Genomic DNA, 44,378 nt, shown 5'->3' on the forward strand with positions numbered 1-44,378 from the left:
AAAAAATAAAGACTATCTTCAGTCTGAATATCGTCTGTTACAATTAAAGAAAATAACTTAATCCTGCTTTATAACGGTTTAGTCTGTCGGGCAGACCATTGTATCCTCCGTTAATGGCTTTGGTAATCTTTTTAAAAACAACAAGGTTGTTGCCCGTATCAATATTTTTGGTAATATCAATCTGATCTGCCAATGCATTGAGATTTCTGCTATTCCAGAACCAGCCAGCACTTTCTGCTGCATTTTTAAGCTGAATAGCATTACATTTCGTAACATTTTTACCTCCTAAAAATGTGGGATTTGCCACAAAATCTGTTCCTAAAGCAAGTGAAACCGCTTTATAATTGGCTCTTCCGGTAATCTGGATAAGCCCTCTTCCTTTGAATCTTACCCCATCTCCTTTCTGAGTATTTCCCAGATCTTTTCTTCCCTCGTATGCGCTTCCGCTCGCAAGTTCTTCGGTGTAAAACAAGCCGCCGCTTTCGTGACCTACCTGTGCCAAAAAATTCAGCATTCGGGAAGGGGTATTGACGGAAAACTTATCGCATGTTGCTATAACATACGGTAAGAATTGCGAAGCGTAAGCAGATTTTGAGCAGGTTGCCTCTTTAAGTTGTCCAAGTGTAAGCATGATTATTGTTCTTTAAATTGATAGGTAAAACTATCTTAAAAAAACAAAAACCATTACAGGGATTCTACTATTTTCCGATAAGTATTTCTACGGAATTTAATTGATTGTTATTCTTCGCAGGCTCTCCAGACTGCGTCATTCTGCGGAACGGGAGCCGTGATTTCAATATTTTCTTTGGTAACGGGATGAATAAATTCCAGTTTTCGGGCGTGAAGGTTTATTCCTCCATCAGGATTTGAACGTGCTGCACCATATTTAAGATCTCCTTTAATAGGAGCCCCGATTTTTGAAAGCTGGGCCCTGATCTGGTGATGCCTTCCCGTTTCCAGGTCTATTTCCAGAAGAAAATAATTATCCAGATTTTTGATGATATGATAAGTAAGAATTGCTTCTTTTGCACCTTCAGTGGCTTTCGGGAAAACGATGGCTTTATTATTTTTTTCGTTTTTCTTTAAAAAATGAATCAGCCTCTGGGACTGCGGAATCATCTCTTTGGTAACAACAGCCCAGTATGTTTTTTTAATTTCCCGGTTTTTTACCATTTGCGTGAGCCGGGACAGTGCTTTGGAAGTTTTAGCATAAATTACCAATCCGGAAGTTGGTCTGTCGATACGATGAACAAGTCCGAGAAAAACATTTCCCGGTTTGTCATCTCTTTTTTTGATAAAACTTTTAATCAGTTCCAGTAAAGAATCATCTCCGGTTTTATCACCCTGTACCAGCTGCCCTACTTTTTTATTGATCACCAGAAGATGGTTGTCTTCATACACAATCTGTTCCTCCATTTTTTACTGACGATAATTGGGTCTGTTTGAAAATGAAAGTATAATTCCTCCGAGAAGACCTAATGTTTTAATTCCGGAAATTTTCCAGTCTACCGGGAAAAGAGCACCCACCACACATAATCCTGCCGCTGCATACATGGCATACATAAAATTTTTTGTCGTCATCAACGGAGCCTGAAGAAAAAAGCTTATTCCGATAAGCACATAAAATACTCTCCGGGAAAGCAATATATTGATATCGGGAGAGAAAAGATCAAACCAGCCTACTACAAGACACAATAATGCTACAATAGAAAGTACTCCCTGGATTGTTTGTTGATTATTCATGATTAATAACTTTCACTTTCGATAGGGAAATTCTGACTTTTCACATCTTTCACGTATTGCTCTACAGCACCTGTAATTTCGGTATAAAGATCAAGATATCTTCTTAAAAATTTAGGACTGAAACCTTTGTTCATTCCAACCATATCATGGTAGACCAAGACCTGCCCGTCGCAATGCGCTCCTGCTCCTATCCCAATGGTAGGAATAGAGATCGATTCCGTTACTTTTTTAGCTAAATCCGCAGGAATTTTTTCTAAAACCACTGCAAAGCATCCCAATTCCTCAAGCAATTGCGCATCCGCAATTAATTTTTCTGCTTCAGCTTCTTCTTTTGCTCTTACTTTATAGGTTCCGAATTTATAGATAGACTGAGGTGTTAAACCTAAATGCCCCATCACAGGAATACCTGCATTGATAATTTTTTTAATTGATTTTGAGATTTCTTTTCCCCCTTCAATTTTTACAGCATGTGCTCCTCCTTCTTTCATCATTCTCACTGCAGATTCCAGAGCTTTTTCCGGGTTGCTCTGATAGGTTCCGAAAGGCAGATCGGCAACCACCAATGCCCTGTCTGTACCTCTTACTACACTTTGAGAATGATAAATCATCTGATCCAGCGTAATGGGAAGTGTGGTTTCAAAGCCCGCCATGACATTGGCAGCAGAGTCGCCTATAAGAACCGCATCAATCCCTCCGGCATCCACCATTTTTGCTGTGGTATAATCGTATGCTGTAAGCATGGTTATTTTTTCCTTGTCAAATTTCATTTTGCGCAAGGTTTCCGTTGTAACTTTCTTAATTTCAGAATGAACAGACATATTGTATCTATTTAAAAGTTAAAAAGTCGGCCCTGAGCCGACTTCAATTTTGTATGATTTTATAAAACTACGTGACCGAGTTTCATTAATTTGTCGTGGTTGAGAATCTTGATATTTCTTCCGTCTACTTCAATGAGATTATCTCCTTTAAATTCGGAAATAAGACGGATGGCACTTTCGGTGGCCGTACCTATAATGTTGGCGATTTCTTCCCTTGTTAACGAAATTTTGATAAAACCTTCAGGATCTACACCTAATTTCTGTTCCAGAAGAAGCAAGATTTCCGCAAGTCTCTCCCTCACCGTTTTCTGTGCAAGGAAGGTAATCGTATTAGAAGACTCGCCCAATTCATAGGAAATCTTCTGAAGCATAACAAAAGATAATTGAGAATCTATTTCAAGAAGATACATAAAAACATCTGCAGGCAGAAAAGTAGCCTCAATATCAGTCATGGCTTCCGCTTTTGCCTGGAAGTTTTCTCCACAAAGCAAAGAACGATAACCGATGATATCACCTTCTTTAATAAATCTTAAGATCTGGTCTTTTCCGAATGCTCCCGATTTTGATAATTTCGCTGCTCCTTTTTCTAAAACAAACACTCCCTTGGGAGTTTCTCCGTCCTCAAAAATCGTATCATGTTTCTGGAAAGTAAACTTCTTTTTGGCGTTGAGATATTTTTCAAAATCAGCACTGGAAAGTCTCTCTTTAAATGATTTATCATTAAAAACTCTGGCGAACCTTTCTTCGATGGCAATCTGTTGTTCCTGCGACATTTTATATGACATTTATCACAAAAATAGAACTTTTTAACTCGATAAACAAAAAAAATTGTTATAATTTTGTAGTTCAATAATTTATGAAGGTGAGCGAGAACTGTTTTCATTGTGGCCAAGGTATCGAAAAAGAAAGAATTTTATTTGATGAAAAGACTTTCTGCTGTAACGGTTGTAAATCGGTCTATGAAATTCTAAATGCTAATAATTTAAACAATTTTTACGAGCTTAATAAAAGAGCAGGAATTCGCCCCGGTGATGAAAATTCCGGGCAGTTCGATTATCTAGACACCCCGGAAATCTTTGAAAAGGTGACTGATTTTTCTGAAGGAAACACCAGTCTCATCACTTTTAAAATCCCAGTAATCCACTGTTCTTCATGCATCTGGTTATTGGAAAGCCTTCATACATTAAACAAAAACATTAAATATTCGCAGGTTAATTTCACCAGAAAGACGCTGCAGGTTTCATTCAATCATAATGAATTAAAACTAAGCGAATTAGCTAATTTCCTCACCAATCTGGGCTATAAGCCGGTTATCAGTCTTGAAACTGCGGATAAAAATGTTGAACATCTTGACAAATCACTTCTGGTAAAATTTGCTATTGCTGCTTTTGCTTTCGGAAACGGAATGTTCCTTGCTTTTCCGGAATATATCGGCGGTGAAGATTACTGGATGGAGCATTACAAAGGACTTTTCCGCGCACTAATGTGTCTGCTGGCCATTCCGGTGGTAGTATATTCGGCTTCAGATTATTATAAATCTGCCTGGTACGGACTGAAAAATAAGATCGTAAATATTGATGTTCCTATCGTCCTGGGAATTATCGTACTCTTCGGACGGAGCCTCTATGAAGTGGCAACCGACTATGGTCCTGGATATTTTGACACCCTGTGCGGACTTTTATTCTTCATGCTTCTTGGTAAAATTTTCCAGAAACGAACGTACAGCGCACTTTCTTACGACCGGGATTATAAATCGTTTTATCCTATTGCCGTTACAAAAGTTGATTTTGACGGAAAGCAGGACAATATTCTGCTTTCGGAAATTAAAATCGGAGACCGTATTTTAGTAAGAAATCAGGAAATCATTCCGGTGGATGCCATCCTCATAAATGGCGATGGAAATATAGACAACAGTTTTATTACGGGTGAAAGCGCTACCATAAGCAAGCAACCTGGAGATAAAATTTTCGCAGGCGGAAAACAGATCGGTTCTTCTCTTGAACTCGAAGTGATCAAGAATGTTGACCAGAGTTACCTTACCCAGCTTTGGAACAAAGAAGCTTTCAAAAAACATGAAACCGGGCTTGACACCCTAACGAACAAGGTCAGTAAGTACTTCACTTTCATTATTTTAGGCATTGCCTTAATCTCCGGAATTTACTGGTATTTTATTGATCTTAATAAAATGTTCCAGGTAATTTCCGCCATTCTGATTATTGCCTGCCCTTGTGCCCTTGCCCTGTCCGCGCCTTTTACTTTCGGACATATCATGAGGATTTTAGGACGAAATAAATTCTATGTAAAAGACACAATCACCATCGAGAAAATTGCTAAACTCGATACGATTGTTTTTGATAAGACAGGAACCATCACCCACAGAAAAAAATCCAATATTACTTACGAGGGAGCAGAGATTCAAGAATTTGATTTACTGAATATAAAAACGCTTTTAAAGAACTCCAATCACCCCCTATCAAAATCGTTGTATGATTTTATTGAAGTAAATGACGACTATTATCAGGTAGAACATTTCAGAGAGATTTCAGGGAAAGGATACGAAGCGATGGTGAGAGGCAATCTCTATAAAATCGGCTCAGCCAGGTACAATAATCAGGAGTCAAAAAATCTGGAAACAGCAGTGTATATCAGCAAAAACAATGAGTTTATCGGTAAATTTATTTTTAAAAATGAATACCGCGAAAATCTAAAAAATCTCTTTAAAAAACTTGCCGGATACCACGTTTTTATTCTCAGTGGCGATAATGCTTCAGAAGAAAACCAACTTAAAGAATTGATTCCTGCATCCAAAGGAATGGCATTTAACCAAAGTCCCGAAGACAAGCTGAATTACATCAAAAACCTTCAGGATCAAAACTTTAAAGTAGCGATGCTTGGAGACGGACTTAACGATGCCGGAGCATTAAAGCAAAGTAATGTGGGAATAGCGATTGCTGACGACACCAATAGTTTCACCCCTTCTTCCGATGTCATTATGGACGGTGAAAAAGTGGTACTTCTCGATAAATACCTGAATGTCTGCAAGGGTTCGATGACAATTGTGAAGATGACATTCATAATCAGTTTTCTTTACAATGTTGTCGGCTTAAGTTACGCAGTTACAGGACATATGCATCCTCTTTTCGCCGCTTTGATCATGCCAGCAAGCTCCATTACAGTTGTTTCATTCACTACTCTTTCAACCTGGATACTGGGCAGGAAATATTTCAAAAAAAACGCTTAAACGCCCTTATTTAGACTGGTTTTAAATTAGACAAAAGCCGTATTTCGTGACGAATATCATTATTTTTCACTAAATTTGAACCCCGAAAATAGGTTAATTTTGTTGTCTAATGGATATTCTATATTTAATGATCCTATGCAGTGTTTCTTTGGCTGCAGTTTTCCTGGTCGTGTTTATAGTGTATGCCAGAAAAGGACAGTTTGAGGATGATGAATCCCCGGCTGTAAGAATTCTTTTCGACTCTGATGAAATCAGGGAAAAAGAAGAGCCTGGCAGCAATGAAAACGATGATGAAAAAGGAGAAAGTAAAAAAATTGAAGAAAAAAGTGAATAGTTGATATGGAAACACAAAAGTTTAGTTATGACAACAGTATTGTCCGGGCATTTCTTTATGCGACCGTCGTTTTCGGGATCATAGGGTTTTTGTTTGGGCTTACAGCTGCATTAATGCTTTTCTACCCTGAGCTTCCGGAGTTTTTATTCGGAACGGACGATACAACCATTAAAAGTTTAGGTGGTGGCATCGATGGGTTGATAAAAACGCATGGTGCTTTCGGATTTGGGAGAATCAGAATGCTGCACACGAGTACTGTTATTTTTGCATTCGTAATGAATGTTGTTTATGTAGGAGTATATTATTCCTTACAGCGATTACTGAAAACAAGAATGTACAGTGACACCCTGTCCTGGATCCACTTCTGGACATGGCAGATCATGATCCTTGTAACGTATGTTACGTTCTTCATGGGGATTAACACATCCAAAGAATATGCAGAACACGAATGGCCTATTGATATTTTAATTACCATCTCATGGGTGATTTTCGGGGCTAATATGTTCTTAACGATAGCTAAAAGACGAGTAAGACATTTATATGTTGCCATCTGGTTCTATGTTGGAACATGGATTGCCGTAGCGATGCTTCATATTTTCAACAACCTTGAGGTTCCTCTATCTTTCACAGGATGGAAATCTTATTCTGCATATGCAGGGGTAAAAGATGCTATCGTACAATGGTGGTACGGTCACAATGCGGTTGCATTCGTACTGACAACTCCTGTTTTAGGTTTAATGTATTATTTTTTACCTAAAGCAGCAGACAGACCGGTATTCTCGTATAAACTATCGATTATTCACTTCTGGTCACTAATCTTCGTTTATATCTGGGCTGGTCCTCACCACCTTCAATATACCGCTTTACCGGCTTGGGCTCAGGCAGTGGGAACAGGTTTCTCTATCATGCTTATTGCACCATCTTGGGGAGGTATGCTGAACGGATTACTAACTTTGAGAGGAGCCTGGGATAAAGTAAGAGAAAATCCTATTCTTAAATTCTTCGTTGTTGCGGTAACTTGTTATGGTATGGCAACGTTTGAAGGCCCATTATTGGCAACTAAAAACATTAACAAAATCGGTCACTTTACAGACTGGGTTATCGGTCACGTACACTTAGGTGCATTAGGATGGAATGGTTTCATGGCATTCGGTGTAATCTATTACCTGATCCCAATCTTATGGAGAACGAAATTATATTCAACAAGACTTGCCAACTGGCATTTCTGGCTGGGAACTTTAGGAATCATCTTCTATGCAGTACCAATGTATATCTCCGGATTTACTCAAGGATTAATGTGGAAGCAGTTCAACCCGGACGGAACCTTAGTATGGAAAAACTGGCTGGATACTGTAACGGCAATTATTCCTTATTTTAAAATGAGATTCGTAGGAGGATTATTTTATCTTTCAGGAGCTATTTTAATGGTGGTAAACTTAATTGCTACGGTAAGAAAAGGATCATTCCAGAAAGATGTACCTGCAGAAGCTCCGGCTTTAGCGAACATCAGCAAAAAGCGTAAAGAAGGAGAAGGAACTCACCTTTGGCTGGAAAGAACTCCTGTATTGATGGGTATTCTGTCTTTATTAACGATCTCTATCGGTAGTATGGTGGAAATTATTCCTACCCTATCGCTTAAGAAAAGTGTACCAACCATTTCAGCAGTGAAGCCATATTCTCCACTGGAGCTGGAAGGTAGAGATATTTATATCAGAGAAGGATGTAATGCATGTCACTCTCAGATGGTAAGACCATTCAGAGATGAGATTGTAAGATTCAACGGTAAAAACGGACAGTATTCCAAAGCGGGAGAATTCGTATATGACAGACCGTTCCTTTGGGGATCTAAGAGAACCGGACCGGATTTGCACAGAGAGGGTGGTAAAAACCCAAGTTCTTGGCACTATAAGCACATGTATAACCCAAGATCTACTTCAGCAGGTTCTATCATGCCTCGTTACCCTTGGTTAATTGCTACCGATCTTGACAGATCTAAAATGGTAGATAAAATGAAGCTGATGAAGAGTGCATTTGAAGTTCCTTACACCAAAGCTGAGATAGATTCCGCCAACTCATGGGCCAATAACCAGGCAACGAAGATTGTAAGAGATATTATGTCTGAAGCACCGGATCTTAAAGATGCCTATGCAAAGAGACCTAAAGGTGAATTGGAGAAAAAAGAGATTGTAGCTCTTATTTCTTACCTTCAGAGATTAGGAACGGATATCAAAACAACGGAAATCAAAACAGCAAGTAATAACTAACATTAAAAAAAAAGTTCCATCATGATACCTCAGAACTTTAAAGACATATTATCCAATACCGACAATGCTGGCTTTTACCAGACTTTGGCTCTGATTTTCTTTATGCTGTTCTTCGTAGCACTTGTAATATATGTTTTCAGCAGACCTAAAAAATATTACAAGGAAGAAGAGGAAGCTCCTCTGAGTGATGACCAGGATGATGATAATTTTAATTTAAAAAATTAACAACTTATTATGAAACAAAGAACACCGGTTTTTGTAAACATCTTAATAATAATCGGACTTTTAATAGTTTTTTATTATCTGTTTGTACAGAGCTATGAGTTTCTAGGCTCGCCTTACTTCTGGGGAACTGTTGTGATTGCAGGTATTCTGGCATACATACACAGCGCGATCGGAGATCTTATTGAAAACAATAAATTCAAAAAATTATCTCCTGAAGAAAAAGCAGCTTATTTAGCAGAGAAAAAAGTTCCTTATTTTATAAGGTTATATAATGCAGCATTTAAAAAACAATCTGCTGCCGAAGAGAAAGATATCCTTATCGATCACGGCTTCGACGGGATTATGGAATTGGACAACCAATTACCGAAATGGTGGGTAGGTTTGTTCTATTTTGGGACCGCTTTTTGTATTGTGTACGTTGCAGCATACTCTTTCACAGATTTTGCTCATCCATTGACAGAATATGAGAAAGAATATAAAGAACAGCTTGCAAGCATCAAGAAATACGAAGAAACTCAGCCGCCTGTAACAATTGAAACAGCTAAATATTCAGCAGATAATATTGCAGAGGGTAAAGAGCTCTTTAAAACGAACTGTGCATCTTGTCATAAAGAAGACGGTAGTGGCGGTATCGGTCCAAACCTTACGGATCAATATTGGATCAACCAGCCTGAGAAAACGTTATTTAAAAACGTATTCCATATGGACTGGAACGGATCTCCTACAAATCCTGCGATGAGAGCATTCGGTAAGAACGGGGAAGTTTCCGGTGCTGAAATTGAAAAGATTGCAGCATATGTATACCACATCAACCAGGAATTGCCTCCGGTGACACCAGCTCAGGGTGGTGCAGCACCTCAGGGAACTGAAGCACACTGGGAGAAAGAATAATTTTAACAAAAAAATTAGAAACATATGAAAAACATAATTTGTTATTACCTTAAAAATAGTAACGAATTATGTTTTTTCTTTTTTAAATACCAGTACATATGTCAGACATAGAAGAAATAGAAGTACGCGGCGGACAGGGCCAGGTTCTGGACCCTGAAACTTACAGAGATTCTATAGGCACCATGGATCAGTCCGGAAAAAGAAAATGGGTCTATCCCAGAAAGCCTAAAGGAAAGTATACCAATTACAGGTATCTTGTGAGCTGTATTTTATTATTTATTTATTTTTCGGTACCGTTTGTTAAAATCAATGGTAATCCGATGATTTTATTTAATGTGATTGACCGGGAGTTTTTCATTTTCGGGCAACCTTTCTATCCTCAGGATTTTTTCATCCTAACGTTGGGAGCTATTGCATCTCTTATTTTTATTATTGTATTTACGATTGCTTTCGGTAGAATTTTCTGCGGGTGGATATGTCCTCAGACAATTTTCCTTGAAATGATTTTCCGTAAAATAGAATATGCTATTGAAGGAGACAGAAATAAGCAGATGAAACTGGACAGACAGGAGTGGAACAGCGAAAAGATATGGAAAAGAGGTCTGAAGTGGACCATCTACATTATCATATCACTTGTTATTACCCACTTCATGTTTATGTATATCGTAGGATATGAAGAGGTTTTCAGGATTCTTTCGGAAGGACCATTTGCGCATCCAACCAATTTTATTGTAATGATTTTGCTTACTGCTGCATTTTACTTTGTATTTGCATGGTTCAGAGAGCAGGTTTGCACACTGGTTTGTCCTTACGGAAGGTTACAGGGTGTTTTGATCGATAAGGATACGGTAAATGTTTTCTACGATTTCAAAAGAGGGGAAAACAGAGCGAAATGGAGAAAAGGAGAAGACCGAAAAGCAGCCGGAAAAGGAGATTGTATCGATTGTCATCAGTGTGTGGTAGTTTGCCCTACCGGAATTGATATCAGGGACGGGCAACAGCTGGAATGCGTAAACTGTACGGCATGTATTGACGCCTGTGATGAAGTCATGGAAAAAGTAGGGCTCCCGAAAGGATTAATCCGGTACGCTACGGAGAATGAAATTGAAAACGAGACCAAATTTAAATTTACAGGAAGAATGAAAGGCTTTGCCTTAATTCTGGTATTACTAACCGGTTTCCTTGGATATCTTCTTTATAACCGTGGCGAAATGGAAGCAAAATTCATAAAGCCTGCCGGAAGTACATTTTTTTTAAGGGACGGAAAAATTACCAATACCTACAATTATACTTTCCTCAATAAAACCAATGATAAGAAGATTGTAACCATTAAAGTAGTTGAACCGAAACACGGAGAAGTTATTTACAGTGGTTCAAGCAAAATTACCGTTGATAGGGATAAGATTACCAAAGGAACCGTTAATATCAGCTTCCCGGAAAGTGAAATGAATCTTTCCAAGCAGAATATTACTATTGGTGTTTATGATATGAGCGGAAAACTGGTGGATTCTTACGAAACCTATTTTGAGGGACCTTTTAAACTACAATTCTAATATCAGAAACCTCAATATCATCATCTGACGGAATATTGAGGTTTTTAAAATATATTAATTTAAAATGAAAAAATTCACTTGGGGGCACGGTGTAGTCATCGCATTACTGGCATTCATGGCATTCATATTATCAATGCTATTCCTTTTCCCGAATGGCCAGAAAAATTCTGAAATGGTAACTGATAATTATTATGAGGAAGAACTGAAATATCAGGATGTTATTGATGCTAAAAAAAGAGCCGATGATCTGCAGGAAAAACCAGTCTACAGCCAGGATAAAAATGGGATTAAGATTACCTTTCCAACAAACTATAACAATTCCAATACAACGGTAAAATTTGTTTTGAACAGGACTGACGATCAGAATTTAGATATAAAAAAATCTGTGCAGCTTGATGCCAGCAAATCATTTATAATACCTGCTCAGGTATTAAAAATGGGAAATTATACATTACGATTAAACTGGACTAAAGATAAAACAGATTACCGAATAGATTATGATGTAATATGGAAATAGCACTTATTGTATCGGCTATAGGTTTAGGATTTGCTTCCGGTTTTCACTGTATCGGAATGTGCGGACCTATTGCCCTGTCAATGGGATTAACAAAAAAACAGGCGACCAATTATTATCTCCAGAATCTTACTTACCAGTTCGGAAGAATTTTTACCTATTCATTTTTAGGAGCAATTCTGGGCATTGTAGGCGAAGGCTTCGAAATGGCAGGAATCCAGAAATATCTTACGATTGCCGTGGGAATATTATTAATTATAATGGCTGTATTTTCTTTCGGAGGTAAAGATTTTGCTTCAAAAATTCCTTTCTTTTCTAAATTTTTATTCAAAGTAAAATCTAATTTGGGAAGGTTGCTACAGAAAGCAGATTACCGATCAAGATTTACAACAGGAATTCTTAATGGTTTCTTACCCTGCGGAATGGTTTACATGGCATTAACCGCAAGCCTTGCAAGTGGGGGAATATGGCAGGGCGCTTTATATATGGCTCTTTTTGGATTAGGAACCCTCCCGTTTATGTTTACGGTCGTTCTTTTAGGAAATCTTATGAACCAGGCTTTCCGGATAAAAATATTAAAGATGATTCCGGTGGTGATGATTATCTTAGGAGGTCTGTTTATTGTAAGAGGTCTTGAGCTCGGAATTCCTTATCTCTCTCCAAGAGCAGAAGCAATGACGATCTCAAAAGACAAACAGGGAGACTGTCATTTGCCGGGGGATCATAATACACACAATCACGATAATACGAATTGTCATTAGTAGTGAATAAAAGCTAAATTTAAAAGATTAAGCCCTTTGGAGCCTATCCAGAGGGCTTTTAATTATAACTCTGAAAGGACCAAATTAACCACTAATTATAAAGATCACGCATATAACAATTTATTTATAAAACAATTATATAAAAAATTTAAAAATATTACTAACATTATTTATTAAATGCGATTTTATTGCAAAATCAATTTTGTACCTTTATCGTAACTAAAAATTTAATATATGCTTATAAAACTACTTTTTACGAAATTTGAGCCATCAAAATGGCTAAATTCAAGAAAAACAACAACGCTCGCATTCGCAGCAGGTTTATTTTTTACTTATTCGGGAGTAAAAGCCCAAACTTCGGTAACAGTTCCCGATTTAACGGTTGTAAGTACCTTTACAGGTCCTTTTGCCAATTCTACGAGAACATATCAAATGGTTATTGATGATACACAATTGACTACTTTATCGGGGAAGTACCTTTCATCAATATCGTTCAAAATACCGAGTACGGCAGCTTCATCATGGCCTGCTTCTAATATTACTTATCCTGATTATCAGATTTATCTTAGTGATGGTGTAAATCCTGCCAACGCACAGCTAAATTTTGCAGCAAACGTTGTAGGAACTCAGACACAGGTTCGGTCCGGAAGCCTTTCAATACCAGCCGGTTCAGTGGCAAATAACAATACATTCAGCTTTGATATTACTTTCACCACTCCTTATCTTTACACAGGTAGCAATCTGGTTATTGAAATACGGCATACTGGAAGCAACGGTACATCAACCTCAAACCAGGCGGTAGGAACAAGCGCAACAGGATATGGAAGCTTATTCACATCATGCTGGTCCAGCTCTACAAGTGTATTGCAGGGAAATTTTTCTTATGTGAAAATTAGTTCCGCAGGTACTTTAGGGGTAAAGTCTGTTGAGATCAATGGAGGAACATCAGTTTACCCTAACCCGGTAAAAGATCAGCTGTATGTAAAATCTGATAATGATATTATGGAATTGAATATTTTCAATTTAGTTGGACAAAAAGTCTATTCCCAGAAAAATTCAGTTAAGATCCCACAAATCAATGTATACGGATTGGCAAAAGGAAATTATATTTTACAAACAATCGATAAAAACGGAAATTCAGCTTCAACAAAATTTATTAAGGAGTAAAAAAATAGGTAAATACTATTGAATAAAAAAACCACTGAATATCAGTGGTTTTTATTTTTTGATTAGTTTATCACATCAAATCTCGCATATTCTGCAATCTTTTTTGGAAGCTTAATCCCATCCTCTGTCTGATTGTTTTCCAGCAAAGCAGCCATAATTCTCGGTAACGCCATTGCAGATCCGTTTAAGGTATGTACAAGCTGGGACTTTCCGTCTGTTTTGTAACGGCATTTTAATCTGTTCGCCTGGAAGGTTTCAAAATTGGAAACAGAGCTCACCTCCAGCCATTTCTCCTGGGCAGCACTCCAGACTTCGAAGTCGTAGGTCATGGCAGAAGCAAAACCGGTGTCTCCGCCGCAAAGTCTTAACACTCTGTAAGGAAGTTCAAGATCACTCAGAATTTCTTTAATATGTTCTACCATTTCTTCTAAGACCGCATAAGAATTTTCTGGCTTTTCAATTCTTACAATTTCTACTTTTTCAAACTGATGAAGACGGTTCAGTCCTCTTACGTGAGCACCATAACTTCCCGCCTCTCTTCTGTAGCACTGAGAAAAAGCTGTATTCTTTACAGGTAAATCCTTTTCCTCGAATAATACATCCCTGTACAGATTGGTAACCGGTACTTCTGCTGTAGGAATTAAAAATAATGTTTCGGAGGTTGTATTATTAGCAATCTCATACATCTGTCCTTCTTTGTCCGGTAGCTGACCTGTTCCGTATCCGGAAGCTTCGTTTATCACGTGAGGAGGATTGACCTCCATATATCCTTTTTCTACGTTTTTATCAAGAAAATACTGAACCAGCGCTCTCTGCAAACGTGCTCCTTTTCCTAAGTAAACCGGAAAACCTGCTCCGGCAATTTTCACCCCAAGCTCAAAATCAATTAGGTTGTATTTTTTTGCCAGTTCCCAGTGAGGGATCGCTCCTTCTCCAAGACCTTCAACATCGTGAGACTGGTAAATAACCTCGTTATCGTCTGCAGAAGCACCACTCTTCACTTGTTCATGAGGAATATTCGGAAGCTGGTATAGGATATTGATCAGTTCTTTTTCTCTGACATCTAATTGTGATTTCAATTCGGACGTAGACTCTTTAAGCTGTGCTGTTTTAGATTTTGCAGATTCGGCTTCTTCTCTTTTTCCCTCTTTCATCAAAAGTCCGATTTCCTTGGAAATTTTATTGCTTTCGGAAAGCTGGGAATCCAGTTCGAACTGAATTTTTCTTCTTTCGTCGTCGGTAGCAATAGCCTGATCCACCAACTCAAGATTCCTGAATTGTCTTTTCTTAAGACCCTCTAAAACGCGCTCTTTGTTGTCGCGCAAAAAATTGACTTGTAACATTTTATTTAGATGTTAGTTATTAGAATGTTGAACATCAGAATGTCAACAGTTTTGCAAATGTATAAAATTATTTTACGATTGTAACAACATTCGGGGAACCGGGCTGTTTTGTAAATCTTAAGGTACCGTTATAATATACTTTCGAGACTTCGAACACGGACGGCGTCATTCTGTATTCAATTCTAAGTTTATCCTCAATAGTATCTAAAGCAGTATTATTAAGCCTCTTGATCAAAGAAACTGTTATATCAGAACGATAGATTTTATTATCCGGATTTAAAGTATCAATCCCTATTCTTCTTGCGCCTGCAATATATTCAATAAAAAGTGTGGAATCTGCAGTTGCACGGAGGCTGCTGTTGACAGGAGCAAGATCTGCGGCACCATTGTCATCGTTCATTGAATACGTGAAATAAGAAGAATCCTTTTTATTTTTAAAAAGATCTCTCCCGGATGTATTTTTCATATAAATATTAAGGATCTGGTCGATATTCTGCAAATCATCCTCCTCTGTCCTGCAACTTAGGAAAGCAAAAAAAATAACCAGAACTCCGAAAAAAATATTCTTCATGTACAGCAAAGATAAAAACTTATTTTCAATTTTTCCTCTGATTTTATTGGCTTTCAGGATTAATTAACAGCAATCTGTATTTAGATTATATTCAACTTTAAAAATGTTTAAATCTCTGATAAATTTAATCAATGAGTTTTCACAATTTTCTTTAGCAGAAGATGAATTTCTTTTCTGGACAAGATGAAATCACGAATATGAAATTCGGTAATCTGATAAAACCTCCAAAAAAGAACTCCCGATGAAAGGCAATAGGAAGCAGAGTTTATAATACAGGCTCCTTTGATTCCCCATTTCGGAATGATAAAAAATGAAGAGATAATGGTAAAGATGAGCCCCGCAAGAGATTTAACATTTAAAATTCTCAATTTATTAATTCCTGCGAAGTAATATCCGATAATATTGCTCACGGCTATCGCTAAAATACCGGGCGAAAGTAACAAAACAATTTCTTTTGTCTCCCCGAAATCTTTACCGAAAATCATGGCATACCAGTGCGCAGGAATCATCAGCATGATAGAAATAAACAGAAGGGTAATAAGGAAGCTGATGCGCAGGGATATTTTTGTTTTTTCGATTGCACTATTAAAATCCGTATCATTTACCACATCTGCATAGAGAACTACAGAAAGACTTCTGCTTACAGTCCATACAGCTTCGGAGAAGGCAATTCCCACCGAGAAAACACCGACACTTATAATTCCCCTGAAATATTCAAGAAAATAAAATGAAAGCCTGTTATTGAGAAACTGTAGAAATGTACTCAACTGTATTTTCCAGCCATAATTAAACAATTGGAAACCAATATCCTTTGAGATCAATATTTTTTTAAAATCAGCCTTTTTTATTAACTGAATGGCAGTGATAAAAAACAGTAGCGTAAAGCAACTTATCTGGGCAATGAAATAGGCATTAACAGAGGTAATTTTGATACAATAAACAATTATGATGATGAATATGATGTGCACGAGTTGCTGTAAAACCGTATATAAGTTGAACATTTTGATATTCTGCTGGCCTACGAACAAATTTACATTCGCCGTAAGAAGTGAAGACATCACCGAAAGCCCGATAAGGTAACCGGAATATTCTGCAGCATGGCCGGAACTGAACAAAACAGGAATCAGAATTCCCGTAATAACAGCCCAAAGATAAGCAAAAGGCAGGATTTCCTCAGTTCTGAATTTTCTTGCAAAATAGCTCATACTGCTGCCTACAAAGATATTCGCAAAAAAACTGATGATGGTAAGGTCTGCAATGATAATCGATATCAACCCTTTTCCACTGCTTCCCCACATATTGGTGGAGTAAATTACCAGCCCGAAATTCAGGATCAGGATTAAAAACCGGGAAACAAAAGTTTTAAAAATAGTCTCCTTCATCTTATGCTAATGATTTTTTGATGAAGTTGACGAAATTATTTTTAATACCATTCCAGGCATACTTCGTTTCATACTCTTTTCTCGCATTCTGAGCATGCTCCGAATAAATTTTAGGGTTCTTGATATAATTCAGAATAATATCTGAAATTCTCTCAGAATTTTCAGGATCAACCAAAAACCCGAATTTTGACACATCAATATGCTGTCGTGTAGCTTTTAAATCCGTATAAATTACAGGTTTTCCGGAGGCTGCATAATAAAATATCTTAATCGGCAGACAATGATGATTTTCGTAATTCATGGTTCTCAGATCAAAACAGATATCTGCATCAGCATAAGCTTCCGTAAAGGTTTCAAAAGCCGCCGGCTTTTCTATTCTGAGATTTTCAAAATGGTATTTTTTTACCAGTCCGGAAAAATATTTTTCGTCTTTTTCTTTTCTGGAACCGCCAATTAAAAGGATTGAGATCTTAAGTTCAGGTGCTTTTTTTCTCAGACTATCTGCCGCGGCAAAAAAATTACCGATTCCTTTTTCCTCAGAAAACTGTCCTGTGTAGCAGAGTGTTATTTTGTCCGAATCCAGGCTTTTAATATGTTGCCTAATATAAATATCATCCGGATAATAGGGTAACACTATTGATTTTTTAAACGGAAAGAAATACGCCAGAGGAAACTTCTTTGTGTTTTCTCCGAAAATATAATGGGTGCTGATCCATCCCGCATATAACTGAATAAGAAAAAACTTTATTGCATGAATAAGGTTAAATGGAAAAGAAAATCTTTCTACCATCCTCATGGATGGATACCATTCCGTGACATCATAGATAATACTTATATTTTTATTCTTTCTGATGCTTTTTGCTGCTATTACGGCTAAAGGTTCTGAGCAGATGACAGCGTCCGGCTGATACGCGATGCACATTTTTTCCAGAATCTTCTTCTTTTCAGAAACACTTCTTTCCAGGACGGCATAGGATTCTATTTCAATCCCTTCAACCGTGCCCTGAAATTCTGATGAAAGACTGCAGATTTTCACCTCATATCCTTGTTCTTTCAATGCTTTGGCCTGATGATAGAATATCCTGTCATCATCATGTCTGTGAGCGGTTGTTAAAAAAAGGAGTTTAGATACTTTCATCCGGGATAATTAATAGGATCTTTTATATTTAAATTTCACAAATATAACTAAAGCAAAAAAAGTGGAAGTTTTCCACTTTTTGTTTATTCAATTAATCGGGATTTTATTTAATAGATGCGGCCCAGCTTCTTTCAAAGGGCAGAAGAAAATTTCCTAAAAATTCGAGATAGGTATTTTTTGAAAAGTCAAAAACCTGTATGTCTTTAGAAATCTCTCCGCTTCTTATTTTCGTTTTAAAATCAATAAGTTTCAACGTTTTTACTTCACCATTTTCGATGAAGCTTGCTTTCATTCTGTCGAAAAGACCCAGATGGTATTCATCATCAATTTCTTTCATTATTTTTCCCAATGCATCAATGCTGCATCCCGAAGCCATTTCTTTCTCTTCGTCTACACAAATAACAATAAACTGATTCTTTTCAATCTTAAACGATGATGAGAGCGGTTTTCCATGCGCAGCCCAAGTGGACAGAAAATCAAAAAGCTTTTCTGTAATTATTTTTGCCTCTTTTGTCTCAAAAGGCCTGGATGCGGGATATATGATAACTCTGTAATCGTTGGTCTCTACAATATTTGATTCTTCAATCTTCATGTCTGATACATTTTAAAATTCAAAATTACGCAATTTTCCTGAGTTTGAACCCATTATACTTTTTACTCAATACATATAGAAAAAGGATGATTAACAAAATAATATATCCGAAGAAAAACCTTAATCCTGATGAATGGGGGAAAAACAGGAATTTAATATAAATATTAATTAGAAAAAAGACAGCAAGCGTTCTGATCCATAAATCTTTAGAAAGATAAAACGTTAATATGAGAAGTCCTACGGACGTTATAGTAACTTTCTTAAAGTAAATAATTTTGGTGAAAATTATGGCAAGATAATCGTTAATGCTGAAATCCGGCGGTGATCCGGAAATAAATTCACGCCTGTAGATGAAGGTATCATAAAAAAGATGTTTCCAACCGGGATAACCATAAAAATTTGTGATCGATACATATAAAGTAAAAAGAATGATGCTTTGTAATATAAAAGCTATTTCTATTTTTTTATTGTTTAAATATCCATAAATACCTGCTACTGCCAGATAACTTAATGTAAAGGGTATATAATCAGGTCTGATAAAAGTAATGGCAAAAAGAACTGAAAACATAGTCCACTTTTTCCATTGTTTGATTATACCCATCATAAAAATCAACAGAAATTGTAAAACGAACATATCCGGTGTGGCTACTCTGGCCATAAAAGTCATGGGAGGCAATAGCATGATTGAAATAGTCAGCACTCCTGTGAGAATATAGTTTTCAGGGAAAATAATTCTTATAATATAAAATAAAAGTAATCCGGAAATAAAATAGGAAATTATACTTAAGAAAAGGACCGCATCCGGCGAAGAAAGACCTAATTGATAGAGAAAAAGAATTCCCAGATTATACCCTACTTTTATCTGATAATAAGGCAACTGTTCCATGAAGGCACGTGTATTATTAGCAAAAGCCTGTCGGGCATTATCGGCAGGCTTTTGTATTCCTAAAATATCCCTGAACTGGTCTTCAGGAGCTTTTTTTTGTATTTCGCTGTAGGTAAGTTTACGAATTGTATCCGGTGCATCCGGAAACTTCAGGGTATAGAGACTTCCTATATAGCCAGGCATATCCCAATCGTAAACCCTGTTTTTATAATTCCAGAAGCTCAGTACAGCAATAATGATGATTATGAAAAAAAAGGAAATTCGCCATCCTGTTTTCATGGAATGCTATTCGTTAAAATTGCTCAGAATTTTATAAATCTTCAGCTTCAGCCAACAGTTCTACAATATCTTTTACGGCAACTTCGTGATTTTTATTAAAATGTTTCACGCCATCTGTCATCATGGTATTGCAGAAAGGGCATCCGGTTGCAATGACTTTAGGTTCAAAAGACAAAGCCTCTTCCGTACGTTCAATATTAATATCTTTATTTCCTTTTTCCGGCTCTTTAAACATTTGAGCTCCTCCTGCACCACAACATAATCCGTTTGTTTTGCAGCGTTTCATTTCTACGAGTTCAGCATCCAGCTTTTCCAGCAAAGCTCTGGGCGCTTCGTATTCATCATTTGCCCGTCCCAGATAACATGGGTCATGGAAAGTAATCTTTTTTCCTCTGAAAGCCCCGCCTTCAATTTTCAGCCTTCCTTCTTCCATCAGGTTTCTGAGAAACTGCGTGTGATGAATAACTTCATAGTTTCCACCCAGGCTTGGATATTCGTTTTTAAGGGTATTAAAGCAATGCGGACAAGCCGTAACAATTTTTTTAACTTCATAAGCATTAAGAACTTCAATATTCGTTAAAGCCATCATCTGGAAGACGAATTCATTTCCGGCGCGTTTTGCCGGATCTCCGGTACAGCTTTCCTCCTGTCCTAAAACAGCGAATTCAACCCCGATTTTATTTAAAATTTTACAAAATGCTTTCGTTATTTTCTTGGCACGGTCGTCAAAACTCCCGGCACAGCCTACCCAGAACAGAACTTCGGGTGATTTACCTTCGGCAGCATATTCTGCCATTGTTTTTATATTGAAATCCATCTCTTTCAATTTGAAAAATGTGAGAATCTGAAAATTTGAAAATGCAATAACTCAGTCTCAAATTCTCAAATTATATAATTGATTAATTAATCTTTTGCCCAATTCAGACGGTCCGCCTGGTTGTATTGCCAAGGAGCAGCATTGTTTTCTACATTGGCCATCATAAGATTCAATTCCTGAGGAGCAGCAGACTGTTCCATTACCAGAAACCTTCTCATATCAAAAATAATGGAAAGCGGATCAAGCAACACCGGACATGCTTCTGTACAAGCATTACAAGTAGTACATGCCCAAAGTTCTTCTTTGGTAATGTAATCGTTCAACAGCTTTTTACCATCATCTTCAAACTTCCCGTTTTTATCTATGTTTCTCCCTACCTCTTCAAGACGGTCCCGGGTTTTCATTAAAATTAACCTTGGAGAAAGTTTTTTACCGGTAATATTTGCCGGACAAACAGCAGTACAACGGCCACATTCCGTACAGGAATACGCATTTAATAACTGTACCTGATTAAGGTCAAAAATATCTTCCGCCCCGAATTTCGAAGGAGCTTCTGCATCACCTCCGGCCGGAGCAGCATATGGGTCTGCATTCGGATCCATCATTAATTTGATTTCCTGAGTAACGGAATCCAGATTATTGAATTTTCCTTTCTTCTCCAGATTGGCATACCAAGTACTTGGAAAAGCTAAAATAATGTGTAAATGTTTTGAATAATAAAGATAATTCATAAAGAACAGGATGCCTACAAAGTGAAACCACCATGCAGCTCTTTCAATACCGAATAAGAATCCGTTATCAAAACTGAAAACTTCTAAAAAAGGCACAAAGGTAATCTGACTAATCGGAAATGATCCAAGACGAGCAAAATGATCGTACCCTCTTGCCTGAAGAATAGAGTCTGAAGCATTCATAGTAAAGAAAGCAACCATAAGAGCAAACTCAATGATAAGAATCCAGTTGGCATCTTCCTTAGGCCATCCGAAAAGTTCTTTCATAGTAAGCCTTTTTACTCCGTAAAAATTTCTTCTGATAAAGAATATTACAACCCCGATTATAACCAATAATGCCAGCACTTCCAATGTTGCTGTAAAATAGCTGTAGAAGGTATTTCCGAAGATTGCTGCCAAAAATCTATGCGTTCCGAAAATCCCGTCAACAACAATTTCTATAAGTTCAAAATTGATAATAATAAAACCGACATATACAAAAAGGTGCAGAATTCCTGCTACAGGGCGTTTTGTCATTTTGCTTTGCCCCATTGCCACCCTAACCATGGTTTCCCAGCGTTCACCCTTTCTGTCGCTACGGTTGATTTCACGTCCTAATCTGATATTTCTATAAATCTTTTGCAAGCTTTTTGCGAAGAGGCCAAAACCCACAATTAATAAAATCAGAAAAATAATATGAGCGATATATTGCATGGATTTATTTATTAGTCTTTACTATTTTTCCCGAATACTGAAAAATTAACATACCTCTTAGGATTTGCCTTCACATCTTCAATTAATGAATTCAGGTTGGTGGATGCAGAATTTAGATTATTGTACAATTCCTCATCTTTCATCAGTTTTCCTAAACTTCCCTGTCCGTTATTTATTCCGGCTACTACTTCATTAAGCTTTCCTACAGTAGCATCAAGATTAGCAATTGTAGCATTCAGTTTTTGTGTATCAATACTTTCTGCAAGATTACCGTATTTATCCAAGGTTACTTTACCGCTTTGCATGGTAAGGCTTGCGTCATCCAAAACTTTCTGGAGCTTAGGATCGTTATGCCCTACAAGACTGTTCACACTTCCTGCTGTGGTTTGCAGAGCAGCCACTGTTTTATTAAGATTGGCCAGCAACAATCTGATTTCTTCTCTATTTTGGGCATTTACCACCTGGTTTGCACTAGACATTAAAGAATCTACTCTATACAAAACGGTCTGCAGCTGATCTTTAACAGGGCCTACCTGAGAAGAAAGACTCCCTAAAGTTCCGAGCTTAAATGCTCCTTTTAAAGTATCTCCGTCTTTAGCCGTGGGACCTCCGTACATCAGGTTGATTCTCATTTCTTTTCCGGACATTAAGCCTGGCTCGAAAATCTCAAGTGTTGAGTTTTTTGAAAATTCAAAATTATTGTCAACCGTAATTTTCACCAGGAAATCAATTTTCCCGTCTTTGGAAGTATTGGGAATGATCTTATCCACCTGCCCTACTTTTAATCCGTTAATGGAAACCGGTGCAGACTGGGCGAGCCCTTCCACGTTATCATATTTTGCGTAAAATATATTATCGGTAGTAAAAAGGCTTCTGCCTTTCATAAATTGGAAAAGTATCACAAAGCCTACAATGGCTATCAATGCGATTATCCCAGCTTTTAATTCTTTACTGAACTTCACTTGCTAAATTTTTCTATGAGCAAATATAATACATTTAAATGAATGTTTTTCTTTATTGCTCCGCGTTAAACACAAAAGAAGCGGCAAAAACTTTGCCGCTTTTTATCTTTATGAAAATAATTTTATTGCTGTTGAGTGCCTAATTTATTCCAGATTTCAATTCTGTAGTCTTTGATATCAGCATTGTCCTGTAAGCTTTTCAGCCAAGCCTGCCCGAACATTCCTGAATTTCTCTGGGTAACAGATTCTGTGAATTGTTTAAGATCTCCAGGTTGCTTGTTTACCGTCTCATTCTTTTTCACCAAAACGTAAACACCTGTTCCGCCTTCAACCGGATTAGAAATTTTTCCTTTTGCTACTCCGAACGCCGCTCCTGCAACTTTAGGTTCCATAGAACCAGCTACTGAAGGATTTAAAAGATTAACCTGTGCAGACTGTTTTGTAGTTCCGAATTGCTTAGCAATCTGATCCAGGCTTCCAGCTTTTCCGATTTTCTCAGAAATCTGCTTTGCAGCAAGTTTATTTTTCACTACTACTTCAATCTGGTCTCTCACAGATTCAGGATCTGCAGAACCTTTTTCCTGCTTCCCGTTCAGGTATACTACGATTTTGTCTCCTGTTCCGTCCACGGTAAACAGCTCGGTATCACCTTTTTCTCTCTTTTTATCAAATGCCCATGCAAGGATTTCAGGATCTTTTTCTGTTCCTAAACCTTGAAGCTGACCATCAAATCTTTTTGCCTGCTTAGGATTTGAGAACTGATAGTTTGCTTTCTTAGCAATATTTACGAAATCGTTAAACGATTTTCCCTGAACCTGCTGAACGAATCTGCTGGCTTTTTTGTTTACATCTGCTTCGGTAGCATCAGAAGGCTTTACTGCTTTTACAAGATTGGCAACTTTATAGCTCATTGCACCCGGCTTTTTATCTTCGATATTGATGATATGATATCCGAACTGAGTTTCTACCACTCCTGTTGCTCCTTTAGGATTGTTAGCAAGGTAGGTAAGGAATTCCGGTACGAAAGGCGTTTCCGGAGTTGTCCATCCAAGACTTCCTCCCTGCGCTGCTGAATTCGGGTCGTTTGATAATTTCAAGAATTCTGTAAATTTCCCTGGATTAGCTTTTACAATTGCACCAATAGAATCCGCCAGTTTTTTAGCCTGTTCTTTGGATCTAGTAACACCCTCTCCCGCCGGGCTTCCTTTAAAAGCAATAAGAATATGTCTTGATAAAGTAGAGTCAGATGTCTTTTTGTCTAAAAGTTTAGACACTACATAGAAATTTTGTTCTTTATAAGGACCGAAAGTCTGTCCGATAGCAGCAGATGGAATCTGCGCCTGAATAGTCTGCGGCAACTGATTTGGTTTCAGATACTGAGGATTGTAAGGCATATCGGAATTGGCCATCACAAACATAGAATCATTCTTTGTATTCTGGAAATTTTCCGTACCGCCGCTTGCATCCGTTCCTGCAGAGAATAATTTGTTGATTTCTTTCTGCGTGGCGGCATCATCCGCTGCACTTGGCTGGGAAGGGAAATAAACCACTCCGATGTTTCTGCTTTCTTCAGCTTTGAACATTACAGGATGCTGCTTGATATAATTGGCAAGATCTTCAGTGGTAACTTTAATATTATTTTTCTGAAGATAAGTTGCATAATCAATCTTTACGAAATCGATATCAGCCAGCTGATCTCTCTGCTTCATTAAAGCTTCTGCTTCTTTTTTCCCGGTTGTGATTCCCTGGGAAATATTAGCAAAAACCTGTCTCGCCATCAATCTGTATTCAATAGATTTTCTGCTTTTCATCCACTGGTTGTATCCTTCCGGCGAACCAGCTTTCATATCTTCAATCTGTTTTTTAAGCTCCTGGGTTTTGAAGTTTCCTTTTTCGTCGAAAAACTGCTTCTGCTGAGCAAACATCTGATCATACTGAAGTTGATTCCAGAAATAATCTTCCGTCATTTCGAAGCCCATTTTCTCGAATTGTTGTTTGATGAGTTTAGACTGTACCAGCAACTGCCAAGCCTGCTCTTCAAGACCGGTCTTCGGCTGCCCCTGCTGATCTGCCTGCTGCTGCAGTACGAAAAGCTGGTCGTTAAACTCTTCACGGGTAATTTTCTCACCATTTACTTTTCCTAAAACATCAGGATTTTTACCGAAAACCTTTTCGATACTGTCTGGGTTTACAAGGAACGCCAAAAGCGCCAGTGCAATTACTCCCATCAAAAGCCAAGGTCTACTCCTAATTTGTCCTAAAATTGCCATTATATAAATTATAGTTTTTTATCAGGTTGCGAAAATACACATTTTTAAGAAATTACGGAAATCCTAGTTCTTTATTTTAATTTTTAAAATTTAATTTTTCTAAAAAAGGAAATTTTGACCGTATTTTTTAGCAAAAAACAAATGGCACAGGTCTTGTGTCATAAAAGGACATATTATATACAATATGACTTTTAGCACATATTGTAAAGTTTTACTTTAATGAATTAAAACGGCAATGACAATTTGTCATTCGATTTACTATGACAGAGTTTGAAGATATAAGTTTAGAAGAAATGATAAGTGACGGATTTGATATTGTAGCTGAAGAGATCAACCTTTCCGATCTTGCAGAAACAGAGAAAAATTCCGAACAAAAAATATTTCCGGTTCTTCCCGTAAGGAATATGGTGATGTTCCCGAATGTGGTTATCCCCATAACAGCCGGAAGAAAAACATCCATACAGCTTCTGGAGGAAGCACAAAAAAACGGCGATTTTATAGGAATTGTAAGCCAGAAAAATTCTGACTTAGAACAGCCATCGGAAAAAGATATTTTCCAGGTAGGTACACTTGCCAAAATCATTAAGATTATAAAGCTTCCTGAAGGCAATATTACGGCTATTACAAAAGGATTTCATCGGTTTAAGATTAAAAAAATCGTTGAAAAGCAACCTTATTTTAAGGCAGAGATATCAAAGCTAAAAGACGGAAAGCCAAAAAACAAGGAAGAATACGAAGCATTGCTGGAAAATGTGAAAGATCTTGCGTTAAAGATTATCGAACTTGATCCGAATATCCCTAATGCGGCCAATTTTGCCATTAAAAACATCAATAATAATGATGACCTGCTGAATTTCATCTGCACCAACGCCAACTTCCCTTCTACCGAAAAGCAAAAACTTCTTGAGGAGAAAAACCTTATGGAAAGGGCTAATAAGTGCTATGAAATGATGCATGAGGATTTCAGAAAACTGGAGCTGAGAAATCAGATTCATCAGAAAACTTCCAAAGATCTCGATAAACAGCAGCGGGAATATTTCCTGAATCAACAGATCAGAACCATCCAAGAGGAACTTGGTGGCGGCCCGGAAAGTGATGTTGAAGAACTAATCGCTAAAGCTAAAAAGAAAACCTGGAGCCAGGAAGTTGAAGAGCATTTTCAAAAAGAGATTAACCGTTTGCAGCGTCAGAATCCTAATTCTCCGGATTATAATGTTCAGAGAAATTACCTGGATTTCTTTACCGATCTTCCCTGGGAAACGTACACCAAAGATACTTTTGACATTGAGAGAGCGCAGAAAATTTTAGATAAAGCACATTTCGGACTGGAAGACATCAAAAAAAGGATCCTGGAACATATGGCTGTTTTAAAACTTAAAAACAACATGAAATCTCCTATTCTTCTTTTGGTGGGACCTCCGGGTGTGGGAAAAACATCTCTCGGAAAATCCGTTGCCGATGCCTTGGGAAGAAAATATGTACGGGTTTCTCTTGGCGGGCTGCATGATGAAAGTGAAATCCGTGGACACAGAAAAACATACATCGGAGCCATGGCAGGAAGAATTCTTCAGTCTATTAAAAAATCAGAAACTTCAAATCCTGTAATTGTTCTTGATGAGATTGATAAAGTAGGAAAAGGAATGCACGGTGATCCGAGTTCCGCACTCTTAGAAGTACTTGATCCTGAGCAAAATAAATCATTCTACGACAATTTTCTTGAAATGGGCTATGATTTGTCCAAAGTAATGTTTATTGCCACAGCAAATTCCCTATCAACGATTCAGACACCTTTGCTGGACAGAATGGAAATTATTCAGATTACAGGATACACTTTGGAAGAAAAAATCGAAATCGCCAAACGACATTTAATCAAGAAACAACAGGAAGAAAACGGCCTCGATTCCAAATCATTCAAACTTGGAAACAGTGAGCTTAAGCATATTATTGAAGCACATACTTCAGAGAGCGGGGTAAGAAGCCTTGAAAAAAGACTTGCAGCCATCGCAAGATGGGCAGCACTGCAAACAGCTTTGGTAAAAGAATATGACCCAAAAATCTCCATTGAAAAAATTGATGAAATTTTAGGTGTTCCGAGACCTAAAAGCCTGTCTGAACTTACCGATGTACCAGGCGTTGTTACCGGGCTTGCATGGACAAGCGTAGGCGGCGATATCCTTTTTATTGAAAGCATTACCAGCAACGGAAAAGGCTCGCTTACCATGACCGGAAATCTGGGAACGGTAATGAAAGAATCTGCAACCATCGCCCTGGAATATATTAAAGCCAAACATGATGACCTGGGAATTTCTCAGGACGATATTGAAAAGAAGAATATCCACGTTCACGTTCCGGAAGGAGCAACTCCTAAGGACGGTCCATCTGCAGGGATTGCCATGCTTACTTCGATGGTTTCTTCATTTAAAAATAAAAAAGTAAAGCCTCATCTTGCCATGACCGGTGAGATTACGCTGAGAGGAAAAGTACTTCCGGTAGGCGGAATTAAAGAAAAGCTGCTTGCTGCAACAAGAGCGGGAATCAAAGAAGTTATTCTTTGTGAGGCCAACAGAAAAGATGTAGAAGAAATAAAAAAGGATTATTTAAAAAATCTGAAAGTTCATTATGTAAGCTGGATGAATGAAGTGCTGGAACTCGCCGTTGAAAAATAGATTACATTAATATTCTCATATAAACACATCTCACAAGGATGTGTTTTTTTTAATTTAAAAAACAGGCATGGAATTTTCTTATCCTAACAGTCATCAAATAAATTATTTTTAAGACGCTTCAATTCGGAGTGTTTTTATTATTTTTATGCAACAGAAAAAATTATGAATTTACTTCGGCTTCCTTTTCTCGTAAAGCTTGCGCTGGTTATTGTTTCCATAATAGGATTTGGATATCTTTTAGCTTTGGGCGAAAGCATTCTTGCTCCGTTTTTTTTAGCATTTCTTATGGCCATGATATTTTTGCCATTTGCTAATTTTCTGGAACAGAAATTAAAATTTCCAAGATCATTTTCTACCATATTTTCTGTAATGATTTTGCTGATTGTCATTACAAGTCTTATCTTTTTCTTTGGCTCCCAGATTTCGAGTTTCAGTAAAGACATTCCCCAGCTTACAGAGCAGGCAACACATGTTTTTCATGATCTCCAAAGATGGGTTTCCAGAACATTTAATGTGAAAATTGATGAGCAGTTTGCCTATCTGGACGAAGGCTTAAAGAAACTGTTATCTTCTACAGGCATTATTTTAGGGTTTACCCTGGGAATTTTTTCTACAGGATTAGGATTTTTAGCTTTCTTTATTTTATTTTTCATATTCATTTTAAATTACAGAAGAATTTTAAATAATTTCATTGTTAATGTTTTCACCGAAAAGCATAAAAGCAGTGTTCAGGAAGTCGTTTCGGAAGTTAGAATAATGACAAAAAGATATATTATCGGGCTTTGTCTTCAGGTGATTATTGTTTCGATTCTTACAACAACTGTCCTTACCATACTGGGAGTAAAATATGCTATTCTGCTTGGAGTTCTTACCGGTTTGCTTAATATAATTCCTTATATAGGCATTTTCATTTCGCTCCTTATTTCCTGTTTTATCGCTTTTGCAACCAGTACTCCGTCCACATGCATTTACGTTGCTATAGGATATATTATTGTTCATGCCATAGACGGAAACATTATTCTTCCTTTTGTAGTAGGATCAAAAGTAAAAATCAACGCCTTATTTTCTTTTATAGGCATTCTGGTTGGTGAACATCTGTGGGGAATTGCAGGCATGTTTTTATGTATTCCGGCCATTGCCATCATTAAAATTATCTTTGAAAGAGTTGAAGGACTTCAGCCGTGGGGAAAATTACTCGGTGAAGAAGAAAAACCGGATAAGAAAAAGAAAAAATATAAAATCTCTAAAAATATAACCCTAAAAGAGATGGATTAATTACAAAATAAAATATTTATTATAAATTTTACAACATATAGTTAATGGATTATAATTTTATTTAACTTTAAATAAAAATATTTCTATGAAAGCCGTAAAATTTATCCTGTCTCTTCTTTTCGGATTAATGTTTATTAATGCCGGATTAAACAAATTCTTCAATTACATGCCAATGGAAAACCCGACTCCGGAGCAAATGAAAGTTTTTAGTGCTTTTGGGGAAATTGCTTGGCTGATGCCATTGGTAGGTGCCGTTGAAGTCATCGGCGGACTGCTGTTTATCTTTCCAAAAACGAGAGCTTTAGGAGCTATTGTCATTTTACCCGTGATGGTAGGAATTGTCGCGCATGTGTTTACTTTAGACAAATCACCAAGTATGATGGCTACTGTTGGAGTAATGTTTCTTATCAACCTCTGGATGATTATAGACAACAGAGAAAAATACAAACATCTGGTGAGCTGATCAAAAAATGAATGACCAATTAAATTATGAATGGTCAATAGTGAATTTTGCTCCACAGTAAATTTAAAAAATTGACAATCAAAGCGAATTAACAATTGACCATTCACTTATATCATACAAATGCACTAAAGCCGGTAATTGATCTTCCCACAATCAAAGAATTGATTTCTTTGGTTCCTTCGTAAGAATAAATAGCTTCCGCATCTGCCACAAATCTAGCCACGTCGTATTCAAGGAGGATTCCGTTTCCGCCCATGACTTCTCTTGCTCTTGATACGATATCCCTCGTTCTCATGGTACAGAAAACTTTTGCGAGAGAAGCGTGTTCATCTTTCAAAATTCCTTCATCCTGCATTTCGGAAAGTCTGAAAACCATTGTCTGCATTGCCGTAAGATTGGAAAGCATTTCCACTAAATGTCCCTGAATCATCTGGAAAGAAGCAATCGGTTTACCGAACTGTTCTCTTTTCCTGGTATAATCCAAAGCACTTTCATACGCTCCTCTGGCGCAACCGGTTGCCATCCAGGCCACTCCTGCCCTCGTCATCCGTAATACTTTCGCGGTATCTTTAAAAGAATTTGCATTTTGCAATCTGTTTTCTTCAGTAATCATACAATCTTTTAGGGTAATCAATCCGTTTTGAACGATTCTCAAAGCCATTTTCCCCTTTATTTTCTCTACCGAATATCCGGGATTATCTTTTTCAACAATAAATCCTTTTACTTCGCCATCATCAAGATCTCTGGCCCAGATAATAATAACATCGGCAAAAGTTGCATTCCCGATCCACTTTTTCTGTCCGTTCAGAACCCAGCCTTCAGGTGTTTTCTTACAGGTTACCGTTAAGCCACCTGCTGCTCCGGAACCGACTTCAGGCTCCGTTAAGCCAAAAGCTCCTATTTTTTCGAATTTCTGCATTTGCGGAAGCCACTTTTGCTTTTGCTCTTCAGAACCGCAGATATAAATCGAACCCATGGAAAGACCGGACTGCACTCCGAAGAAAGTAGCAATAGAAGCATCTACTCTTGCCATTTCCATAGCCAGAACGCCTTCCATCAGGAAAGGCAATCCGGGACAGCCATACCCTTCGTAGGTAACGCCGCAAATATTCAGTTTCTGAAATTTCGGTATTAATTCATGTGGAAATTCGTCTCTCAGCCAGTAATGATTAACCAAAGGCCTTACTTCTTTTTCCATAAACGCTCTTACTTTAAGCTGAATTTCTCTTTGATCCGGGCTCAACGTATGATAAATGTCGTAAAAGTCGCCATCGATGGGTGGAAGTTCTTTTTTCTTTTTATTGGGATCGAGCATTTTCATCATTCCGGAAAGCTGCTTATCGTCTAGCTTGGAGAAATTCTCCATCAACTTGGGAAGATTTACCTTTTGAGAAATTGTACTCAGCTGGTCAAAGTCTATGGATCTGAATAATTCTATTGCATTTCTGATTTTGGAAAAAGTATTTGACATAAATAATTCTTTGTGTGTTTGACTTGTAAAAGATAAGCAAAAATTAATCCGAAAATGAGGTACCTAAAACCTGTTTATTTTACAAATACCTGATTTTTAAAAACTTAATAAATAATTTCCTTTTACAAATTGTTTACCGCTGATTTCCAAATGTTACAAAAGATTCAGCCCGAACTTTGGAATAAGCAAAACATTAAAAATCAATATTATGAAAACAACGCACCTCAGATTATCATTGGCAGCCGCATTGTTATTAGGAATATATTCCTGTAAAAAAGGAGAAGTTGCATCAACAGATATGGAAGCGTATGCTACCGCTGACTCTTCGGCAGCAATGGTTTCGGATAGTGTTTCTTCCGTTGCCACCATGAGAGTAAAAGACAAGCAGTTTATTAAAACCGCTGATGTGAACATGGAAGTAAAAGACGTTTATGAGACAACGATCTCTATTGAAAAGTCTGTACAGGAACTTGGAGGATTTGTAACAAAAAGCAACCTGCAGAGTAATGTTGTTTCGGAAAATACATATAACACATCGAATGAAAATGCCGTATTGGTAAAAAAATACCAGACAGAAAACAGGATGCAGCTGCGAGTTCCCACTGAAAAACTCGGTGAACTGCTCACTATGATCAACGATAAAAAACTATTCCTTAATTCAAGGCTCATTAATGCGGAAGATATAACATCAAGCATAAAATACGCCCAGCTTGAAAGCAAAAGAATTGAAAAAAACAGCAAAAACATCTCTGCATTAAAAGCTAATAAAGATAAAGTAGAGCTGGATAACGAAAATATGGCTGAAGGCAATCAACAACAATTAGCCAACATGGATGTGACTGACAACCTGAAATACAGTATGGTGGATGTTTACATTAAAGAACCAAAAATCAGAGTTGCTGAGATTGCCATTACCAACACAGACAGTATTGATGATAAATATAACTTCGATTTTCTATACAGTGCTAAATCAGCTTTTGTGGAAGGATATTATTTAATTCAGAAAATTGTTGTAGGATTAATTACAGTATGGCCAATTGTATTAATCGGAATTGCAGTCGTTTATTTTGCAAGAAAAAGGAAGTCTGCAAAAAAGCGGTCGGACGCCGAAGCATAAGCTATTCTAACCTACGGGTTATCTATATATATTTTAAATTTTACAATAAACCTTTGGTAAATCCTGAGGTTTTTATTTTCATTAAAACTTTCTTTTAAGAATTTCCGGTTTTGTTTTATAGAGATGAAGAATCAGTTCACCAAATAAAGTATTGGCCCATGCAAACCACGCCCTTGTAAAATCTTCAGGATGATCAACATCAAAAGACTCATGAATAAATCCTGTTCCCGCGTGTGTGGCCCTCAGCATTTTCAAACATGAAATAATTTCTTCATCGTTATCGGTGGTTAAAGCCTGCATGATCAAACCTAAAGGCCAGATCTTATGTTCTCCGATGTGCGGCCCGCCGATTCCTTTGGCAAATTTTCCCTCACTAAACCATGGATTGGTCTTGCTCAAAGAAAACTTCCTGGTATTCTGATAAATTTTATCGTCTTTCGAAGCATATCCTAAATAAGGGATGGACAGTAAATTCGGGACATTGGCATCATCCATAAACAGAGCATTTCCAAAACCGTCAATTTCCAATGCATAAATCTTTCCCGCCTCAGGATGATTTAAAACAGCATATTTTTGAATCGCATCATCTACTTCTTTAGCCAAATCTTTAAACTGGCCTGAAGAATTCTCATCTTTTAAAATTTTAGAAAAGATTTCTGCCGTCTCTCTTAAAGAAACTACCGCAAACATATTGGAAGAAATCAAAAACGGGTAAAAAGTAGCATCATCCGAAGGTCTGAACATCGAATGAATAAGTCCAACTTTCATGGTTGGATTTCCGTACCCTCCTGCAAACTGCGTATCCAAAGGATTTCCATTGGATCGCTGGAATTTATACAGTCCTTTTGAATCTTTTCTTTGCTGCTGTTTAAAAGTCTGCAAAATCAAAAGCATTGCTTTTTTCCAATCCGCATCAAATACTGAAGAATCACCAGTTGCTTTCCAGTAGTTATAAGACAATCTCATCACATAACACAAAGAATCGATTTCCCACTTCCTTTCGTGAATTCCGGGCTTCATTAGTGTAGAATCATCTTTCCATTCGCTTATTTTGGCTGCATTATCAAAAAAAGCATTGGCATAAGGATCAAGAAGAACACATTCTACCTGCTTATTAATAACACCTTTTAAGAGATTCTTCAGCTTTTCATCTTCATTGGCAAGGCCTAAATACGGATAAACCTGTGCAGAAGAATCCCTGAGCCACATGGCGTCAATATCTCCCGTAATTACATAAGTGTAAGGCTTATTATTTTTATAATAAAATTTTACTGTTGTATCTAATGTATTAGGAAAACAATTTTCAAACATCCACGCCAGTTCTTTGTCAGCAATTGATTTTTTAACTGTCTTAATGGTTTTTTCAACCGCTTCAGACGTAAATTTTCGTTGGGAAATTTCGGGCCGTCTGGAAATATATTCTTCGTTAAAAATAAATTTTACAGGCAAGGGCAAAGCAAAAAAGCCAATTCCTAATGATGATTTTCTGATAAAATTACGTCTGTTGATCATTAGTAAAAAATTTGATCTAAAAATACTGATTTTGACAATAAGAACTTGCCGGCTGATTTTTAATCATCCATTGACATCATTGAACTAAATTCCGTAAATTTGCAAATCAATATTTTACATGAGGATTTGGTATTCACGATCCTGAATCCTAATCACAAAACCTAATTTCTAATATATGCTATCAAAAATAAATCCTACTCAAACCAATAGCTGGAAAGCATTAGACGAACAGTTTGCCAATAATGATTTTGATCTGAGAAGTCTTTTTCAAAGCAATCCGAACCGTTTTAATGAATTTTCAATCAAAAGACCGAATTTTTTGTTCGATTATTCGAAAAACCTCATCGATTCCGAAACGAAAAAGCTTCTTTTAAGCCTCGCAGAAGAATGTGAACTGAAAGATGCCATTTCCAAAATGTTTTCGGGAGACAAAATCAATGAGACGGAAGGAAGAGCAGTTCTGCATACAGCTTTGAGGGATTTTTCCGATAAAGAGATTTTAGTAGACGGAGAAAACATCAAACCTCAGATTAAAAAGGTTTTGGATCATATGAAATCTTTTTCCGAAAGTATTATTTCAGGAGCTCATAAAGGTTTTAGCGGAAAAGAAATTACAGATGTGGTGAACATTGGAATCGGCGGTTCGGATTTAGGGCCTGTGATGGTGGTTTCGGCTTTAAAACATTTTAAAACAAGGTTAAACGTTCATTTTGTTTCTAATGTAGACGGAAATCATATTGCAGAAGTTGTGAAAGACCTCAATCCTGAAACAACGCTGTTCATCATTGCTTCTAAAACATTTACTACCCAGGAAACAATGACGAATGCTCATTCTGCAAGAGACTGGTTCTTAAAAGCAGGAAAACAAGAAGATGTAGCGAAACACTTTGTGGCTTTATCTACTAACGTCCAAGCGGTTAAAGACTTTGGAATTGCGGAAGAGAATATCTTCGAATTCTGGGATTGGGTGGGCGGAAGATACTCATTATGGAGCGCCATCGGATTAAGTATCGTCTTGGCTGTAGGTTATGAAAACTTCGAACAGTTACTCAGAGGAGCTTATGATACTGACCAGCATTTCCAGACAGCAGATTTTGCTGAAAACATTCCAGTTTTAATGGGATTGATCGGAATCTGGTACCGTAATTTTTATGCAGCGACAACGGTTGCGATTCTTCCTTACTCACAATATTTAGACAGATTTCCGGCATATTTCCAGCAGGGAGATATGGAAAGCAACGGAAAATGTGTTGACAGAAACGGAGAGTTCGTAGAATATGAAACAGGACCCATCATTTGGGGTGAACCGGGAACAAACGGACAGCATGCTTTCTATCAATTAATTCACCAAGGAACAGAACTGATTCCTGCTGATTTTATTGCTTATGCTAAAAGTCCAAACAAAGTTTCCGATCATCAGGATAAATTATTAGCCAATTTCTTCGCTCAGACTGAAGCTCTTGCCTTCGGAAAAACAGAAGAAGAGGTAGAAGCGGAATTAAAGGCCTCAGGAAAATCTGATGAAGAAATTGATTTCTTATTAAATTATAAAGTTTTCCACGGAAATACACCTACCAACTCCATATTATTCAATGAATTGACTCCTTTTTCACTAGGTCAGTTAATCGCATTGTACGAGCATAAAATTTTCGTTCAGGGCGTAATCTGGAATATTTTCAGTTTCGACCAGTTCGGGGTGGAATTAGGGAAAGTTTTAGCGAATAAAATTCTTCCGGAACTTGAAAGTAATGAGACCGTTAGCGCTCATGATTCTTCAACCAATGGATTAATTAATTATTATAAAGCAAACAAATAAATTGTTGCTGATTTTCATTAATTTTGATTAAAAATAAAACAAATGAGTACCATTATCATACATCTTAAAAATAAAGAAGAAGAAACTTTAATGGAAAATCTTTTGAAAAAAATGAAAATCAGTTTTGAAAAAAACGAGGATGATTTTGAATTGACGGATGAAATGAAAAGAGTTATTGATGAATCTTTAAAACAAGACAGATCACAATCGGTAGATGCATTCGAATCGTTAAAGAGAATTTCCGAAAAGTATGGCATTTAAAATTTTAGTTTCTCCTATTGCAAACAATAATATTGATGATGCTATTAAATATTATAAACTGCAATCTCAATCTGCAGCTAAAAGTTTTAAGAAAAAATTATTAGATGCTTATAAATCTTTGCAGATAAATCCTTTTTTCGCAGTTAAATATAAAGATGTAAGGGCGATTCCTTTAAAGAAACTGCCTTATTTAATTTTATTTGATGTAGACGAAAAAGAAAAAATCGTAAATATCCTCTCCGTTTTCTGCACCCATCAGAATCCGGAAAAATATCCTTAAAAAATCTAATTATAAAAGTAATAAAAGTAAAAATGGCAGAAATTCTTGACGGACTAAAAATATCCAAAGAAATAAAACAGGAAATAAAGGCTGAAGTTGAAAAAATTGTTGCCGGGAAAAGACGTGCACCACATTTGGTGGCTATTCTTGTAGGAAACAATGGAGCGAGCAAAGCTTATGTCAATTCAAAAGTAAAAGACTGTGAAGAAGTTGGCTTTCAATCAAGCCTTATAAAATTTCCAAGCACTGTTTCAGAATCTGAGTTGCTGGAAAAAATTGATGAATTAAATAAATCCAAAGCGGTTGACGGATTCATCGTTCAGTTGCCATTACCGGATCAGATCGACCAGGAAAAAATCATTAATGCTATTGATCCAAGAAAAGATGTTGACGGTTTTCACCCTGAAAATTTCGGAAGAATGGCATTGGAAATGGATACTTTCCTGCCTGCTACGCCATTTGGTATTTTAACATTACTGGAAAGATACAATATTGAAACAAAAGGTAAAGACTGTGTTATCATCGGAAGAAGTAAAATCGTAGGAAGACCGATGAGTATCCTTATGGGAAGAAAAGATTTCCCGGGAAATTCTACGGTTACCTTAACACACTCTTATACAAAAGACATCGAAGAATATACTAAAAAAGCAGACATTGTTATTACTGCATTAGGTGATCCTCATTTCCTGAAAGGAGATATGATTAAAGAAGGTGCCGTAATTGTTGACGTAGGAATTACAAGAGTAGACGACGACTCTCCGAAAGGATATTATCTGGCTGGTGACGTAGACTTTGACAGCTGTGCAGCAAAAGCAAGCTGGATTACACCGGTTCCGGGAGGAGTTGGGCCTATGACAAGAGCGATGTTGATGAAAAATACAATCATTGCTTACAAAACTTCGGTCTACAACGATTAATTTTAAAATGGACTTAGTAGAAGATATATTATTAAAAGAAGGTAAAATGCTCCCTGTGATGGAGCATTTTTACACTCTTCAGGGAGAAGGAGCACATACCGGAAAAGCAGCCTATTTTATCAGGCTGGGTGGCTGCGATGTAGGGTGCCATTGGTGCGATGTAAAGGAAAGCTGGGATCCGAACCTCCATCCGCTGATGAATGCAAAAGAAATTGCAGAAACCGCAGCAAAGCACTGTAAGACAATTGTTTTAACAGGTGGAGAGCCATTGATGTGGAACCTTGATATTTTAACATCAAGACTAAAAGAACTGGGCTGCTCTATTCATATTGAAACTTCAGGAGCTTATCCGTTGAGCGGGCAGATCGACTGGATCACATTATCTCCCAAAAAAACCGGCCTCCCAAAAGAGGAAATTTATCAAAAAGCACATGAGCTGAAAGTGATTGTATTTAATAATAATGACTTTAAATTCGCCCAAGAGCAGGCAGCAAAGGTTTCAGAGAGCTGTACACTATACCTCCAGAGCGAATGGAGCAAACGTGACGAAATGTACCCTAAAATTACAGATTTCATTCTCGAACATCCGGAGTGGAGAGCTTCCGTGCAGACCCATAAGTATCTGAATATTCCATAAAAATATGTAAATTAGCTTTCTTATCCGTTAAACCCGATAGATGCAGAGAATACGCTATTCCAGATATCTTAAATCCATCATTATCCTGCTTGACCTTGTGGTTATTGCATCTATTTTCATATTCTTTTTTTTAACAAGGAATCAGACTCTGAAATACAATGAGGAAACCTGGTATCAGAATGCCTTTTCTTTAGCATTGCTTTTTTTATTCTGGATTCTTTTAAGCGGAAGAACAGGAATTTACAATATTCCCAGAAACCTTACCTATACTCTGTTTCTGGAAAGAATCTTCATTCATTTTTTGTTATTTATTCTTGGGGTATTGCTGATTGGAAAAGTAAGCTACAATGTATTTTTTAATTCAGATATTTACTGGCTTTCCTTCTATCTCTTCTTTTTTATTTTTTTTGTAAGATCGATGATATTTTTCGGAATCAAATATGTCCGAAGCCTTGGGATCAACCACCGGAACGTGATGTTTATACATGAGAACAGCTCTACGGAAGTTTTAAAAAATATATTAAGAGACAGAAGGGATTACGGATATAAAATTTTTGAATATCCAAATGAGGAAATCAAAACCGATCAGCTGATTGAATTCTGGAAGGAAAACGGAATCCACACGCTGTTCATTCCTCTGGAAAATTCTTATACGCACAGTACGGAAAAAGAAATTTTCAAACTGGCAGAAGCGAATAAAGTACACATCTCATTGATTCCCAATATTACACAAAGTGATTTTTTCCTTTACAATATGGGATATATACAGACACAGCCCGTTCTTAATCAGGTAAAATATCCGCTGGAATATTATTCTAATTATTTGATGAAAAGAATTTTCGATATCATCTTTTCTTTAGTCATTTTGATTGGAGTATGTTCGTGGCTCTTCCCTATTGTTGCTGTTTTAATCAAATTAACATCAAAAGGACCTGTATTTTTTATTCAGGAGAGATATGGATTTCATGAAGAGGTTTTTAAATGCATCAAATTCCGTACAATGATCGTTAATGACGAATCGTCAACAAAAACAACTGAAGAAAATGATAAAAGGATCACTCCTTTCGGAAAATTTCTGAGAAAAACCAGCCTTGACGAAATGCCTCAGTTTCTGAATGTCCTGAAAGGGGACATGTCCATCGTAGGACCAAGGCCTCATATGCTCGCGGTAGACAATTATTACAAACCAAAAATAGGACGCTACAGCCTGAGAAGCATGGTAACTCCCGGAATTACAGGTCTTGCTCAGGTAAACGGACTTCGCGGAGATGCCGGAGATGTGGAAGTGGAAATGAATAAAAGAGTTCTGGCAGATGCATTTTATGTAAGAAACTGGAGTTTCATGCTTGATCTGGTCATCATCTTAAAAACCATTTTACTGGTGATTGGCGGAGATAAAAATGCAAAATAAAGATTTTGGTCTACATTATGATATATTGAATATTGATAGAGCCTGGTCTGCCCATTCTATAATTAATAAATAAAAAAAGTCTAATTTAGCAGAATGTTAAAAAAGTTTTTTACAGCAGTCGGAGAATACATTATCCTTCTCGGTAAATCTATACAGAAGCCACAGAAAATGAATGTTTTCTGGAAGCTGCTCATGAGAGAAATAAATGACTTAGGCGTTAATTCATTTGGTCTTGTCATCTTCACTTCTATATTTGTAGGAGCAGTTGTGGCCATTCAGATGTTTAATAATTTTGATGCTTCATCGTTCCCTATTCCGCCATCATTTGTAGGATATGCTACAAAAGCCGTTTTGGTTCTGGAATTTTCTCCTACCATTATAAGTCTTATCCTTGCCGGTAAAGTAGGTTCTTACATTGCCTCCAGTATCGGAACGATGAGGGTTTCCGAACAGATTGACGCTTTGGATATTATGGGAGTAAATTCTCCTAATTTTCTTATTTTTCCTAAAATTGTAGCGTGTGTAATTTTTAATCCTCTACTTATTGCCATAAGTATTGTTTTTGGTATTGGCGGAGGTTATATAGCCGGGATTTTAACCGGAAACTGGACTACCAATGATTATATTGTAGGAATACAGATGTATATGCCGAATCTGTTTATTTATTATGCATTCACAAAAACAATTGTTTTTGCTTTTATCATAGCAACAGTACCTTCATATTTTGGATATAATGTAAAAGGAGGATCTTTGGAAGTAGGGAGAGCAAGTACACAGGCAGTAGTTTGGACAATGGTTTTCATTATCCTTTCGGAATTACTATTAACCCAATTAATATTAAGCTAAATGATTGAGGTAAAAGATCTTAAAAAAAGTTTTGATCAGGTTGAGGTACTTAAAGGAATTTCAACTACATTCGATAAAGGAAAGGTCAATCTGATCATTGGGCAGAGTGGATCCGGAAAAACGGTATTCCTTAAAAGTCTGCTTAATGTTTATCAGCCAACTTCCGGAGAAATTCTATTTGACGGTAAGGATATCAATGTGATGTCAAGAGAAGAAAAGCAGCATCTTCGCTCCGAGATCGGAACGGTTTTCCAGGGAAGTGCCTTGTTCGATTCTTTAACAGTGGAAGAAAATATTATGTTCCCGCTGGATATGTTTACCAATTTAACATTCAGGGAAAAGAAAAGACGGGTTTTCGAGGTTATCGGAAGAGTACATCTTGATAAAGCTAATAAAAAATTTCCTTCCGAAATTTCCGGGGGTATGCAGAAACGGGTAGCGATTGCAAGAGCAATTGTGAATAATCCCAAATATCTTTTCTGTGATGAACCGAATTCCGGTCTGGATCCTTACACCTCCAATGTAATCGATGATCTGCTGCTGGAAATTACCCAGGAATACAATACCACTACCATCATCAATACCCACGATATGAATTCTGTAATGACAATTGGCGAGAAAATTGTATACCTGAGATTAGGAATCAAGGAATGGGAAGGAAATAAAGATATCCTGATTACGGCGGGTAATAAAAATCTTATTGACTTTGTATATTCTTCGGAATTATTTAAAGAACTGAGAGAGTATCTGCTTGAGAACAATAAAACGATTGATAATACAATTACAAAAATAGAAGACAATGAAAAAGATTCTTAGTATAGCTTTAATAGGGTTTTCCCTATTTGCTTCTGCACAGATTTCTTTGGCAGGAAAGGCAAATTTAATTTTTCCTACAGGATCTCCGTCATGGCAGAATATCAAAGGAACGGTAAACCAGGCCATTGAAGGCGAAGGTAAAAACAATGCAGGTTTTAACGTGGGTCTTTCATTAAAAGTGGGATTGCCAACCTCGTTTTTCCTGATGCCGGAATTGTACTACACCAATTTTAAAAATGAATTTACTGCCGCCAATACAACTTTTGATATCAAGAGCAGCAGGCTGGATCTTCCTGTTCTTTTAGGATACAATATTTTAGGAAATACTCTTGGCGTTTTTGTAGGTCCTGTGGCGAGCTACAATTTGGCTAAAGAAGACGCTTTTAATGACTTTAAAGAAAATGCCAGGGATAATTTTACCGTAGGATACCAATTCGGTGCTCAGGTTGAAATCTCTAAATTAATTCTGAATGCCAGATACGAAGGTGCTTTCAGTAAAGATTCCAGAAATTTTATCAACCGAGTTTCAGGTGAAGAGATAAGATATGACAACAGACCTAACCTTTTTATGGTAGGTGTAGGTTATAAGTTTTAAATTAACATTAATTTAGCAATACCAAATCCTCAGTTTATCAGAGCTGAGGATTTTGATTTCTTAGGTCCAGCTCTGCTTCACGTCTTGCAATATCAGCAGCTCTTTTTTCAAGATCTTCTTTTTCCTGCTGCAGTTTTTTAAACTCTCTTCTTTTCTCTTCAGCTTTTATTGCACTTCCTTTGCTTACGTAGCCTACCATTCCGCCTATTATCAATCCGATTCCGATACCTCCCAGAATTCCCATTATATGAGGCATCCCAAGATCATTTAATGTAAAATTGTTTGCTGTAAGATAAAAAAGAAGTATGGATAAAGCCAAAAGAATAAGTCCTGTAATTGTTAGATTTTTCATAGTGTTGTGCCTAAATGGTTTGAATTAAAAGGCCTTACCAAATTAATAAAAATTCAATAAGGCCTTACTCAAGATTAAAATTTCTTTTTGTATTTACATTTTTCCTCCTGCAGCTCTGTAATATTCCAGTGCTTTAGGTAAATTTTTATTAATATCTGAGATTCTGGTTTCAGGATTAGGGTGAGTAGATAAAAATTCCGGCTGTCTTGCTCCCTTTGAAGCCGCCTCCATTCTTTCCCAGAAAGGAATTGCCTCTCTTGGATCGTATCCTGCCATTCCCATGATGTAAAGTCCCATCTGATCTGCTTCAGACTCCTGATTTCTTCCGTATTTCAATAAAGCGACCTGTGATCCGATAGGATAAACCGCTTCAAAAACATTGGCCCACTGTGCATTGGAAATACTTCCTCCTAAGATTGCTCCACCGTATTGAGCAACCATTGCCTGAGAAATCCTTTCGTTTCCATGTCCGGCCAAGGCGTGTGACACTTCATGCCCCATTACTACAGCCAATCCGTTTTCATTTTTGGTAACGGGCAAAATTCCAGTGTAAACCGCTACTTTTCCGCCAGGCATACACCATGCATTAAGCTCATTACTCTGAATAAGATTAAATTCCCAATTATAATTGGCAAGATCTCCCGAACGACCGATGGACTGATAATATCTTTCTGCAGCAGATTTAATTCTCGATCCTACATTGACTACCTTTTTGGCATCTGCTGTTCCTGTTATAACTTTGGATTTTCCTAATGTTGATCTGTACTCCTGAGCAGACATGGTCAGGATTTCTGAATTATTTGCCAACTGTAAAGAAGACCTTCCCGTGATTGGATTGGTCGTACAAGCAGCAACAATAAGAGCCGAAGCCCCTATTCCTAATAAATTTGTAAATTTCATAGTTCGAGTGTTATTAGTTCAACCTTTACAATTTTTATTCCAAAATAAAATTTTAAGCTTATATATTTGCATACAATTTGCTGTTTGTATCCGTATATATTTATATTATGAAAAAGTTTATCTCCATTATATGCATGCTTGCCTTTCTGTTGCTTTTCGAAAACTGTTCTTCACAGAGCAGCAATATGGATGTCCAGGCAGTAACGGCGCTTATAAATTCCCAGGATTTTTCGTTTCATGCACAGAGAGCCAATCCTACCAATTATGACGTTATCAATATTGCGAACTCATTGCCTAATGCTCCCGCTACCAGAATTTTTGACCTGACCGGCAGCAATTACAGCATCGATATCAGACCCAACAGTCTGGAAGTGGCACTCCCTTATTTTGGAAGAGTTTTTAACCCTACCTATGGAAATACAACACAAAACAGTTACCGATTTACTTCAAAGGATTTTACCATTAATAAAAGTCAGAATAAAAAAGGAGCCTGGATTGTAAGAATTAAAACCAATGATGTGAAAGCTGTTGATGAAATTATTATTGAAGTTTCGAAATCCGGACAAGCTCTTACCTCTATAAGAAGCAACGACAGGCAGCCGATTTCGTATGACGGATATATTACAAAAAATGAAGAACAGAAAGTTCACCCTTAAGATTTTTCTTTAGATAAAAATTTTTCCACAAATAATTTTGCTTCGGTACTTGGATTGGAAACCAGTGCAGAAGCATTTTTTTTATGCTGAAGATAAGCCTCTTCCAAAGTATTGTTTTTCTTCATCTCCGACAAAATATATTCCTGAACCCAATATTCGAAGCGCTTTTCAGCCTGCTGATTTCTTACTTCATCAAATCTTTTGGTTTTCTTTTTTAGGCTAATGAATTCATCAATTTTTTCAAAAACTTCATTAAGCCCCTCATTGCTTAAAGCAGAACCCAGTAAAACCGGAACTTTCCAGTCTTTTTCTTTGGGAGGAATAAAGTCCAGTGCTCTTTTTAATTCGATCCTCGTATTTTTCGCTTTCCGCAGATTTTCTTCATCAACTTTATTGATAAAGATCACATCTACCATTTCCATGATTCCTCTTTTGATTCCCTGAAGTTCATCTCCGCCGCCGATTATTTTTAAAAACAGGAAAACATCTGTAATATCTGCGACCAAAACTTCAGACTGACCGACACCTACGGTTTCTATTAAAATATAATCGTAGCCCGCTGCTTCGCAGATCATCATGGTTTCAAAAGTGGTATTGGCAACACCTCCCAGAAATCCTGAGCTTGGAGAAGGCCTTATAAAAGCGTTTTCTTCTTTTGCCAGTTCTTCCATCCTTGTTTTATCGCCCAGAATACTTCCTTTATTAATGGCTGAACTCGGATCAATCGCCAGAACCGCCACCTTCTTGCCATTGGCAATTGCAAGCCTACCAAAATTTTCAATAAAGGTTGATTTTCCCGCACCCGGAACACCGGTTACGCCCACTCTGATGGAATTTCCCGTGAAAGGCATCACCTCTTTTAGTAATTCTTCGGCTTGTTGGCGGTGCTCAGCTTTTTTACTTTCTACTAAGGTAATGGCTTTTGCAATCAGGCGTTTGTTTCCTGACTGTATTCCTTCCAATAGTTCTTTTGTAGAAAATTTCATTGATCCAAAAATAGACAATTAAAAGCCAATGGTCAAGAGGATTGGTTTATTTAAATATTATTTCATTTAATTTATCATGACAAATTGTGGGGACTTTGCTTTTTTACCTGATGTTTTGCTGTTAAAGCATAGAAATGACGTGTTGATGTTTTAGTTTCTAATGAAAGGCCTATACCCTAGCCCAGATCGAACGGTATGTTTGAGCTCTTTTGTTATTTCGGGGTTG

General features: G+C 37.1%; 43 protein-coding genes. 23 read left to right on the forward strand and 20 right to left on the reverse strand.

Annotated elements, in window-relative coordinates:
• Positions 1–43: 43 nt before the first annotated feature.
• The 5 genes from U9K52_RS19840 to U9K52_RS19860 form a co-directional block, all read right to left on the reverse strand.
• Complete coding sequence (locus tag U9K52_RS19840) at positions 44–631, reverse strand: glycoside hydrolase family 19 protein (protein ID WP_322927856.1); 588 nt, start codon at positions 629–631, stop codon at positions 44–46.
• Positions 632–738: 107 nt separating this feature from the next.
• Entirely contained in the window at positions 739–1,416 is a 678-nt protein-coding gene (locus U9K52_RS19845) for an RluA family pseudouridine synthase (RefSeq protein WP_322927857.1), read from the reverse strand.
• A gap of 3 nt (positions 1,417–1,419) precedes the next feature.
• Complete coding sequence (locus U9K52_RS19850) at positions 1,420–1,743, reverse strand: hypothetical protein (protein WP_248388897.1); 324 nt, start codon at positions 1,741–1,743, stop codon at positions 1,420–1,422.
• Positions 1,744–1,745: 2 nt separating this feature from the next.
• Positions 1,746–2,561: a 3-methyl-2-oxobutanoate hydroxymethyltransferase gene (panB, locus tag U9K52_RS19855; RefSeq protein ID WP_322927858.1), complete on the reverse strand. Its 816-nt coding sequence runs from the start codon at positions 2,559–2,561 to the stop codon at positions 1,746–1,748.
• 59 nt (positions 2,562–2,620) lie between these two features.
• Positions 2,621–3,334: a Crp/Fnr family transcriptional regulator gene (locus U9K52_RS19860; RefSeq protein ID WP_248388901.1), complete on the reverse strand. Its 714-nt coding sequence runs from the start codon at positions 3,332–3,334 to the stop codon at positions 2,621–2,623.
• A gap of 89 nt (positions 3,335–3,423) precedes the next feature.
• On the opposite strand from U9K52_RS19860, the gene U9K52_RS19865 reads away from it, so the two are divergent.
• The 9 genes from U9K52_RS19865 (at position 3,424) to U9K52_RS19905 (ending at position 13,511) form a co-directional block, all read left to right on the forward strand.
• Complete coding sequence (locus U9K52_RS19865; protein ID WP_263602070.1) at positions 3,424–5,802, forward strand: heavy metal translocating P-type ATPase; 2,379 nt, start codon at positions 3,424–3,426, stop codon at positions 5,800–5,802.
• Between the two features lie 109 nt (positions 5,803–5,911).
• Positions 5,912–6,136 (forward strand): cbb3-type cytochrome oxidase assembly protein CcoS, encoded by a 225-nt coding sequence (ccoS, locus tag U9K52_RS19870; RefSeq protein WP_248388905.1) that lies wholly within the window; start codon positions 5,912–5,914, stop codon positions 6,134–6,136.
• Between the two features lie 5 nt (positions 6,137–6,141).
• On the forward strand, positions 6,142–8,400 hold the full coding sequence (gene ccoN, locus U9K52_RS19875; protein ID WP_248388907.1) for a cytochrome-c oxidase, cbb3-type subunit I: 2,259 nt from the start codon (positions 6,142–6,144) through the stop codon (positions 8,398–8,400).
• A 21-nt stretch (positions 8,401–8,421) separates the two neighbouring features.
• Positions 8,422–8,625 carry a cbb3-type cytochrome oxidase subunit 3 gene (locus tag U9K52_RS19880; protein ID WP_248388909.1) on the forward strand — a complete coding sequence of 68 codons (204 nt, stop codon included), beginning with the start codon at positions 8,422–8,424 and terminating at the stop codon, positions 8,623–8,625.
• A gap of 9 nt (positions 8,626–8,634) precedes the next feature.
• Positions 8,635–9,516, forward strand: coding sequence for a cbb3-type cytochrome c oxidase N-terminal domain-containing protein (locus tag U9K52_RS19885; protein ID WP_248388911.1), 882 nt, complete (start codon positions 8,635–8,637; stop codon positions 9,514–9,516).
• 98 nt (positions 9,517–9,614) lie between these two features.
• On the forward strand, positions 9,615–11,069 hold the full coding sequence (gene ccoG / locus U9K52_RS19890) for a cytochrome c oxidase accessory protein CcoG (protein WP_322927861.1): 1,455 nt from the start codon (positions 9,615–9,617) through the stop codon (positions 11,067–11,069).
• 64 nt (positions 11,070–11,133) lie between these two features.
• Positions 11,134–11,586 (forward strand): FixH family protein, encoded by a 453-nt coding sequence (locus U9K52_RS19895; RefSeq protein ID WP_263602068.1) that lies wholly within the window; start codon positions 11,134–11,136, stop codon positions 11,584–11,586.
• A complete protein-coding gene (locus U9K52_RS19900) occupies positions 11,577–12,344 on the forward strand; it encodes a sulfite exporter TauE/SafE family protein (RefSeq protein WP_248388917.1) in 768 nt (255 codons plus the stop codon). The genes U9K52_RS19895 and U9K52_RS19900 overlap by 10 nt, the downstream gene beginning before the upstream one ends.
• A gap of 234 nt (positions 12,345–12,578) precedes the next feature.
• Entirely contained in the window at positions 12,579–13,511 is a 933-nt protein-coding gene (locus U9K52_RS19905; RefSeq protein ID WP_322927862.1) for a T9SS type A sorting domain-containing protein, read from the forward strand.
• Positions 13,512–13,573: 62 nt separating this feature from the next.
• Here U9K52_RS19905 and serS read toward each other — a convergent pair whose 3' ends face one another.
• From serS to U9K52_RS19955, 10 genes are all read right to left on the reverse strand, one after another.
• A complete protein-coding gene (gene serS / locus U9K52_RS19910) occupies positions 13,574–14,854 on the reverse strand; it encodes a serine--tRNA ligase (RefSeq protein ID WP_312171764.1) in 1,281 nt (426 codons plus the stop codon).
• Positions 14,855–14,921: 67 nt separating this feature from the next.
• Entirely contained in the window at positions 14,922–15,425 is a 504-nt protein-coding gene (locus U9K52_RS19915) for a hypothetical protein (protein WP_322927863.1), read from the reverse strand.
• Positions 15,426–15,553: 128 nt separating this feature from the next.
• Positions 15,554–16,807 carry a lipopolysaccharide biosynthesis protein gene (locus tag U9K52_RS19920; protein ID WP_263602064.1) on the reverse strand — a complete coding sequence of 418 codons (1,254 nt, stop codon included), beginning with the start codon at positions 16,805–16,807 and terminating at the stop codon, positions 15,554–15,556.
• Between the two features lies 1 nt (position 16,808).
• Positions 16,809–17,945 carry a glycosyltransferase gene (locus U9K52_RS19925; protein WP_322927865.1) on the reverse strand — a complete coding sequence of 379 codons (1,137 nt, stop codon included), beginning with the start codon at positions 17,943–17,945 and terminating at the stop codon, positions 16,809–16,811.
• A gap of 103 nt (positions 17,946–18,048) precedes the next feature.
• Positions 18,049–18,537, reverse strand: coding sequence for a hypothetical protein (locus U9K52_RS19930; RefSeq protein ID WP_263602062.1), 489 nt, complete (start codon positions 18,535–18,537; stop codon positions 18,049–18,051).
• A 25-nt stretch (positions 18,538–18,562) separates the two neighbouring features.
• The gene (locus U9K52_RS19935) at positions 18,563–19,702 is read right to left on the reverse strand and encodes a hypothetical protein (RefSeq protein WP_263602061.1); all 1,140 of its coding nucleotides are present in this window, start codon (positions 19,700–19,702) and stop codon (positions 18,563–18,565) included.
• Positions 19,703–19,733: 31 nt separating this feature from the next.
• Positions 19,734–20,519, reverse strand: a complete 786-nt coding sequence (locus tag U9K52_RS19940) for a (Fe-S)-binding protein (protein ID WP_248388933.1) — start codon at positions 20,517–20,519, stop codon at positions 19,734–19,736.
• An 86-nt stretch (positions 20,520–20,605) separates the two neighbouring features.
• The gene (locus U9K52_RS19945; RefSeq protein WP_263602060.1) at positions 20,606–21,943 is read right to left on the reverse strand and encodes a 4Fe-4S dicluster domain-containing protein; all 1,338 of its coding nucleotides are present in this window, start codon (positions 21,941–21,943) and stop codon (positions 20,606–20,608) included.
• Between the two features lie 11 nt (positions 21,944–21,954).
• Positions 21,955–22,905 carry an MlaD family protein gene (locus U9K52_RS19950; protein ID WP_248388937.1) on the reverse strand — a complete coding sequence of 317 codons (951 nt, stop codon included), beginning with the start codon at positions 22,903–22,905 and terminating at the stop codon, positions 21,955–21,957.
• 122 nt (positions 22,906–23,027) lie between these two features.
• Positions 23,028–25,175, reverse strand: a complete 2,148-nt coding sequence (locus U9K52_RS19955; RefSeq protein WP_263602059.1) for a peptidylprolyl isomerase — start codon at positions 25,173–25,175, stop codon at positions 23,028–23,030.
• 260 nt (positions 25,176–25,435) lie between these two features.
• On the opposite strand from U9K52_RS19955, the gene lon reads away from it, so the two are divergent.
• The 3 genes from lon (at position 25,436) to U9K52_RS19970 (ending at position 29,579) form a co-directional block, all read left to right on the forward strand.
• Positions 25,436–27,841 carry an endopeptidase La gene (gene lon / locus U9K52_RS19960; protein ID WP_248388942.1) on the forward strand — a complete coding sequence of 802 codons (2,406 nt, stop codon included), beginning with the start codon at positions 25,436–25,438 and terminating at the stop codon, positions 27,839–27,841.
• Between the two features lie 162 nt (positions 27,842–28,003).
• Positions 28,004–29,116: an AI-2E family transporter gene (locus tag U9K52_RS19965; RefSeq protein WP_263602058.1), complete on the forward strand. Its 1,113-nt coding sequence runs from the start codon at positions 28,004–28,006 to the stop codon at positions 29,114–29,116.
• Between the two features lie 85 nt (positions 29,117–29,201).
• Positions 29,202–29,579: a DoxX family protein gene (locus tag U9K52_RS19970; protein WP_263602057.1), complete on the forward strand. Its 378-nt coding sequence runs from the start codon at positions 29,202–29,204 to the stop codon at positions 29,577–29,579.
• A 112-nt stretch (positions 29,580–29,691) separates the two neighbouring features.
• Here the strand turns inward: U9K52_RS19970 and U9K52_RS19975 are convergent, their stop codons facing one another.
• Positions 29,692–31,050 carry an acyl-CoA dehydrogenase family protein gene (locus U9K52_RS19975; protein WP_322927869.1) on the reverse strand — a complete coding sequence of 453 codons (1,359 nt, stop codon included), beginning with the start codon at positions 31,048–31,050 and terminating at the stop codon, positions 29,692–29,694.
• Between the two features lie 208 nt (positions 31,051–31,258).
• Between U9K52_RS19975 and U9K52_RS19980 the strand changes: the two genes are divergently transcribed.
• Positions 31,259–32,167 carry a DUF4349 domain-containing protein gene (locus tag U9K52_RS19980; RefSeq protein ID WP_322927871.1) on the forward strand — a complete coding sequence of 303 codons (909 nt, stop codon included), beginning with the start codon at positions 31,259–31,261 and terminating at the stop codon, positions 32,165–32,167.
• An 81-nt stretch (positions 32,168–32,248) separates the two neighbouring features.
• On the opposite strand, the gene U9K52_RS19985 is transcribed toward U9K52_RS19980, so the two are convergent.
• Positions 32,249–33,679: a glycoside hydrolase family 125 protein gene (locus U9K52_RS19985; RefSeq protein ID WP_322927873.1), complete on the reverse strand. Its 1,431-nt coding sequence runs from the start codon at positions 33,677–33,679 to the stop codon at positions 32,249–32,251.
• A gap of 175 nt (positions 33,680–33,854) precedes the next feature.
• On the opposite strand from U9K52_RS19985, the gene pgi reads away from it, so the two are divergent.
• From pgi to U9K52_RS20030, 9 genes are all read left to right on the forward strand, one after another.
• Positions 33,855–35,495 carry a glucose-6-phosphate isomerase gene (pgi, locus tag U9K52_RS19990; protein WP_263602053.1) on the forward strand — a complete coding sequence of 547 codons (1,641 nt, stop codon included), beginning with the start codon at positions 33,855–33,857 and terminating at the stop codon, positions 35,493–35,495.
• Between the two features lie 42 nt (positions 35,496–35,537).
• Complete coding sequence (locus U9K52_RS19995) at positions 35,538–35,756, forward strand: DUF2683 family protein (RefSeq protein WP_263602052.1); 219 nt, start codon at positions 35,538–35,540, stop codon at positions 35,754–35,756.
• Positions 35,746–36,036, forward strand: a complete 291-nt coding sequence (locus tag U9K52_RS20000; protein ID WP_263602051.1) for a type II toxin-antitoxin system RelE/ParE family toxin — start codon at positions 35,746–35,748, stop codon at positions 36,034–36,036. The genes U9K52_RS19995 and U9K52_RS20000 overlap by 11 nt, the downstream gene beginning before the upstream one ends.
• Before the next feature lie 32 nt (positions 36,037–36,068).
• Positions 36,069–36,953 (forward strand): bifunctional 5,10-methylenetetrahydrofolate dehydrogenase/5,10-methenyltetrahydrofolate cyclohydrolase, encoded by an 885-nt coding sequence (locus U9K52_RS20005; protein WP_089856500.1) that lies wholly within the window; start codon positions 36,069–36,071, stop codon positions 36,951–36,953.
• Positions 36,954–36,960: 7 nt separating this feature from the next.
• Positions 36,961–37,590, forward strand: coding sequence for a 7-carboxy-7-deazaguanine synthase QueE (locus U9K52_RS20010; protein WP_248388957.1), 630 nt, complete (start codon positions 36,961–36,963; stop codon positions 37,588–37,590).
• Between the two features lie 40 nt (positions 37,591–37,630).
• Positions 37,631–39,001: an exopolysaccharide biosynthesis polyprenyl glycosylphosphotransferase gene (locus U9K52_RS20015; RefSeq protein WP_263602050.1), complete on the forward strand. Its 1,371-nt coding sequence runs from the start codon at positions 37,631–37,633 to the stop codon at positions 38,999–39,001.
• A 93-nt stretch (positions 39,002–39,094) separates the two neighbouring features.
• Entirely contained in the window at positions 39,095–39,847 is a 753-nt protein-coding gene (locus tag U9K52_RS20020; RefSeq protein ID WP_248388959.1) for an MlaE family ABC transporter permease, read from the forward strand.
• A complete protein-coding gene (locus tag U9K52_RS20025; RefSeq protein WP_248388960.1) occupies positions 39,848–40,663 on the forward strand; it encodes an ABC transporter ATP-binding protein in 816 nt (271 codons plus the stop codon).
• Positions 40,647–41,258, forward strand: coding sequence for an outer membrane beta-barrel protein (locus tag U9K52_RS20030; RefSeq protein ID WP_322927874.1), 612 nt, complete (start codon positions 40,647–40,649; stop codon positions 41,256–41,258). The genes U9K52_RS20025 and U9K52_RS20030 overlap by 17 nt, the downstream gene beginning before the upstream one ends.
• A 37-nt stretch (positions 41,259–41,295) precedes the next feature.
• Here the strand turns inward: U9K52_RS20030 and U9K52_RS20035 are convergent, their stop codons facing one another.
• Positions 41,296–41,610, reverse strand: a complete 315-nt coding sequence (locus U9K52_RS20035; RefSeq protein WP_072884382.1) for a hypothetical protein — start codon at positions 41,608–41,610, stop codon at positions 41,296–41,298.
• 93 nt (positions 41,611–41,703) lie between these two features.
• The gene (locus U9K52_RS20040; protein ID WP_248388962.1) at positions 41,704–42,510 is read right to left on the reverse strand and encodes a M48 family metallopeptidase; all 807 of its coding nucleotides are present in this window, start codon (positions 42,508–42,510) and stop codon (positions 41,704–41,706) included.
• Between the two features lie 107 nt (positions 42,511–42,617).
• On the opposite strand from U9K52_RS20040, the gene U9K52_RS20045 reads away from it, so the two are divergent.
• The gene (locus tag U9K52_RS20045; RefSeq protein WP_322927876.1) at positions 42,618–43,166 is read left to right on the forward strand and encodes a DUF4251 domain-containing protein; all 549 of its coding nucleotides are present in this window, start codon (positions 42,618–42,620) and stop codon (positions 43,164–43,166) included.
• On the opposite strand, the gene meaB is transcribed toward U9K52_RS20045, so the two are convergent.
• Positions 43,163–44,152 (reverse strand): methylmalonyl Co-A mutase-associated GTPase MeaB, encoded by a 990-nt coding sequence (gene meaB, locus U9K52_RS20050; RefSeq protein WP_322927877.1) that lies wholly within the window; start codon positions 44,150–44,152, stop codon positions 43,163–43,165. The two genes, U9K52_RS20045 and meaB, sit on opposite strands and share 4 nt — an antisense overlap.
• Positions 44,153–44,378: the final 226 nt, after the last annotated feature.

The organism is Chryseobacterium sp. MHB01 (assembly GCF_034651565.1).
In the GTDB taxonomy this organism is placed as follows: Bacteria; Bacteroidota; Bacteroidia; order Flavobacteriales; family Weeksellaceae; genus Chryseobacterium; species Chryseobacterium nepalense.

Excerpts from the sequence above, each read along its gene's own strand:
- U9K52_RS19840 (WP_322927856.1), bottom strand. The coding sequence starts at position 631 with ATGCTTACACTTGGACAACTTAAAGAGGCAACCTGCTCAAAATCTGCT.
- U9K52_RS19845 (WP_322927857.1), bottom strand. The coding sequence starts at position 1,416 with ATGGAGGAACAGATTGTGTATGAAGACAACCATCTTCTGGTGATCAAT.
- U9K52_RS19850 (WP_248388897.1), bottom strand. The coding sequence starts at position 1,743 with ATGAATAATCAACAAACAATCCAGGGAGTACTTTCTATTGTAGCATTA.
- panB (WP_322927858.1), bottom strand. The coding sequence starts at position 2,561 with ATGTCTGTTCATTCTGAAATTAAGAAAGTTACAACGGAAACCTTGCGC.
- U9K52_RS19860 (WP_248388901.1), bottom strand. The coding sequence starts at position 3,334 with ATGTCGCAGGAACAACAGATTGCCATCGAAGAAAGGTTCGCCAGAGTT.
- ccoS (WP_248388905.1), top strand. The coding sequence starts at position 5,912 with ATGGATATTCTATATTTAATGATCCTATGCAGTGTTTCTTTGGCTGCA.
- ccoN (WP_248388907.1), top strand. The coding sequence starts at position 6,142 with ATGGAAACACAAAAGTTTAGTTATGACAACAGTATTGTCCGGGCATTT.
- U9K52_RS19880 (WP_248388909.1), top strand. The coding sequence starts at position 8,422 with ATGATACCTCAGAACTTTAAAGACATATTATCCAATACCGACAATGCT.
- U9K52_RS19885 (WP_248388911.1), top strand. The coding sequence starts at position 8,635 with ATGAAACAAAGAACACCGGTTTTTGTAAACATCTTAATAATAATCGGA.
- ccoG (WP_322927861.1), top strand. The coding sequence starts at position 9,615 with ATGTCAGACATAGAAGAAATAGAAGTACGCGGCGGACAGGGCCAGGTT.
- U9K52_RS19895 (WP_263602068.1), top strand. The coding sequence starts at position 11,134 with ATGAAAAAATTCACTTGGGGGCACGGTGTAGTCATCGCATTACTGGCA.
- U9K52_RS19900 (WP_248388917.1), top strand. The coding sequence starts at position 11,577 with ATGGAAATAGCACTTATTGTATCGGCTATAGGTTTAGGATTTGCTTCC.
- U9K52_RS19905 (WP_322927862.1), top strand. The coding sequence starts at position 12,579 with ATGCTTATAAAACTACTTTTTACGAAATTTGAGCCATCAAAATGGCTA.
- serS (WP_312171764.1), bottom strand. The coding sequence starts at position 14,854 with ATGTTACAAGTCAATTTTTTGCGCGACAACAAAGAGCGCGTTTTAGAG.
- U9K52_RS19915 (WP_322927863.1), bottom strand. The coding sequence starts at position 15,425 with ATGAAGAATATTTTTTTCGGAGTTCTGGTTATTTTTTTTGCTTTCCTA.
- U9K52_RS19920 (WP_263602064.1), bottom strand. The coding sequence starts at position 16,807 with ATGAAGGAGACTATTTTTAAAACTTTTGTTTCCCGGTTTTTAATCCTG.
- U9K52_RS19925 (WP_322927865.1), bottom strand. The coding sequence starts at position 17,945 with ATGAAAGTATCTAAACTCCTTTTTTTAACAACCGCTCACAGACATGAT.
- U9K52_RS19930 (WP_263602062.1), bottom strand. The coding sequence starts at position 18,537 with ATGAAGATTGAAGAATCAAATATTGTAGAGACCAACGATTACAGAGTT.
- U9K52_RS19935 (WP_263602061.1), bottom strand. The coding sequence starts at position 19,702 with ATGAAAACAGGATGGCGAATTTCCTTTTTTTTCATAATCATCATTATT.
- U9K52_RS19940 (WP_248388933.1), bottom strand. The coding sequence starts at position 20,519 with ATGGATTTCAATATAAAAACAATGGCAGAATATGCTGCCGAAGGTAAA.
- U9K52_RS19945 (WP_263602060.1), bottom strand. The coding sequence starts at position 21,943 with ATGCAATATATCGCTCATATTATTTTTCTGATTTTATTAATTGTGGGT.
- U9K52_RS19955 (WP_263602059.1), bottom strand. The coding sequence starts at position 25,175 with ATGGCAATTTTAGGACAAATTAGGAGTAGACCTTGGCTTTTGATGGGA.
- lon (WP_248388942.1), top strand. The coding sequence starts at position 25,436 with ATGACAGAGTTTGAAGATATAAGTTTAGAAGAAATGATAAGTGACGGA.
- U9K52_RS19965 (WP_263602058.1), top strand. The coding sequence starts at position 28,004 with ATGAATTTACTTCGGCTTCCTTTTCTCGTAAAGCTTGCGCTGGTTATT.
- U9K52_RS19970 (WP_263602057.1), top strand. The coding sequence starts at position 29,202 with ATGAAAGCCGTAAAATTTATCCTGTCTCTTCTTTTCGGATTAATGTTT.
- U9K52_RS19975 (WP_322927869.1), bottom strand. The coding sequence starts at position 31,050 with ATGTCAAATACTTTTTCCAAAATCAGAAATGCAATAGAATTATTCAGA.
- U9K52_RS19980 (WP_322927871.1), top strand. The coding sequence starts at position 31,259 with ATGAAAACAACGCACCTCAGATTATCATTGGCAGCCGCATTGTTATTA.
- U9K52_RS19985 (WP_322927873.1), bottom strand. The coding sequence starts at position 33,679 with ATGATCAACAGACGTAATTTTATCAGAAAATCATCATTAGGAATTGGC.
- pgi (WP_263602053.1), top strand. The coding sequence starts at position 33,855 with ATGCTATCAAAAATAAATCCTACTCAAACCAATAGCTGGAAAGCATTA.
- U9K52_RS19995 (WP_263602052.1), top strand. The coding sequence starts at position 35,538 with ATGAGTACCATTATCATACATCTTAAAAATAAAGAAGAAGAAACTTTA.
- U9K52_RS20000 (WP_263602051.1), top strand. The coding sequence starts at position 35,746 with ATGGCATTTAAAATTTTAGTTTCTCCTATTGCAAACAATAATATTGAT.
- U9K52_RS20005 (WP_089856500.1), top strand. The coding sequence starts at position 36,069 with ATGGCAGAAATTCTTGACGGACTAAAAATATCCAAAGAAATAAAACAG.
- U9K52_RS20010 (WP_248388957.1), top strand. The coding sequence starts at position 36,961 with ATGGACTTAGTAGAAGATATATTATTAAAAGAAGGTAAAATGCTCCCT.
- U9K52_RS20015 (WP_263602050.1), top strand. The coding sequence starts at position 37,631 with ATGCAGAGAATACGCTATTCCAGATATCTTAAATCCATCATTATCCTG.
- U9K52_RS20020 (WP_248388959.1), top strand. The coding sequence starts at position 39,095 with ATGTTAAAAAAGTTTTTTACAGCAGTCGGAGAATACATTATCCTTCTC.
- U9K52_RS20025 (WP_248388960.1), top strand. The coding sequence starts at position 39,848 with ATGATTGAGGTAAAAGATCTTAAAAAAAGTTTTGATCAGGTTGAGGTA.
- U9K52_RS20030 (WP_322927874.1), top strand. The coding sequence starts at position 40,647 with ATGAAAAAGATTCTTAGTATAGCTTTAATAGGGTTTTCCCTATTTGCT.
- U9K52_RS20035 (WP_072884382.1), bottom strand. The coding sequence starts at position 41,610 with ATGAAAAATCTAACAATTACAGGACTTATTCTTTTGGCTTTATCCATA.
- U9K52_RS20040 (WP_248388962.1), bottom strand. The coding sequence starts at position 42,510 with ATGAAATTTACAAATTTATTAGGAATAGGGGCTTCGGCTCTTATTGTT.
- U9K52_RS20045 (WP_322927876.1), top strand. The coding sequence starts at position 42,618 with ATGAAAAAGTTTATCTCCATTATATGCATGCTTGCCTTTCTGTTGCTT.
- meaB (WP_322927877.1), bottom strand. The coding sequence starts at position 44,152 with ATGAAATTTTCTACAAAAGAACTATTGGAAGGAATACAGTCAGGAAAC.